Source organism: Evansella sp. AB-rgal1 (assembly GCF_041820985.1).
Classification (GTDB): domain Bacteria; phylum Bacillota; class Bacilli; order Bacillales; family Salisediminibacteriaceae; genus Evansella.
In genome coordinates this window covers 1-57,671 of sequence record NZ_JBGUAU010000009.1, presented here as the reverse complement: position 1 = coordinate 57,671, position 57,671 = coordinate 1, and the positions used below count along the sequence as shown (strand labels likewise).

Here is a 57,671-nt window from a genome sequence, read left to right as displayed (position 1 = left end):
ATACAGTGATTCGTTATGGCGGTGAAGAATTTTGTATGATATTTCCTCGAACAAAAAGGGAAAATGCAGTCAAAGTATTAACAAGACTACAGATGGAGTTATCTAATGAAAAGTTTCATGGGAACTCTTCCTTTTTTATCACTTTTTCAGCAGGTGTGACAGAAGTAATCGATCCGACAAAAGAAATAAATGAAATTGTTCAACAAGCAGATACAGCCCTCTATAATGCAAAAAACAATGGACGTAATTTAGTGATGACATATCAGCCTAGTGATCAAAATGTTGTTAGCAGGAAACTAAACATTATGATTGTTGATGATGACCCTATCATTCGTGAAATGCTTTCACGTCATTTTGCTAATGAATCATTACGAGGTTGGTCAACACATATTCAGAAATTTAAAGATGGATACGAGCTGTTACATTCTAATTGGTATAACCCTTCACATAAATACTTATTTTTACTTGATGGGGTCATGCCTAAAATGGATGGAATGGAAATACTAAAAATTTTAAGAGAAAACTACTCAGATAATAACGTTTTAATCCTTATGCTTACATCTAGAAAAAGTGAGCAAGAAATAGTTCGATCACTAGAGCTTGGAGCAGATGATTATGTTATTAAGCCATTTAAGATGAATGAGCTTTCCTCTAGAATGAAACGTTTAATGAGAAGGGTATGGAACCGATGACCAGTATAATCCTGATTGCAATTCTCTTTTTACTGATAGTTCAATGCTCTATCATGGTGTACTTATTGGTATCAAAAATAAAACGTAACAGAATAGTAAGAAAAAAAGAGGAGTTAAAAGAAAAGTTGATTCCTTTAGTGGACCAATTTGTGCAAGAGAAACGAGACAATAACATGATTGTTACGACTAATGAAGTTGAGTTAGAAGTATTAGAGGAGATATTAAATGAGTATGCGCTCCTTGTTAACCTAGAGACGTCGTTAGCTCGCATTAACGATTTTGCTGAATTCACTTTAAAAAACAAATATCAGAGGTTACTTCAAAGTAATAAATGGAGCAGCCGAATGAATGCTCTTTATTTCATTGAGGATTTTAATATGAAGTCTTTAAGTGATCTTGTTTATGAGCCTCTAAACAAAGAAGGGGCTATTATATTAGATGAAGAAATGAAGCAACGTTTTCGAACATTAGCAACATTACAAGATGAGCGGATCGTAAAAGATGTATTCAGAATATCTAATGGGGCGAGTTCATTCTATAAAGAAATATTTAGAAAGTATAATGAACTATTATTTCAACTTCAAACAGAAATGATAACAAATCAATCAACCGTGTCTGCTCTTTCCGGCTTACTTGGAGTGATTGGAGAAAAACGAGATTTCGCTTATTATCCCTTTGTGGAAAAACTGCTTCTCCATGAAGACTCAGAATTAAGAGTTCAGGCTTTAAAGGCAATTTTACAATATGAATATATGTCTGACCCTGATAAATTAACCCAATTTCTTATGTCTCCACATTGGCCGGAGCGAATGATTGCTACGAAAATAGTTGGTAATCTTCGTTTAAATAGGTTCAAAAAGAGTCTCATTGATCTAGTGAAAAATGATGCTGAATGGTGGGTACAGTTTTCAGCTTCTGAAGCAATAAGTAAATTTGAGGATGGGGAGTTTATTCTAGGACATATGAGAGAATCCTTGCCACGGTCAAAAGCAGCGATTGTAGACCAATGGGTAGAGAAGGGGGAAATCGGAAATGCATGATATTTGGAGTACCATCTTCTCTATAGCATCTATAGCAATCATTCTATATTTATTCATTATCATTTTTATATACTCCGCTTTTTTCCTCCTTAGCATTCGAAAAATTTGGTTGGAGAAAGATTTAGATCCACATGAACCTATTGAGGATGTAATGGAAAGCTCTGATACTTATCCACTTTCTATTATTGTACCTGCTTATAATGAAGAAGTGGGGATTGTACCTACTGTTCAATCACTATTAAGTATTAACTATCCAGAATATGAAATCTTAGTAATCGATGATGGGTCAAAAGATAAAACTTCTGAAAAGATGATTGAACACTATAAAATGGTTCCGAGTCAACGTGCAGTACGTAACCATATTGAAAGCAAAAAGCTTTTAGAACTTTACCAGTCCACAACAAATCCATCTGTGTTCTTAGCAAGAAAAGAAAATGGAGGAAAAGCAGATTCCCTGAATTGTGGAATTAATATTTCCAAATATCCATACTTTTGTGCAATGGATGCAGACTCTATCATTGAACGGAATGCTCTGATAAAAACAATGAAACCTATTTTAGATTCTAATGGCCAAGTTATTGTTACCGGAGGAACCATTAGGGTTGCAAATGGTTGCAGCATCAATCGGGGAAGTATTGAGAAAGTGAGACTTCCTAACAACCCATTAGTAATTATGCAAGTAATTGACTACTTAAGAGCCTTTTTAATTGGAAGAATAAGTATGAGTAGATATAATTGGCTACTTATTATTTCTGGAGCTTTCGGTGTTTTTCATAAACAATGGGTAATCAAGGCAGGAGGATACCGCACCTCAACGGTTGGTGAAGATATGGAATTAATTGTGAGACTCCATCGCTTGTTAAAAGAGTCAAATTCCACCGATCGTATTGAATATATTGCTGATCCTGTTTGTTGGACAGAAGTTCCTAGTGATATAAGTATATTACGAAAACAGCGAAGACGATGGCATCAAGGGTTAACCGAAACCATTTTTCTACATAGAAAAATGATGTTCAATCCGAAGTATAAGGGAATTGGAACAATATCTTATCCTTATTATGTTTTTGTTGAATGGCTAGGACCTGTAGTGGAGTTTCTAGGTTATATCATTTTTATTATTGGAATACTCTTTTCTCTTATTCATTTAGAGATTGCTATTTTGCTGTTTGCTGTTGCCTTCCTTTATGGTACGCTATTCTCTATATCTGCTGTTCTATTAGAGGAATGGGGTTACCGAAGATATCCTAAACCAATGGAGTTAGTGAAGCTTTTTCTATACGCATTCACTGAAACATTTTGGTATAGACCTTTAACGGTTATTTGGAGAATGGAAGGTATTTGGAGTGCTTTACGAAGGAAACACGATTGGGGAGCCATGACAAGAAAAGGTGTTTCAGAATAATGAATAGAGATAATAAAGGAGAGACTATTTCTTGAAAAAGATTTTAATAGCAGATGACGAAGAAGTATTACGTATGTTAATAGTAGATACGCTAGAAGATTTAGATGTTGATATTATAGAAGCAGAAGATGGACAAGAAGCTTGGGAAAAGGTAAATGAAAATACTTTTGATCTAATCATCCTAGATTATATGATGCCGCGATTAACTGGGTATGAGGTTTTACTAAAAGTAAAATCTCATGAGAAATTGAAGCAGGTTCCTGTGTTAATGCTAACTGCAAAAAGTCAACAAAAAGACCGCCAACAATTACTAGAGGCTGGTGCTGATTATTTTATGGAAAAACCATTTCGACCGACACAGTTAATGTCATTTGTAGAGGAGTTACTTCATGATTAATTCACTAAAAAAACCTTTTTTCGGATTACGAAAAAGGTTTTTGCTTCCTATAATTATTGTATCGATCCTTTTACTATGTATAGGATTGTTATTATCATATCAATACTCAAGTGTATATGACGATTTATTGGAACAAACAGAAGCATCTGAAGAAAAGGAAATGGTATTTCAAAATATAGAAAACCATCTACAGGCTGTTTTTTTTCGAGCGCGGGGTTACTATGCTTTTAAAAACGAGAATGAACTTGCAAAATTACAACATGAAATGATTGAATTAGAAAGAAGTCTTGAGCATTTACAACAGCTTCCTTTACATAATGAGTCAGCTGAATTTAGAGAAGAGTTTATTCAATTTTTTGACCGATATAAAAATGTGATCTTACCTGAATCTTTAGATTTTGTAGAACGTGGTGATTATGAAGGGCTACATCAATATTCTATTTCAGGTGCTTCTAGTGATGTGAATCATTTTCTGTCATTTATGGGTCAATACTTATATGATGCACAAGAAACGCGTGAAGCACTTCATAAGAAATTATTAGAAACAGCAGAAAGACAAGTCTGGGTATTACTTTTCTTTACAGGATTTGTCCTTCTTGTCTTTGTTCTTACTGTTTGGACAATGATTCGGTACATTAGTGTACCAATAGAAAAATTAACAGAAGCTTCCGAAGCCTTAGCTGATGGAGAGGAGATTCATTTAGAAAGTGTTGGTCGTAAGGATGAAATTGGGATTTTATCAACTTCATTCTTTAACATGGCAAAATCAATACAAGATAAAGAGAATCAAATGCAAACTCAAAATAAAGAGTTATTAAAAAATCAAAAGGAATTACGGAAACATCAAGAAAAACTAGAGCATTTGAATGAAATAAATAATTCCCTTACATTCACAACAACAAAAATTGATTTATTAGACAATATTAACCAAGAACTTAATAGAATATATCAATTAGACAAATCTATTTTATTGTTTGTAGATGAACCAATATATTCCTCGATTGGTGTAACGGATGCAGTTATTAAACGATGGATGGAACTAGATAAGATAAAGGCTTTTCCATTATTAGTTGAAAAACAAAAGCCCTATATTATCGAACGAGAAGTACGTCCTGAGGAAGCGGGATTACTTGAAGATGGGGGAAAAAGTTATGATCTTTATGTTCCTGTTTTCTCTTCGGAGAAAAAGCTCATAGCAGTTCTCATTGCTAACCGCGTGAATCGTTCCTATCATCAGGAAGAAATAGATGAGATATTTGCAGTGATGAAAAATGCTTCTTTTGCATTAGAGAGAATTGTACTTTATGAAAAGACAGAATCGGAAAGGCAGTTAAATCAAGATATTATCGATCATGTTAACGAAGGGATCCAATTTGTTGATAAAGATGGTGTCCTACTACAATACAATGAAGTGTTCTGTGACTATATAAAATGCAATGAACAGTATTTATATGCTCATTCACCCTTCACTTCTTGGATAAAAGCGGTTAATAATTATGCTATTTTAGATTCCGACTATAGTAATTCCGAAAGTATATCTGCTTTTTTCCATAAAGCTATTAATAACAATCACCATGGAATACAGCAAATTCGATATAAAACAAAGGATGATAAGGTAATCGATGTATACGCATCGCCTGTTTTTCGAGCAAAAGAAAGAATTGGTTCTATTTTTGTTCACAGAGATATTACAAAACAAAATGAAGTGGATCAAATGAAGTCGAATTTAGTTAGTACGGTTAGTCATGAGCTTCGAACACCTCTCTCTAGTGTATTAGGATATGCAGAATTGTTAATGACAAAAGAACTAAAGGAAGAACGAAGAAAGAAATACGCAGAAACTATTTTTAAAGAAGCGAACCGTCTTACGAATCTAATAAATGATTTTCTAGATCTTCAGAAGATGGAAAGCGGGAAACAAACGTATCATAAAGAGCGAGTAAATATAACAGAGATAGCAGAAGAAGTTATGGATGTTTACCGAGTAAGTAATCCCAATCATCAGCTTCAAGTTGTTGCTGAGGATGCTGTTGAAATTTATGCAGACCGAGATAAGATGTCCCAAATGCTAATGAATTTTATTAGTAATGCTATTAAATTCTCACCAAATGGTGGAACAGTAGAACTTTCTATACAGGAACAGAACTCCAATGTAATTTTAGAAATTAAAGATGAAGGAATTGGGATTCCTGAAAGAGAAGTTCCGAAACTCTTTCATAAGTTTTACCGGGTAGATAATAGTTCTATGAGACTAATTGGAGGTACAGGTTTAGGTCTTGCGATTTGTCGAGAAATTGTGGGAGCACATGATGGAAAGATCGAGGTATATTCTGAACTCGGAAAAGGTACTACATTTGTGATACATCTTCCTTCATTTGTGGAAAAAGGCACAGTAGTACCCATTAAAAATTCTGAAATGCATGTGGATAAGGTAATTGTGGTGGAAGATGACAGTAGTTTGGCAATGTTGTTAACAGAAGAACTAAATAATAATCAATTCAAAGTAATTCACTTCTTTGAGCCTTGTGAAGCAATGAAAGAGTTAAAAAAGAACTCTGCAGATGCAATCGTCCTTGATTTAATGTTTGAGGGGAGTGTTGATGGTTGGGGATTCTTGAAGGATTTAAAGGAAGATGAAAAATTAAAATATATCCCAGTTTTTATATCATCTGCATTGGATGAGGTAACTGAAAAGTCGGAGAAGTATGGTATTAAAGATTATTTTACAAAACCATATCCACTTGATCGCTTATCTGATGTGATTAAGGAGAGGTTACGAAACCAAGAAAAAAGAGGGCAAATATCCATACCTAAAATGAATGAGGAGAATCAAATAGAATAGATCCTGAGTTGACTGTCGTGGAGAAGGAATTAGTAGAGAATGGGGTTATATCAGTGTCGAAGCTATACAAAAAGGTTTTCTCACGATAAAAAGTATTCTCAATAATATCAAAAAGAGGAGTTTAGTTAATAAAGCAACTTGAAGCTCTTCCGATTATAACTCTAAAAGCCTTTTAATTTCATTGTTTGGAAGAAGGATATTGTTTTATGGAAATTGAATATATGGAAGGACAGGGAGTAAATGAAATTCTCCCTCTCCTTTCAAATGATAATAAGTATAAAGTTGGTGTGGCAGCTGGTAAGGATTTATTTCAGTTACACCAATTTCAACGTGCTTCATGGGTTAATAAGCAATCGAAGGAGTCGTTTCCGTTTGGTATGAACATTACTAGTTGTCTTATAACGGTCAAGAGAGGTTGATTGCAAATTTCTAGTGGAGGAGAGGGGATTATGGACATTCAGTTATACACTTCACCAACAGATGTGTTGAATAAAGTAGAAAAATGTCTTATGGAAAAAGAAGCTGAAAATAATTTACCACTGGGTTTACTGCGTCGACTAAAGGTTGAAGAGGAAAAAAACATACTTCATATGAGACAAGAAAAGCCACATCTCTTATTAGTGATGAAAGATGATGGTGAACCAGGTTTCATGGCAATCCAAACTCCCCCATTTAATCTTGTTATTTGTGGGGAGGAACAGTATTCTGAACATGTAGTAAACTGGCTCTTAGACAGGGATATGAGTTTTCCAGGAGTAGTGGGCTGCAAACCTACAGTGGATGCATTTGCTAATGCTTGGCAAAAGAGAACAGATTGTAAATTGAAAACCTTTATGCGTCAGCGAATCTATCGATTAGAGGATTTAAAGGAAGTGCCAAAGAAAAAGGGTAGGCTTTGTTATGCAACGGAAGATGATTTAGCGATCGTGACTCATTGGACACAGCTTTTTTATGAGGAATCATTAGAACCTATTGATAGAGTAACTGCAGAGAATTTCGTGAAGAGCGAGATAAATAGAAACGCAATATTCCTTTGGCGAAATGAAGAATGTATCCCTGTATCTATGGCAAAACGTGCAAGAGAGTCGGAGAACGGAGTGGTTGTTAGCTTAGTTTATACACCGGACGAATATAAACGACAAGGTTATGCCACAACATGTGTTGCTGCATTAAGCGAGTGGCTATTAAAAGAAGGCTTTCAATTCTGTAGTTTGTATACCGATCTAGACAATCCAACATCAAACAGCATTTATATGAAAATAGGCTACGAGCAAGTAGCAGACTCTGTAGAATATCGATTTATATACAATAAAGAATAACACAGTCAAAACCACTTCTCAGTAAAGGGAGGTGGTTTTCATCTTTCAAAGTAACATACGCGTATTTTCAGAGGGTAGACTTCCATGAAAGTGAACATTTTCACCATGGTGGATGAAAATGCATTATTAGATGATTAAGTAACATTAACTTTATATGGAATGAGCGTAAGTCCACGAACTCCAGTGGGAAGTAGAGAAGAGGCGAGACCCCGTAGCGACGTAGTCGTGTAGGGGGCTCGGCACCTCCCCACAGGCAAGGAGTGGACAGAAGCGAATGGAATACCAACCTACAATGTGAGTATTCCATATTAGTCTGATACACGTATTTTCAGGGTAGGCAAACACAAGAATAGAATCATTTTACTAAAAAACGAGGTGTTAATATGAAAACGATAGGATTAATTGGAGGAATGAGCTGGGAGTCGACAGAGACATATTACAGAAAACTAAATGAATTGGTACGAGAACAAAAGGGTGGTCTTCATTCAGCACCATGTATTATCTATAGTGTCGATTTTCACCAAATAGAAAAGTGGCAACGTGAAGGAAATTGGCATGAAGCTGGAAAATTATTAGCTAGCATTGCTCAAAAGCTAGAGAAAGCAGGAGCCGAAGCAATTTTCTTATGTACAAACACAATGCACAAAGTAGCTGATTGTATTGAACCTGCAATTTCTATACCGTTTATTCATATAGGAAAAGTAACTGCTAAAGAAGCTATGAAACAAGGTCAAACCAATCTATTGCTCTTGGGAACAAGTTATACAATGGAACAAGAATTCTTAAAAAATGAGTTAGAAAAATATGGACTAAACATATCTATTCCTAAAGTAGAACAAAGACAAGAGATTAATCGAATTATCTTTAATGAGCTTTGTCTAGGTAACATAAAAAAACAGTCCGTAGAAATGTTAGAAAAAATAATAAAAGAGTTTGAAAGTGGAGGGGGAGAAGGGGTAATTCTCGGTTGTACAGAACTTAACCTACTTGTGAAACAAAAAAGTTTTAAAATAGAAATATATGATACAACAGAGTTGCACGTGAAAGCGGCCTTACAGTTTATGTCAATGGAGTAATTTATAGGACTATTTCCTTTATATTAAATAGAAGTAGCTTTAACATTGTCTGATTATGTAAAATGATAGTAAAAATAACGATTTATGAGGGGAAGATGTTTTATGGATTCAGGGAAATCATCGTTGCATACAAGAAATAAGTTACTTATCATTTTGTTCTTCTTTTCCATCATTCTAAGTGCCGGTGTTATTGCAGTTGGAGGTTCTGCAATAGAATCTATCCTTATCATTTCAATTGTCGGTACAACTGTAACTATTATTACGACTTTACTGCATAAGTTTAAAAAAGTTATTACCATTATTCCTTACCTACTTCTAGGTGGTCTAGGGTTTATGACTTTTGCATTAATTACTTATAGTGGCACAATTGCGTCCTACTTAATTGTTTATTATAGTCTTGTATTGGCGGCTCTCTACCATAACTATATTTATGTTGTTTTATCTGGTGTTATTGGCTTAATTGCTACGAATTACTTTTTATTTACTAGTGGACAACAGCAAATTCCTATTTTTGATACATCTGTAGTAGTATCCTTCAATCTGTTGTTTTTGCTCATTACAATTGTATTAATCGCCCAAAGTAGAATAGGGAAACGGATGCAGATAGAGACAGAACAACTAGCAACGGATGCATTAGCTTCGAAGGATAATATTGAAAAGGTAATCAGTAAAGTACAAGAAACAGTGAATAAATTAGAAGAAATTAATCTCCACTTAGTTGAGAATTCGGAAGGAACCAACGTGTTTTCTAAAGAGTTGGCGAGTACATTTGTAGAGATAGCTGGTGGAGTAGAAAGTCAGGCTAACAGTGCATCTGAGATGAACCATTCTGTTATTAATATGAATGACGAAGTGACAAATATATCTGCTAGTTCCGAAGAGATGAATAAAAAGGCGGAGGAATCCGTTATTTTTATTAAAGAAGGGGTTCAAAAGGTTAGTGATTTACAGGATCAAATGTCAGAAATAACGAACATAATGAAGAATACTTCAAATGAAATGATAGAGTTAAATACAGCGACAGAAAAAGTTGGTACGATTGTTAAAACAATATCCGAGATTGCAGATCAAACAAATTTATTAGCATTAAATGCTGCTATTGAAGCTGCTCGTGCTGGTGAAAGTGGACGCGGTTTTGCAGTTGTAGCACAGGAAGTGAGAAAATTAGCGGAACATTCACAAAGATCTGCAGGCGAAATATCGGCTATTCTTAAACTAATTCAAACGAAAGCAAAAACTGCGTCAGAACGAGTGTTAGAAGGCGAAAAGACATTCCAGCAGGGGAAACTGTTAACAGAAGATACTGATGCAATATTTAATGAAATTAATAGTAATGTAGGGGAAGTAAAAAATAGCTCAGATGAAATGAGATCAAAAATTAGTTTGTTATCTACCTCTTCGTCGAATGTTGTGGACGAAATCAGTTTGGTATCGAGTGTAACAGAACAATTGAGTGCGTCTGTTCAACAAGTGTTGGCAAGTGTGGAAGAGCAAAATGATAGAATTTCTCTTATGTCGGAACAAGTAAATGAAATTAATAAAATTTCAGATCAGTTAAAGGTGCTTTTAAAATAAATTTTGATATTGTGTTCAATTATTAGTGGAAATGATCAATATATATTGGTCATTTTTCTTTATATATAGTAATATCTGGTTCCTAATAAATATACAAAGTGGTAAAATAAGGTATCTAAAAATAGGGATCTAAACAAATAATTTAGTTAAAAGAAGGTATCTAAGTGGATTTTATAACAGATAAAGTTTTACTCATAGCACTATTTATTCTCATTATCCATTGCATTGAAACATTAGCATATTCTGTTAGAATTTCTGGAGCAAGAGTACGTTTAATTGCATCAGGGTTAGCTTTATTTAACTTAATGGTAATGGTTTCAAGACTTGCGAATATGTTGCAACAGCCTTTCACTGGTAGTTTAATAGATACCGCACCGACTATAAATACTCTACAGTTTGTAGAAAATCAGTACCGAGTTATTATTGGTGCATCTACCATTGGTACTATAATAGGAATATTACTATTACCTACTTTTATTGCATTATTTTCAAGAGCCATTATTCATCTTTCTGAAACAAATGGGTCCATCCCTTTACTGGTAAGAAAAGGATTATCCGTTGAATATATTAAAAGAAGTTTAAAGCATATACACGTGCCAAGAATGAACTATCTAAAAGACATAAGCATAAAAGACTTCCCAATAAAACTGTTTATTATTAATATGGTCATCACCTCCATATATACGATAGGAGTTCTATCTGCATTATATGCTTCACTATTAGCACCAGAAAGAGCTTCAACAGCAATAATGGCATCTGGATTGATTAATGGTATTGCTACCATCTTACTTATCATATTTATTGACCCTAAAGTTTCGGTGTTAGCAGATAATGTGGTAAATAGAAAAGGTAGTTACTTATCTTTGAAGGCAATTTCCATCATGATGGTATCTTCTAGGCTGTTAGGAACAGTGTTAGCACAAGTTCTCTTCATTCCAGGTGCAAAGTATGTAGCCTGGTTTACTCAATTTATTGTCTAACTAAAATATTTGTGATTTTTTCGTTAGATGAAACCGTTTGTTGCTAATATCGTAATATATATAGTTAGAGGAAGGAAGTGAGATCATGTTTATGGAACCGAATTTTTTAGGTACAATTTTTCCCCTGTTTTTTATGTTAGTTATTGGTCTTATACTTTTTCAAGTTATAAGGGGAATTGGTGAATGGTCTAATAATAATAAGCAACCCGTTTTAACAGTTAATGCAAAAATTGTTTCTAAACGAACGAAAATAAGTCGACATTCTCATGCTAGTGGTAATGGTCATCATCACCATAGTACTAGCACAACCTATTTTGTTACCTTTGAAGTAGAAAGTGGAGACAGAATGGAGTTAAGAGTATCTGGAAAAGAGTATGGTTTACTTGCAGAAGGGGATGTGGGAAGAGTCACATTCCAGGGAACAAGGTATCACGGTTTTGAAAGAGTAGCATCTATGTAATTTAAGAAACTGTGGCGTCATGTCACCGGTTTTACTTGTGAGGTGCAAAACGTCAAATCACAGACGAATTCACACGCTAAACACACATCTTTCGTAACTAGATCCGCAGTATAATTCCATATTACAGTGGCACGAAGGTTCTTCGTGCCATTGTTTTAATATTTGCTTATTTCATTAACCATTTGTTGAAGTAAATGAGGTTTTCTTGGAAATTTATTAGATAAACTTAGCTTATCGCCAAGTCCTTGTATTCCTATCCTTACCAGTGAAATAAAATAAGCGGAGAATTTCCGTTTAAAATCAAAATTCACCTAATTTCTTGGCAAATAAGTGGAGTTTTTCCGACTATGCAAAGGAAATTCCTCCTTTTTAAATAGATTTGTGTCAATAAGCGGAATTTCTCCGTTTATTCAGACTATTTTCTGTGCTATTTATTAAATAAGGGAAAATTCTCCGTTTATTTATTCAATTGAGCATATCCCCTCGTTTCTATAATTACATTTCTTGAAAGATTCTATATATCCTTTCATTTACTTTAATATAAATATCCAAGTCTTTCCTTTTCACCTTAGAATTCGCATGGTAAGTCACATCACAATCAGATGAAGGATATATTTATTTCCACCTATGTGAATAGGGGTGTGAATTGCATTGAACTTCATATCTATTTAACGATAAAACACTAATATAACAACAAAAAATCGCATGTGATTTTACTTACGATGGCTTGTTTGCACCCCTGAAGTAAACCCGCTAGCGTCAGTTCACCGTTTTTTTTATATGAATCTTTTTCCATTAATATTCGTATAGAAAGAATGGAATACGGATGAAGAAGAGGTGACTAGATTTGATGAATGAAAATGTTTTAGATGTACATATCGAACGTGCTGGTTATTCAGATAGCAAAAACACCATAACCAATATACAATTTCATATTGAAAGAGGAGAATTAGTAGGCCTTATCGGTGCAAATGGGTCTGGGAAAAGTACTACAATAAAAGCCATTTTGAATATGCTTGAAATGGATGGAAAAGTTACATTTTCTAGTGATAAAGGGAAACGGTATGCTTACGTTCCGGAACAACCTTCCTTTTATGAGGAATTAACTCTGTGGGAGCATTTGGAATTTGCAGCTACAGTATGTGAGCTACCGGAAGAGTGGATGGATTACGCGAATACGTTGTTACAAGATTTTCGAATGGATCATGTTATTCACCACCTTCCCACTAGTTTTTCGAAAGGGATGCAACAAAAACTGATGATCATCCTCGCTTTTATGATTAAACCGGACGTTTATATTGTAGATGAACCATTTATAGGTTTGGATCCAAAATCTACAAAGATGCTTTTACGATATTTGGAAAAAGAAAAGGAACGCGGAGCAGGTATATTGATGTCTACTCATGTACTAGATACTGCGGAGAAATATTGTGATCGCCTTCTTCTTATTGCCGATGGTGTAATCAGAGTAAATGGAACATTGGCGGATATTCAGAGACTTGCAAAACTAGATTCGGGATCCTTAATGGATTGCTTTGAAGAGTTAATGGAGTGGTAAATGATGAGTAATAGTATAAAGCTTATATTCCTTAAGAGAGTAAAAGAACATTATCTTCAACTGTTTAAGTTATATAAATCGACAGTTGATTGGGTAGTCTGGTTATATTTTATTATTCCAGCAATGATCATCTCCGTTTATCAATATATTCGCTGGTGGCAAGTACCATGGAATTTAGATATGTCAGAAGAGGTCTTAACTATTATCCTTTTTGGTATCCTTTTTTTATTTTTGCAAATAGGAAATGTTCGTTTTTTTATGGAACGAGCAGATCAACTTTTTTATCGGCAATTTGAGGGGAAATATGACCAATTGATGAAATTAGGAATGTATTATTCTAGTTTTATCAATTTCCTTTTAACAAGTATCGTATTCCTTGTTCTAGCACCAATCTTTATTGTCCAGCTAGCATACTCGTGGTATATATGGATAGCGTTTTTCTTTTTCATTATGTTTGCTAGGTTAATAGTGATTATAGCAAGACAATTACTGCAGTTTCGTTGGAACGGATGGAAATATTACATAGCAATTAGCTGCTTTTCCATAGTTAAAGCCTGGGTTTATATGGGGTTAGTATATAGTTGGCTTCATTTTAATGATCCAATACTAATTATTCTTTCTCTTTTCCTTGTTATCTCGTTATGTATAACAGTGGTATTTTTTCGTTTGCGGAAAAATGGTGTGTTCCAAGAAGATATTGCGCGGGAAATTATGCTGAAATATCGCTTTACTTCTATGGCTTTACAAGGCGCTACCATCATGGGAGCACAAAAATTTCAAAAGTTGAAACCTCCTAAAGTGAAAAAAAGGTCTTGGTTATTTCGAAATTCAGAGACAATCTTTTCGAAGCGAACCGTACAAAATGCCATGATAGAACTTCATATCAAATATATTATCCGAAGTAAAGAAAGGCGCCGCTCTTTTTTTCAACTAACCTCTGTGTTATTATTCGCTATCATAATTGCACCCGAGATAATAAAGTGGATAATCTGGGGTCTAGGTATCATTATTTTTATTCAAATCAACTGTGCGTATGTCTCCGAAATGAAACGTTCCATCTTTTTAAAAACATTTGATTGGAATGAAAAAATGTCGATTATTTATACTTCAAGAAGTGTATTCTGGATTAATGCTCCGTTTTTGATTCTTATCGGCTTTGTTGCAGGAGCCCTGTTATTGTCATGGTGGGGCTTACTCTATGGGCCAATCTTCACCATAAGTATTAGCTATTTAATTCAACCTTTGTTTCAAAAGTAATAATCATTTTAGAATAAGTGAAACAAAATACCATGTTTTCTCGTTCTATGAAGTGAGAGTACTCATTCGTAGGAGCTGAGAAGAAGATGAATGCCATTATGGTTGAAATTAGTTGGAGTAGTAATAAAGGAAAAGGGCATTTTCGAGAAATGACAGAGATTGCTGCATGCCAACTTCAATCTGTGGATGGTATCGTTGTGGAAGGTGGAACATTTCATTCTTTTATTCGTCCAGTTTTTCAAAAATGGAAAAAAAGTAGAGTAAGTCATCCGAATTATTCAGATTGGTGGTTAGCGCCCACTTATTCAGATGTAATGGTGAAATTTGATGAATGGTACGGTTCGGTAGGCAATGTTCCTTGGATAGTTTGGAATAGGTACTTATTTTCTGTTTGGGAAGAGAATAGGAATAAGTTTCAAAATTATTCTGTTTTACCAACTCAGGTAATTAGTATGGAGAAAGAATTAAAGGGAAGAAATATTCCTTATAAAAAAAGTGAACAATTACAAGCTAAAAATAAATTAAAGCATCTAACGAACTTACTATTTACATTACCGCTGGAAGAGTTGAAACCAGAGGAGTTCCATTTACCGAAAAAAGAAGATGAGCATTATAAGCAAAATGGTAGCATCAAGAATTTAAGTGGATTACTAGAACAAAATACAATAACGTTATCAGATATTAAGGAATGGAGTCATTTATCTGAGAAGCATCTAGTAGACATTTTCTTTCGAAAGCAGAAAGTAAATTCATTTCAACTACAACGATTGCAAGAAGCCTGGACGATGTGGCAGACATTGCAGGAATTGCAAGAAAGCTGGAAGGATCGTTGATTAAGAATTGGGAACATGTTCGTGAAGGGCACGATCGGCGAGAACGTGCCTTTCACAAGGGAAAATAGTTGTCTTTTATACCGTAGGCTACCTATGAATCTCCCACCTTTCGTCCATCCCCATTTATGTATTCATACGAAAGCAAGTATGATAATCTAGATTTTGCCCCTGATGAATAGTTTCTACAAAAAATCCCTATATTCAGTTTCTCTTAAATAAATAAACGATAATGGAAAAATTCTCAAAACTATGCAACTTTATTTTTTTTTATCCGTTGTTATTATAGACAGTTGAAGAGAAAGGAGTGTTAGTAATTTGGATCAAGATTATATAAAACATCAAATCAACGAATGGTACACCCAGTTTAGCAATGATATATATCAATATATTTATTTAATGATTCGTGACCACGAACAAGCGAAGGATTTAATGCAGGATACATTTATTCGTGCTTTCGATAAATTTTCTACATTCCACGATGAGAATGCTAAAGGCTGGTTGTTTCGAATTGCACGAAATATAACCATTGACTATCTAAGAAGAAATAAACCGATAGCGTATTTTTTTGACAAGGCACCAATCATATCGGGGAAAGAAGGCATACCTGAAGAAATTGTATCCTTACATGAAACGACAGAAGAGCTATACGTTGCATTGGGAAAAATAAAGACTTCGTTTCGTGATGTTATTATTTTAAGAAAAATAAAGCGTTTTTCTATACAGGAAACTGCAGACATACTGGGTTGGAAGGAAAGTAAGGTTAAGTCGACGTTATTTAGAGGGATAAAGGAATTGAAGGAACAGTTGGAAAAGGAGGGATATGTTCATGAAGAAAAATGAAGATATGGATAAAGGTTTCACTGAGCTTAGTGAGAAAATAGTTTTAACCAAATCAGAACATAATGAAATCCTTTCTAACATTAATAGCGGAATAGATCAAAAGTCAACGAAAAACATATCAAAAAGGAACGGTGGATTTCCATATAAGTATTATTTAGCTGTGGGAGCTGCGATCTTGTTACTCGTTTTATTAGTGCAACCATCCTTTGTTTCTTTTATAGGAACAAGTGAAAAATCACTTACGAAGGAAGAAGCACTAATCATTGTGAAGGAGCAGTTACAAATTGGAATGACGGAGGACGAAGTGGTTGCCCTGTTTGGCAGTACGTACCTAGAAATAGCTTCTGCAAAAGATGATGAAAGAATGTGGAGATATGATATCGAACCGAAAGATGGTTATTCATACGAATCGGCAGATGATTTCATAGATGCTACCGCAATGACAAGTGGAGAAATAAATATGTATGTGTTTATTACATGGGGGGATGACAATGTTGTTTCTCGATTTGGGGCATTATACTTAAATGATGAAGATGGCAGATTATATCATTATCAAGTGTATTCTGATGGTGATGAAACAGAAACTAGGGAATTGCCAATAACATCTAAGAAGGATCCTGTTAGTATTACAGGCAACACGAGTCGTAATAGTACAGTTTATGAAGGGGCAGAGTACTATGAAGAGATTTATACTATCTATCATGGTTTTACAAGACCTGTGGAACGTTCAGAGGATGGAAACTTTCTGGGGAATCCGAGGATGGTAAGTATAGGTTTTAGTGATGGAACGGAAGAGACGTGGGAAGTTCTGATTGAAGTAGTGTTAGCCTGGGAAGATAGTACATTTATTGGGAAATTTAGAGAAGAAGATGAGGATATTTATTTTGATCTGGATTCAAAAGTTGCAGAATTACTATTTTATATGTTTGATGGATATCTCCATCTTTATGGATATGACATAGAATATGAAGGAGAAGATATAGACCCTGAGAATTTTGATTATCATCAATTTGATCATCCGGAATTTTCCTTCGAGCAAATCCTCATTGATTATGTAGGGGAAGATGTATTTTATGAATGGTTTCATTCCATAGAATTACCAGAAAGAACGATGACAAACTTTAAAAAATATTTTGACTTATCAGATGGTGAATTAAATAAAGCCTTTTTTGATTATCATAAAAATTATCCTAATGGAAAGCCAGTTGAGGGGTAGGGGTTAAGTGTAATAAATTCTGAGGTCTATTCTGAAAATACGTGTATCAGACTAAAATTGAACACTGACTTTGTTGGTCTGTATTTCATTCGCTTCTGTCCACTCCTTTCCTGTGAGGAGTTGCCGAGCCCCTCCACGACTACGTCGCTACGGTGTCTCGCCTCTACTCTACTTCCCACTGGAGTTCGTGGACCTGCGCTCATTCCATATAAAGTGAAGAGCACTAATATGCTTCATAACGTATTTTGATCCGTCATGGTTGCTAATTTTACTTTCATCGAGGTCTATGCTGATAATATGCGTGTTAAGATGTCGTCAAACTATCTAGTATTTGGTAATATTTCCTTTCCCTTCTGTTCCCTCCTTTCATGAAAAAAAGACCTACCGTCCGCTTTTTTTCTGGCGATTAGGTCTTTTCCTGCATCCTTATGTGAAATACTCTATTTTTGCGTTAGGGAAGTATTTTTCCATATATCCATACAACGTGTCCTTAATGTCTTCTTGCTCGTCTGTTTGATATACGTATTTACCTATACCGTATTTACCCCATTTATATTTTCGTTTTTCTTCATCGAGTTCGAGCTTTGTCATAGGGTAATTTTTTTGAATTACCTTTTTAGCTGGCTTCGTAAATCGGTGCTGAATAAATTCAAATGTGATATCATCTCGAGCATCCTTCGCCAACTTACGGTCTAAGATCTCGAACATCTCCTTATATCCATCTTTCCAATTTTCATGAAGGTAAATGGGAGCGACGATAAATCCAAGTGGATATCCTGCACGTGCTACCTTTTCAGCAGCTCCAATCCTATCTACTAATGGGGAAGTTCCATGCTCAAAATTTCGAATTACATAATCTGCATTTATGCTAAAACGAAATCTTGTTTTTCCACGATGATTCGCATCCAATAAATGGTCTACGTGATGATACTTCGTTACGAATCGAAGCTTACCATATTTCCTCTCTCCAAAATGTTCGATGGTCTTCTTTAAAGAATGAGTTAGGTGGTCAATACCAACTATATCAGATGTACATGCTGCTTCAAAACGGGTAATTTCTGGTTCACGTTCTGCCATATATTTATCGGCAGTATCAAGTATCTCGTCTATATTTACGTATGTTCTAATATATGGTTTACTTCCCATAGTTGTTTGTAAATAGCAATATTGGCAATGCCCCATACAGCCTGTTGCGAGTGGAATTGCGTACTCAGCTGATGGCTTTGATGTATCAAATTTTAATGTTTTACGAACACCAACTACTAGAGTTGACTTTGCATTGCGATACTTTTGTAAATCATTGTCACCAGGGATGTTCCTGACTTGGTTATGGGAAGTGGTGCTCCGAATTTCTAATCCCATCTTCTCGAATTTTTTCTTTAGCTCCACCCCCAATGGATATTCAAGTGCATTGGGCTCAATATATACTAATTGTGGTGTGAATGGTTTTATTGATCTAACTGTTTTTACTGCCATGAGTTCACCTTCTATTTTATACTAATTGATTACATCTCTAAATTTGGTTCATGAAAGTACGTATTATACATTTCTTCTGCTTCTTGATACGTTTCAAACATGGCATAGTCATCCGTTAATGGCATGTAATCTTCAAATAAAAACAAAACAGTTCTTCCAGGATGATCAGGATGATCCACCACAGCAGCTTCTTGAATCTCCGCCACTGTTTGAGTATGGGGGTTTCTACAAATTACGTAAACACTGTCTCCAGGTTGTAGATGTGTGATATCCATGATCGTTCCTCCTTCTTATTTTGACCTAAACAGTTTACATGACTGTATCAACTAGTGAAACTGGTGTTGGTTCCTTCTTAATGTTTCTTATGAAAAAACACAATATACGATAATGCTCTTGTTAAATAATCCCGTGATATTTTATGGGAAAAAGGAAAAAGCGCCCTTAAAAGGAGCGCTTCCTTACTAGTACAACTATTCTAACTCGTCTTGTATTTTTTCTGTAACTGTAGAATCAACATTTATTTTTTTTTCTAAAGCTACCACACGCTGTTTTAGTTCGTCGAATTCATCTTTCGAAACAACTTCAAGCTCTAAGTCGTTAATCATGGAGCGAACCTTTTCTTTAGAGCGACGATTCCAACGCTCTCCTGTTTCTTCACCTTTTTTTACGAGAGAATCAAATAATTCTTCTGCTTCTTTCGGTGTTAGCTTTCCTTTTTCAACAAGATCTTGAAAGTATTTTTCTACTTTCTCTTTACTTGCAACTGCTGCTCCTAGACCGAGCAAAAAACCTTTTTTTAACAAGTCATTCATTGGTAAAGCCTCCTTTAATTATAGTATTACGTAAGCTTCCTAGCTCTTGTTGTTTTTTCTGGATAAGTTCTTATACGTTAGCAGCGGTCCAACTAATCTCATTTACGAGGAAGTAGTATGAATGGTTTCATTTCATTCTGACATTGTATCAATTTTATGTTACCGAAAAGTTTACTCTCCTTTTTATTATGGTTATTCCCATTCATAATCCTCAAATAACAAGAGAAAGATAATTCTATCAAAACAAATTTCGTAAAATGGCTTAAAAATCAGGCTTTGACTTTTCATTTTTTCCCATAGTGTTTAACTTCCCTAAAGGATTTAAGTATAAAAAAGTCAGATTTGTCTGGCAAATAGTTATGAAAAATAAACATTTGACTATTAAAAGGACAACTGTTTATAATGGACTTGTTAACTCATTAGAGGTAAGGGGTATACTCATGTTAAATGACAAAGAACATCGCATTTTAGAGCTAATAAAAAAAAATCCATATATTACACAACAAGATATAGCAAATGAATTATCTTTATCTCGATCAGGTATAGCTGGTTACATTTCAAGTTTGATAAAAAAAGGAAAGATCGTTGGTAGAGCTTACGTAATCAGTACGGAAGAAAACGTTCTTTGCATTGGTGGTGCTAATCTTGATCGAAAAGCTCAAGTGAGGACGGAAATTAAATGGAAAGATTCTAATCCAGTTACTTATACGGAATCGCTAGGGGGAGTAGCAAGAAACATCGCTGAAAATTTAGCGAGATTACAAGTGAGCACGTCATTGTTGACCGCTGTAGGTATGGATAATATTGGGGAAAAACTAATTGTTGAAACGAGTGCAACCCAAATTGATATGACACCGACTGTTCGGTTAAGTAATAATATGACAGGTACATATACGGCTATTTTAAACGAAAAAGGGGAAATGGTTGTTGCTCTTGCAGATATGGATATTTATGATTCTGTGCAGACAGACAACTTAAAGGAATTGTGGAGTCATATAAAATCAGCTTCTATTGTTGTTTTAGACACCAACTTCCCGAAAGAAGTTTTAACAACTGTCATTAAAGAAAGAGCAGTAGTAGAAGGTATTCTTGTTCTTGTTCCTGTTTCCAGTATGAAGATGGATCGAATGCCAGATGATTTATCGGGAATAGATTTCTTAATTTGTAATGAGGAAGAGCTTCAAGTTTTAATTAATAAATATGAGTTAAACTGTCCACAGCAAATAGATGCGATGGATGCTATTTTAAAACTAGGTGTAAAAAATATCGTTGTCACATGTGGAGATGAAGGTTTGACCTTTTTATCCCAAAGTGGAGATTTTCATAGTATACCTATTGTGAAATCTGAAGTGAAAGATGTAACAGGAGCTGGGGATGCACTTGCTGCGGGAATTATTTATGGACTACAAAAAGGGAAAGATATAAAAGAAGCGTGTATGTTCGGTCTAGCAGCAGCAAAACTAACTGTCTCTTCTACCAAAACAGTTAGTAATGACTTAACAGAAGAAGCCTTAATTCAGATCGTAGCTGAGTCTTTTAAATAATAATAGATATAGCTTACGAAAAAGTAAATGGAGGATTAACATCATGGTGACAAACGAATACTTACAATTTTCTGAAGAAGTAAAGCAAGCCCAAAAGGATGGAAAGCCAATTGTAGCATTAGAATCTACAATCATTTCTCATGGTATGCCGTATCCACAAAATGTGGAAACAGCCAAAAGAGTAGAAGCGATTATTCGCGAAAATGGTGCAGTGCCAGCAACAATGGCTATAATGGATGGAAAAATAAAAGTTGGTTTAAATGATGAGGAATTGGAGTTTTTAGCGAAGGAACAGAATGTAGTAAAAGTAAGTCGACGAGATTTTCCTTCTGTACTTTCGTTAAAACAAACAGGGGCAACAACGGTTGCAGCCACGATGATTTGTGCAAAGTTAGCGGGAATTGATGTTTTTGTCACTGGAGGAATTGGCGGCGTACATCGTGGAGCAGAGTTGACGATGGATATTTCTGCGGATCTTCAGGAATTAGCAAAAACGGAAGTGGCGGTTGTTTGTGCTGGGGCAAAATCTATTTTAGATATCGGTTTAACGTTAGAGTACCTTGAAACATATGGTGTACCAGTTATTGGGTACAATACAGATGAATTTCCTGCTTTCTATACGAGAAAAAGTGGGTTTGGGGTAGATGTGAATGGTCAGACTCCTGGAGCCATTGCAGAAATGCTACAAACAAAGTGGGAGTTAGGATTATCTGGTGGAGCCGTCATTGGAAATCCAGTACCACAGGAATTTGATATGGAAGAAATGGGAATTAAAGAAATTATTGAAAGTGCATTGGAAGAAGCGAAGGTGCAAGGAATTTCAGGTAAAGAAACAACTCCTTTCTTGCTGAACAGAGTAAAGGAATTGAGCGAAGGGAAAACATTAGAAACGAATATTGCCTTAGTAGAGAATAACGCATTAGTAGGTGCACAGATTGCGGTATCATTAATCAAATTAAGAAAATAAGCAATGTTCACATAAACGTCACGGGCCTGGTCCCTGAACCTTTGTTCAGGGACCAGGCCCGTGACAATTTTGTGACATATCTTATCAAATTATTTATTTTTCACCATCAGGTTCATTTGCAATAATCGTTTTGTTATCAAGTAAGAGAAGAATAAGAAGATTGCAAATCCAATCCAGTAGGTGATAATTCGTAACGTTGTTGCATCATATGGTGCTAAGGAAGATACGATAATACCGCCTAATAAAGAAAAGCAAAGGGTAATTCCCACTAGGAAGAGAGGATGAAGTCCTTTAAAGATTAAGAATTCTCCGTTGTGCTCGACTTTATTTAACTCATAAAGTACAACGCCTATACCTGCGAACAGAATAATACCAATTATTGGATATAGGAGATCGACGAACGATGTATTAATATGAGAAAATACATGATAAAAAATAGTTATATTTTCCACCCAGTCAGGCTGGCTAGGATAGTGGCCACCATGCACATCGATTAATGCAGCAACCAAAAAGTAAAGACCTAGAGGGAAAATACCAAATATAAATGTTAATGCAATTTGAGAAATCATCTCCCCTGTGAACGTTCCAATTAATAAAGCAAAAGAAAAGATGAACAGGAACCCTAACAAAGGTCCAACGAAAAGCTCCAATAATGTGAAATTAGCTAGTTCACTGCCAAACTCCGATTGCATGAAAATGAAGTAAGCCACAAAAAAATTAACACTGTGGAACACTGTAATGATGCAAGCACCATACAACCATTTCGCTAAAAAGATATCTTTTCGAGCAAAGGGTAGTGAAAAAGAGAAGTCCATTCTTCGTGTATTACGCTCCACTCCTATAAGTAAGCAGGCTAAAAATATGATGACAAACATAACGATGAAAGCAAACATTCCTTGAAAAAATAGATTGTATATTTCATATATATAAAATTCAAAAGGTTGGATAGGGAATTGAAGTCTTAACTGAGTTTGTCTTGTTCGCCATGACTCTAATGTCATAATCGCTTGAAAGGGTAAATGAATCATAAAAAGTACGAGCAACATCCAAACAACCATTTTTGTCTGTTTGTAATTTTGGTACCAAAGTCCTTTATGAAACAATGTCGTCACCTCCTAATTTAGCAACAAAAAGATCTTCTAGGGAAATTGGCAATTCCTCATACAATATAGGTTTATGTTTTTTTAATAGTGCTTCTGTTTCCTTGTTATCACATCCGATAATAACCGTATATACTCGGCCAGTTTGATTAATAACTTTAACCTTGTTTTCTAGTTCTTCAGGAATATGACCTTCAAAAACAAGTTGTATTTTATTGTATTGTGATTTCATCGTATCTAGCTCGTAATGGCTATCTACTCTTCCATCCTTAATCATGACTATTTCGTTTGCCATAAATTCTAATTCATCTAATCGATGGGAAGATATAATAACAGCTACATTATTTTCAGCAACTTCTTCAACTAAAATTTTCAATACTCGTTTTTTCAAAATAACATCAAGACCATCTGTTGGTTCATCAAGTAAGATATATTTTGCTCTTGTAGAAAAAGCAACAACTAATGAGAATAGTGCTTTCATCCCTTTGGAGTAATTACCGATTCGTTTAATAAAGGGTAAAGAAAAACGTTCCATTAAGTCTTGAAAGTATGCTTCATCAAACTGAGGATAAATACTTTTATATAACGTAAGAATTTCTTTCGTACTATAAGCTTTTAATGCTTGAGAAGAATCAGGAACGAAAATAATTTCCTGTTTTAGCTTGGGATTGGTAAAAATACTATCGTTGCCAATAAGAACATCACCTTTTGTAGGGTCAATGATACCTACCATTGTCCGCAGTAATGTTGTCTTCCCAGCTCCATTCCTCCCAACGATACCTACGATACTTCCTGTTTTTACCTCGAAATCTATGTCAGATAAAATCTCACTTTGATGTATTCGTTTGGACAGGTGCTTAATTTTCATTCTTATCCCCCCTTATTTCGTCATAAACTTCATCCATCCATTCAGAAAACTCTTCTTTTGAAATTCCAGCATAATGACTATCGATAATAAGCTGTTTTAACGATTGCTTCACCTTTTCCACCTGCCTAGGATCAACTGATTGACTTAATTCTTCTGAAATAAATGTTCCTCTTCCTCGAATGGTGATGATTACACCTTGTCGCTCTAATTCTTGGTAAGCTTTACTAACGGTGTTTGGATTAATTACCATCTGAGATGACAATTCCCTAACGGAAGGGAGTTTTTCATTAGGTTTTAAAATCCCTTTTGCACACATTTCCTTTACTTGTTGAATGACTTGCTCATATAAAGGTGTATTCTTCTTCGGATCAATATGAAAATACATAGCTTCACCACCTTTGTTATATAAACCCAATTGCTATTTGAAAAGTTATAATGTATTAAGTGTATTACAATATATAGTACACATTTAGAGTATATATTCTTTTTTTATGATCGGTCAAGGAAATTTGTATCAAAATGGCGAATATGGTAAGTACAATTTGTTTTGTAAAAAGAATCTGATAAATTATAATGTTGATAAAGTAGGATGGAGACCTAGAATTGACGTACCTTCAGGGGAGACTTCCCAGCAAGTGAAAATTTGCACCAGGGGGATGAAAATACGCTGTGAGTACTTTTAGTACTACAAACCTTATATGCAATGAGCGGAATTCCACGAACTCCAGTGGGAATAGAGTAGAGGCGAGACACCGTAGCGACGTAGTCGTGAAGGTGGCTCGGCAACTCCCCACAGGAAAGGAGTGGACTGGAGCGAATGGAATATAAACCAACAACGTTAGGAATACTAGATAAGTTTAAAACCATTAACTCGCTTATTTTCAGGGTAGACATAACCGAAATTTATAATAAAACTAAAGTTTTCCAAAAACTAAAAGTTTATGTGATCTATATCAACGAAAATATATAGTAAAAATTGTACAATTTATAGGAGAGAGGGAAAAACAATGAGAAAAGTGTTAGTGTTAGGTGGAACTCGTTTCTTTGGTAAACGCCTCGTACAAAAGCTAATCGAAAATGGGGATGAAGTTACAGTAGCAACAAGAGGTGAAACTGGTGACCCTTTTGGAAGTGCAATAAATCGAATAAAGGTAGATCGGTTTGATCGTGAATCTATGAAAAACGCATTCGAGGAAGGTTCATGGGATGTGATCTATGATCAAATTTGTTTCTCCCCAGATGATGCACAAGATGCATGCGATGTTTTTCGTGATAAAGTGAAAAAATACGTGTTAACGTCTACCCTTGCAGTTTACGCTTATGATGAAAATGCGAAAAAGGCAGAAAAGGATTTCAATCCTTTTAACTATGACATCACATACGGGAGAAAAGAACAATTTGATTATGCGGAAGGGAAACGGTTAGCTGAAGCTGTGTTTTTTCAAAAAGCTCCATTTCCAGTTGTAGCACCTAGACCACCTATTGTTTATGGAATAGATGATTACACGGAACGTCTACATTATCATGTTCGAAAAGTATTGGTGGAAGAAGTAATCGGGTTCGATAACTTAGATACAGTAACTTCTTTTGTGGATTCTGAGGATTTAGCACAATTTTTATTTTGGGTCGGCTTTCAAGATTTGAGTGGTCCTGTGAACACATCATCACCAGATCAAATCTCGTTTCGTGAGATAATAGAGTTAATTGAAAAGAAAACAGAAAAGAAGGCGAAAGTTCAGCCACCGAAAACGAAGGAAGAAAGTTCACCGATGAATTTCCCTGTGTCGATCTATCAGGATGTCTCATTAGCAAGGGCATCAGGCTATGATTTTAAATCTTTATCCCAATGGTTTGAACCTCTCATTGAAGAAATTGTAAAACAAGAAAAATAGTTTTGCTTTCTGAAAGGAGGAAGACTTTTGACAAAATCTTGGTCTGCTTCATTAGAACACGGAGAATACGAAGATGATCGGGAGCTCGTGATAAAGCATGCAATTGAAGCTGTGGAAGAAACGCAGTCAGGTACGTACGTGAATCTTGTTACCCCTCATAATTTTGGGAATCCCGAGCAGTATTTAACCTCAATATTAAATGAGAAGTTTCATGATATACTAGATATGAAGTATATTGATCAATGTGGGTGCGGAGGGCACGTTCTTCGAATCTATAAATAGACACAAAAAGTTCAGGGACCTGGTCCCTGAACTTTTTTTCGGGGACCAGACCGCGCACGATTTTGTGACAAAATTTTTTTCTTGAATCTGAATCGTTTTTTCAGTGTTCTTGGTCTAATGGGTGTAAATTAAAAATAAAAAGAATATGTTCTATGAAGAGAGAGGGAACACTATGAAAGAAATAGAGTTAGTTAAGTTAGCTCAGAAGGGGAACGATGATGCATTTTATGAACTGATGATGATACACAAGAATCAGCTTTATCGAATGGCTTTAACGTATTTAAAGAGAGAAGAGGATGCGATCGAAGCTATACAAGAAGTGACGTTTCGTGCATATAAGATGATAAAGAAACTACGAGATCCTTCTTTTTTTCAAACGTGGCTTATCCGGATATTAATTAATTATTGTAACGATGAATGGAAGCGAAAGAAAAGGTATACAGTTGTTGAGCAACAAGATTTGGAAATGAGAAACGGCTCCAATACATTAGACCACGACACGAAACTTATGCTCGATCAATCAATGAAAGGGTTAAAGCCTGACTACCGAAACGTAATAATTCTTAAGTTTTTCGAAGATTTAACAGTGCAACAAATCGCAGATATTTTGCAAAAGCCTGAAGGAACAATAAAATCGTGGTTACGACGCGCTCTGCAAGAGTTAAAGCTAGATTTACAGGAGGCGGATTTATATGAGTAATAATAACGATATGAAAAACGTGAAGGATAAGCTGCATACGATTTCTCCTCCGTCAGAAGTGGATCTTGCAATCGAGCGGGGAATGGCAAAGGGGAGAGTGCTAAGAAGAAATAGAAAGGTATTTGTTCGTTCAACACTAACAGCGGCGGCAATATTTATTCTATTAATTACGTCTATCCGTGTTTCACCAACCTTTGCATCTGCATTATCCGAAATACCTATTTTAAATAAATTAGTAGAAATAGTAGTACATGATGATAACTTACGAACTGCTATTGAAAATGATTTTATCGTTCCAGTGGATGCTACAGCTAATGCACATGGAATTATGGTTGATATAGAAGGAGTTATTGTCGATGAGTCACGACTCGTTATTTTTTATTCTCTCATCGATCGTGGTTCAGAACGTAAAGATGGTGAGATTCGCGATATCATGTTACACAATCAAAATGGTAATGGAATCGAAGCTGTATATAGTTATTGGGGAAGATATGATTTTACAGAGCAGGAGATATGGCGAGATACAATTGAAATAAGTTTTCCACTAGAAGGAAAAGTACCTGAAACGTTAAAAATGGGTTTTCAGTTTTTGGAAGATTCCGTTGCAGATGGAAATGATCCTTTTCCATGGGAACTAACGATAGATATTCCACATGAAGCTTTTGAAGAGTTAACACAAGAATTTGAAGTTAATAAAACAATAATGATTGAAAACCAGGAAATCTATATTCATGAGGTAATTATATACCCAACGAAAACAGCAGTCGTTTATGAATATTCCGAAGAAAATGAGTATGAAATATATGATTTGAAGGATATTGTATTGGTAGATGGGGCAGGCAATGAATGGTCTAGGGTTAGTGGAGGAATGATAGGTTTTGGAGCAGGTGAGGATGGGAAACGTGTTTTATTTTTAGATAGTCTTCACTTTGATGGTGTACCTGATGAATTGTATTTAAAAGGTTCGAAAATAAGTGCTTTACCTAAGGATAAGGATTCAGTGATAATTGATACGATAGAAAATAAAATGCTATCCGGTCCAAGTAATATGAAGATAGATACTTTGGTAATAACAGATAAAATGATTACTCTGGAATATACATTAACGGAGCTAGCTCTTGATGATAATCCAAATCGGTATAATTTACTAAGTAGTCAAATATACAATGAGAAGGGTGTAGAAGTTAAAACGGAAGGAAGTTCAGCTATAAGTAGTGAGGAAGAAGTGCAGCCTGATAGTTTCTCATTTAATGAAAGATTTCATTTTGCTGAAAAGCTAGAAGATAGATATTTACACTTTACATTTTACTATTACCCTAACTACCTAGAACAACCATGGAGAATTAAAATAAAATAATCAAGTAAGTTCACAAAAAATACACGGGCCTGGTCCCAGAACAAAAGTTCAGGGACCAGGCCCGTGGCAATATTGTGTCTTTTGTTTTCTCCTTCTAAGATTATCCATTATAATAAAAGTGATAGAAAAATTACATACCTATACTGGGAGGTTCTAAGTCTATGAAATACCGTCAATTAGGAAGAACCGGGTTAAAAGTAAGTGAAATTAGTTTAGGAAGTTGGTTAACATACGGGAATAGTGTGGAAAAAGATCAAGCAGAGAAAACGATTGATAAAGCATATGAGTTAGGAATTAACTTCTTTGACACAGCAAATGTGTATGCTCGTGGAGAAGCAGAAAAAGTAGTTGGACAAGTGCTCCAGAAATACCCGCGTGAGTCATACGTTCTTGCAACAAAAGTGTTTGGACAAATGGGAGAAGGACCAAACGATCGTGGACTATCACGTAAACATGTTTTCGAACAATTACATGCAAGTCTGGACCGCCTTGGACTTGATTACATCGACATTTACTACTGCCACAGATACGATCCAACTACGCCTGTTGAAGAAACCCTACGCACTATTGACGACATGCTACGCCAGGGGAAAATTCTTTATGCAGGTATTAGTGAATGGTCCGCAGCTCAAATAGAGGAAGCAATCCGTATTGCCGATAAATATCTTCTTGATCGAATCGTTGTAAATCAACCGGTATACAACATGCTAAATCGGTATATTGAAAAAGAGATTATCCCTGTTAGTGAAAAGTATGGCATCGGCCAAGTAGTCTTTTCGCCACTTGCTCAAGGAGTACTTACTGGGAAATATAAAAAAGGGCAAGCTTTGCCGGAAGGAACTCGTGCAACAAACCCTGATCTGAAGAAATTCGTAGAGCAATTCTTAGAAGATAATATGCTTACAAAAGTAGAACAACTCGAAGGAATAGCAAACGAACAGAACGTAAAGCTCTCTCAGTTAGCATTAGCATGGATCTTACGTCAGCCTAACGTTTCAAGTGCCCTTATTGGTGCAAGTCGACCTGAGCAAGTGGAAGAAAACGCTCTAGCAGCTGACATTGAATTATCAAGTGATGTTCTTGAAAAAATCGAAGAAATTCTAAACGATAAATAACAGGATAGACCTCCATGCAAGTGACAATTTACACCATGAAGGATGAAAATACGTTACGAAGTAGGATAAAGTGCTACCCATATTATATGGAATGAGTGAAAGCCCATGAGACTCCTGTGGGATGCAGAGCAGAGGCGAGACTTCGGAGCGACGTAGGAGTGTAGAAGGCTCGGCAGCTCCCCTAGGAACGCGAATGGGCTGAAACGAATGGAATAACTACCATCAAAGTTAGAAATACTAGATATTTTATATCCGTTTGATAACGAGTATTTCAGGATAGACAAAATCAAAAGGCCATGGGAACACCAACAATCCCATGGCTTTAATTGATCCTCTAAATTAAACTTCAAACAATGTTTATCACTCAAACACTAACTCATTCACAAATGTCTCTAACGCGTCCTCAAACAATGGATTTTCTGCAACTACAGGTTGCTGTGCTTCCATGTAATATATTGAATCTCCATCTCTTAATACTGCAAAATCGAGGAAAACACCATCCTCAGAGTGTGCCCATCTACTGTATCTTTCTACAGTATCAAACTGAGGTCCTGTTTCCATTTCCTCAAACCCACGAGCAATCAACTCGGAATAATAGTCTTCCACAAACCCATCTATATCAGTAGAATTTAGCCTTGAGACCCACAACCACGAATTTTCCGACATAAAAATTTTCACTGATCCTGTTCCTATATTACCAGAAATACTTAGGTCAAACGTTGGATTAATATATGTGGAAAACTGAAGTTCTTCATTCCAATAAAGCTCATAGATGACTCTTTCCAACCTTCCGCCAGTATCCACTTCTTTTATTAACATATCCTCACGTTCACCTGGATAAAATCTATCCTCAAACGGAGCATCATAATCTGCGTTATCATCATAATCCAATTCCTCATTGCTATTATTTGATGTATCATCACTACCTGATAATACATCATGCTCTGAAGTAGGAGAACCTTCCTCTGCACTTCTACCATCGCCACTATCGTCATTATAATGATAACCAGCATCATCCGAAGCAGCTTCATTACTATCGCTACTCCCCATATGAAATCCAGACATAACGGAATTAAATAATATTCCTATGATGAAAATTACCCCGATCATTGCAGCTGCGACACCACCATATTTGGAAAAGAACGATTTTCTTCTTTCCCGATAGCGCTTATCGTTCTGAACAGATTTGAAGATAGTACTTGCAGATGTTTCAGAAGGGGTTTCATTATATTTATTTTTTAATTCATCCATTCCTTTATCAAAACGCTTTTGATTCATAAACAAGACCACCTCCCTCTAAACAATCTTTCAAACGCTCTTTCCCGCGTTTTAGTCTTGTTTTTACCGTTGACTCCCGCATTCCCATTATTGAAGAAATTTCTTTTATGGATGCTTCATGAAAATAAAAAAGTACGATTGGAACTCTATATTTTTCATCCATTGATTGGATGGTTTCATGCAAAATGCGTGCATCATCAGACAAGTCTAGGTTTTCCTCATAAAACGTGACAGGTTTTTCCTGAATCGTTTTTTGAACTTTTCTCTTCTCACGTTTCTGTTTTCGGAAAAAATCTTTAGCTACATTCAGGGTGACACTATAAAGCCACGTGCTGAACTTTCCTCGTGAATACTTGTGTAAAAAACGATAAACTTTAATAAAGACCTCTTGAGTTACATCCTGTATATCTTCATCTCGTACGCCGATTTGTCGTGCAAAGCGCTCTACAGTAGAATGGTATGACTGAATCAAATCATAATAAGCTTGGTCATCACCATCTAGCGCATCACGAATCCATTGTTGCTCCTGTTCCGTTGTTTCGCACATGCTTCCGGCCTCCCCTCGTCTATATAACTACTATTTTAATCAAAAGGTTTCAAATAAAAAACGAAAATATTTTTAAAAATCTGTTGACGAAGAGAAGCGATAGTGCTACATTAAGAAAGGAAATTACCTAAAATTACTAAATTTTTCGAAAGGGGGAGAACGGCATGATTAACATTATTTCTATGAATGTAGCAATTGTAATTGCTGGAAAACTGAATAATCATGTTGTGACTCCACCTGAATTAATATGATAAAGAACTAGGTTTGTTTCTTTACGTAATAATAAGGTGCAGGTCACAACACATTGTGGCATGCACCTTTTCTATTTTATAAAACAATTTGGCATGAAGGAAACAGGGGATATTTCCCACTTGTTCTAGCCAACCATTTTTTTATAAAAGACACTCGGGCAAGCATACGATACCCGTGTGTCTTTTTGTGTTTCAAGGCAAAGGTGCTACCGGCTTTTAGGTCATTAAATGTTTACTATAAAGCCGATCACATATAAAAAATAAATTGGAGGAAGAAAAATGATTATTTTACTTTGGATCAGAAAAAAGCGACTAACAGAGAAGGAAGCTTCAGGTGGCGGATAGTACGAAAGAGGAGACAAATGAATAACGCTAAGGAGATGAAAATATGTTCTCAGTTTTAAAGAAACTGACATGGTTTTTCAAGCAACATTGGAAGAGATATACGATAGCACTAACACTTTTATTGATTGTAAGTTTACTAGAAGTTACTCCGCCAAGATTGCTAGGTTATTTCATTGATGAAATTCATCAAGGTCAATTAACTGCGGAGAGATTAACATTTTATATATTATTTTTGCTTGGATTAATGACAGTTATCTACCTCATGACGTATGTTTGGATGCGTCAGTTATTTGGTGGGGCTTATATTATTGAACGATCACTTCGTTCGAAATACATGCATCATTTAATGAAAATGACCCCTACGTTTTATGAGAAAAATAAGACGGGAGATTTGATGGCAAAGGCAACGAACGATCTTAAGGCTATTTCGTTAACGACGGGATTCGGGGTGTTAACTCTTGTAGATTCCACGATATTCCTGATCGTTATTCTGTTTATGATGTCCGTACTCGTAAGCTGGAAGCTCACGTTAGCGGCGATTTTGCCATTACCAATTATGGCTTATCTCATGAAACGCTATGGGAAAATCATTCATGAGAGATTTATGAAAGCTCAGGATGCATTTGGAGGTATGAACGATCAGGTGCTAGAATCGATTGCAGGAGTTCGAGTGATTCGGGCGTTCGTAAAGGAAAAGGATGATCAGAAACGATTTGCGAACTTAACAAATGATGTTTTACAGAAAAATATTGCGGTTGCTAAAATTGATGCATTATTCGAACCCACAATAAAAATACTTGTAGGTTTAAGTTATATGATCGGTTTAGGTTATGGAGCATTTCTTGTGTTTCATAATGAAATTACACTGGGACAGCTCGTATCGTTTAACATCTACCTAGGAATGTTAATATGGCCTATGTTTGCATTCGGTGAGTTAATGAACATTATGCAGCGAGGAAATGCATCCATGGACCGTATTAACACAACATTTGATTATGAGCCAGATGTAAGAAATAATGAGGAAATTGTATCTGTCGTAGAACCGAAAGAGATTGAGTTTACATCTCTAACATTTGCTTATCCAAGCTCAGAGGAGTCTGTATTAAAAAATATTTCTGTCTGCATTCCAAAAGGGTCAACCGTAGGAGTAGTTGGTAAAACAGGAAGCGGAAAAACGAGTTTTTTCAAGCAACTGTTACGTGAATACCCAATCAAGGAGAATCAGCTTTTTATATCAGATACAGCAATTGAAAAGATCGATTTATCTCAACTGAAGAGTTGGATCGGCTATGTGCCGCAAGATCAATTCTTGTTTTCCAAAACAATACGTGAAAATATCCTATTCGGACGACCAGATGCAGAAGACTATGATTTATATCGTGTGATGGATCTAGCGTCTATTACAGCAGATATTGATACGTTCTCTAATGGAATTGAAACGCTCGTTGGGGAAAAGGGTGTCTCGTTATCTGGTGGACAAAAGCAGCGAATCTCCATTGCAAGAGCGCTGATTAAAAATCCTGAAATCTTATTATTAGACGATGCATTGTCTGCAGTAGATGCTAAAACAGAAACAACCATTGTACAAAATATTCGTAAGGAACGTGCTGGAAAAACAACGTTCATTACCGCTCATCGAATGTCTGCCGTTAGACATGCAGATATCATTATTGTGTTAGATAACGGAACAATTGTGGAGCGGGGAACACATGAAGAATTAATGATGTTACAAGGCTGGTATTCTGAGCAATATTCGAAACAGCAAATGGAAGAAGCAAATAAGCAAACAAAGGTGGTGGCAGCGAAATGAAAATGCAAGTAGGAAAACGATTATTTCGCTATGCTCTCCAATGCAAAAGATCGATTCTCTTAGCTCTACTATTTTTGACGATAGCGGTAAGTGCCGAGCTAACAGGTCCTTTTATTGCGAAAACAATGATAGATAACCACATACTTGGGATTGAACGACCATGGGTAGAGGTTCAAGAACAGGGAGAAGTAACGTATCAAAATCGTGAATTTATCCGATCAGACCGATACGATGGGATCCCAGATAATCATCATCAAGCTCAAATCGTTCAAATAGGATTAACCTACTATTTTGTAGATCAATTGCTAGAGTTTGATGGAGAAAGGACAGTAGAGGATGGCTTGCTTACGATTACTCGTGGAGAGAATGCAGCAAGATATCCTGTGGAATCGTTGGAGCAATCAGAAATCATTCAATTTTTCCAACCAGAGGTACAATATCTTATCTACCTCATGGGAGGGTATCTATTGTTAATTATCATTGCAGCATTTTTGCATTATCATCAGCGGTATTTACTCCAAACCTCCGCAAATCGGATTATAAAAAAAATGCGTGAGGATGTTTTCGCGAAGGTACATCAACTTCCGATCAATTATTTTGATCATCTTCCAGCAGGAAAGATTGTTTCAAGAATAACGAATGATACAGAAGCAATTCGGGAGCTTTACGTTCGTGTGTTATCTACCTTTTTTACAAGTATCATTTATATGACGGGGATTTTTATCGCATTGTATTTACTTGACGCTCAATTAGCTACGGGTACGCTAATTTTAATCCCAATCATCATCGTATGGATGATGTTTTATCGTAAATTTGCAGGGAAATACAATCGTATGATTCGGGAACGATTAAGTGATATTAATGGGAAGATTAATGAGAGTATTCAAGGAATGCCGATTATCAAAGCATTTGGTCGTGAAAAAGAAGTGAGTAATGAGTTTGAGAAGTTAAACAAAGAGCACTTTCAGTTTAACAATAAATTGTTAAATTTAAATGCAATGACTTCTTTTAATCTCGTAAACTTTTTGCGAAATCTTACCTTTGTCGCACTGATTTGGTATTTTGGCGGTGGTGCACTAGGTGTAGGAACAGTAGTTACGTTAGGAGTGTTATACGCCTTTGTTGACTACATCAACCGTCTTTTCGAACCAGTTACTGGTATCGTCAATCAGTTGTCTCAATTAGAAGAAGCTAGAATAGCAGGAGAAAGAGTATTTACGTTAATGGATGAACCGGGAGTCGCGTTATCTGAAGAGAAAGTGCCAAGATTTAAAGGGGACGTTTCCTTTGACAATGTTTCCTTTGCGTATGAAAAAGAGGAGTATGTGTTAAAAAATATATCCTTCTCTGCTAAACAAGGAGAAACTGTTGCCTTCGTTGGTCATACTGGTTCAGGGAAAAGTTCCATGATGAATATATTGTTCCGATTTTATGACCACCAAAAAGGAAAAATCACGGTGGATGGAATAGATATTCATTCTCAATCAAAACAAGCGCTTCGAGAGCATATGGCGATCGTACTTCAGGATCCATACATGTTTACAGGAACAATTGCTACGAATGTGAGTATGGATGATCCAACGATTACAAGAGAAGAAATTATGGATGCTCTTGAAAAAGTAGGAGCAGGAGATATGATCCGCGCTTTTCCTAATGGTATTGATGAAGAAGTGAAGGAAAAGGGAAGTACGTTGTCTTCAGGTCAGCGACAACTCATTTCTTTCGCAAGGGCTCTCGTTTATAATCCACCAATCTTAATTCTTGATGAAGCAACAGCCAACATCGATACAGAAACAGAAGAAGTTATACAACAAGCGTTGGATGTGGTAAAACAAGGACGAACTACTTTCGTAATTGCCCACCGACTCTCTACTATTCGCCAAGCAGATCAAATTCTCGTTCTAGATCATGGTGAAATTGTAGAACGAGGAAATCATGAGGAGCTTATGAAGCTAAAGGGAAGATACCATCATATGTATCAACTTCAAGCAGGTGGGAGTAAGAAGACGGCTAGCTAGTTAAATTTTGGAGTAGGTACGTAAAGATGTGTTATTATTACTAATATAAGTTGGGGTAAAATATACAGGAGCCTTGTAGGTACATTACCTACAAGGCTCACTGTATTTTCAAGAAGATTTCTTCAGAGTCTCTTCAACCTCTTTTATGCTGCTTAAACTACTTGTGTTGCTATCTAATATACTTTCCAAAGTAGCAATTAACTCTTGTAGTGAGGCACTAGATTGTTCACTTACCGCAGCAAGTTCTTCCGTGGATCCGTTAATTGTATTAACAGTTTGATTGATTTCGGAAATGAGGTTGCTTCCGTTATCAGCAAGCTTTGATAGCTTCGTAATAGCTGTGTTTATTAACTTAAAAGAGTCATTCGTCTTCGCTGTAACATCAAAACTGTCATCCATTCGTTCTGCCACAGTTTGCATAAGGGAACGTGTCTGATCGGATTGTTGCTTAAATGCATTAATTTGATGAGAAATTTGATCTGCTGAATGGGATGTCATTTCCGACAATTTTCGAATTTCATTTGCAACAACGGAGAAACCTCGTCCATGTTCTCCTGCTCTAGCAGCCTCTATACTTGCATTCAAGGAGAGGAGGTTTGTCTGCTCTGCAATTTCTTTAATTGTATTACTGAATTGGCTCGTTTCATTTAACTTATCTATTAATATACTAAAATCATTCGACATGGAGTCAATTTCCGTTTTAAATTGATTTACTATATCGGTCAGAGATGAAATTTGTTTTTCTCCTTCCGTGGATAATTGATTTGTTTCTGTTGTTTCTTCTTTTAATTCAGTCATGGCATCATGCATTTTCTTGATTAGGTCCGTAATGGAAGTTACCGATTCACTAATACTAACTGTTGATTCGTTCTGCGAATTTACCCCCGAAGCAATCTCACTAAAGGAGCTATTCATTTCATGAAAAGAAAGATTGTTACTTTCACTTGATTTTGAGATGACTTCCATACTTTTTGTTACATTTTGAACCAATTTAGCCATTGCCTCTTGTTGTTTCTGTTGTTCTTCCAATAATTTTTCTGTTTCTACTCTGGCAGATTCCATTTGTTTATTAACAGATTTGTTCACCTGCAATAGGGCTACGATAAGAATCGTAATTAAAAGATAATATATAATAAATGTGGCCTGGTCCTCTGGGGGTAGCTGTAATATATCATTCTGACCGTAAACCATATAAACTAAGATTATGAATCCATAAACTTGAGTGAGGAGAGACAGTTTTTGATTCATGTATATTAACGCTAAGATAATTATATAATAGATGGAAAATGCATTACCAATAGCTGGTTGCGTAATCAATGTGATAGAAGTTGTAATTGCTGACCCGATAACAGCAATATAGCTAATATACTGGATTAAAATTTTCTTGAAGTGGAAAATGGTAACTATTCCCCATACCCCTAGCATTAAACTGATCATGAAAAAATCATTTGCTCCAAGTGATTCTCCAAGGGTAAGCATAGCACCCACAATAAATCCTGTGACAATGGATAAAGCGATAAAAACGATAAAATTACGGCGTATTATATCTTTTTCCGAGACTGTGAAACTCCGATTTGGTTTATCTTCTACTGTTGCGTTCGACATTTGCCTACTTCATCCCCTTTTTATAGTAAAAAAGTACTATTAAATCATATTTTAATTATAAGCCAATACATATCTACGTGAAAGCAGTAAACTGATATTGTATAGGAAGTACCTAGTAAAATGGTAATGGCAATCCACCTGTAAATTCCTTGGTAAGTACAAATACAGTGCTGGTCTCGCTTCTGATCTAAAGTTAAGCACATTACGTATATTTACTTTATTCTTTAACAGAAGTTAAGGTTTATTTGCTTTCTTTAGTTAATGTTGCTACTCCTAAAGCAAATTGTTCCCATAGCATCTTCCTAATCTTATCTACTTGAGAATCGCTACATTTTACCATAAGGAAAACTTCCGTCAGATTGTCTTTGATTAACATCGATTTCTCTTTTTTCTTTGTGTAAAAATAATCACATCCAAACCCAAAAAGAAGTCCAAAAACTAAACCAATTAACGCACCAAAAATTGGACCCATGGGTAAAATGAAACCATATATTCCACCTAGCAGCATGAAGATTGTTCCGAGTATTGCTGCAAAGTCTGTTAGGCTCTTTCCATCCGAACTGTGAATGCTATCAAATATTTTAGTGCTTTCTGTCCTTTTATCTAAAGGAATAACTAAGATATCTTTATTTTTTATTCCAATGTTTTCTAGACTGGCTACCGCAGTCTCAAGGGCATCAGAATATTCAAAAGACGCCACAACGTACATGTTTTCTTCACTCCTCGAATTAAATCGGATAATCAAAATCCTTATTTTGGTACTCTCTATGGAAGTATTTTTTTTGCTCTCTTTCGTAGATTTTGTTGTATTCTACAGTGTTTACATAAGCATCATACGCTACAAATGAATAAAGGGATGGCATATATAAAAACCATTGAATATTAATACAACTTTTTGCAGCCATAAAGTTTCCCTCTAAAGAATAATGAATTGCTGGAAGTAAGTTAGAGAAATAGGATGTGACTACAAATAAAATAATAAATACAAGTGATGTAAAAATACGATTAATATATATGTGACCGAGACCTGGAGCTAGAAAGGACCAAATAATGGATTGGAGTGGTTGTCTCTTTACTAAAATATTTAGTTCTAAGGCAGATATGTTTGGCGAAATAATATCATATCCTTTCTTGTAGCTTAGAATGTACCGTTTATTTAATAATACTGTTTTTGAATAACTGTCCCAGATAGCAAAAACATACACGCAAATATACATAAGAAACCATTGTTTATTTATAGCGCTACTAGCTTGATCCATTTCACCAATCATGGAATAATAAATAGCCAAATTAATTCCCGCTAGATAGTTTACCGATATCTCCCAAAAGAAAAGTGTGAAAGCGACAAGGTACTTACATAACATTAAATGTCCTAATCCTGGAAAAGCGGCTGACCACCAGGCCATTATCCAAGGATTTTTTTCATGTATATAGTTGATGGTATAAGGACTTATATAGGAAGTAACATGCCGTAATTCCTTATGTTTCATATCATTTAGCTGCTCCATAGATAACCTCTTTTTTATAGATAGTTATTTCCTAAAAATAACAAATTATATTAAGAAAACAAGTAATTTCCATAAAAATGGATAAAATAGTTCTATTTTCCTATGTTGATGAGAGTATAGATTTCTTCACAAAATCTCTATATATCTTTGGTACAATAAAACTATTACATTCACTAGAGGAGAACTACGATGTTTCAATTTATAGATGAAATAAGTTATTTTTTACGAGAGCCGTTCATGAACATAGCATATAGTATGGAGTCCATTCCTATTTTGTTTGCTCTACTTTTAGGAATTGTAGGTGCGCTTGCTCCATGTCAATTTTCGGGTAATGTTAGTGCCATTACTCTCTACGGATCCAATTCCCTTAACCGTGGAATATCCTGGTCAGACACGATTTTTTACGTGCTTGGAAAAATAGTGGCTTTCTCAGGTTTAGGTTTAATAGTGTATTTACTAGGTGAAGGATTTCAACAGCTCCTGCCTTACTTTTTTGAACCGATGCGTAAAGTGTTGGGACCAATCCTCATTATTATCGGAATATACATGCTAGGTGTCTTTCAAATGAAATGGACGATGAACCTATGGAAATCATCCACAGAAAAAAATAGAAAAGGAAAATGGGGAGCTTTTATGTTAGGCTTCAGTTTTTCTCTTGGATTCTGTCCGACGATGTTTATTTTGTTTTTCATGCTTATGATGCCTATGACATTATCCACTTCGTACGGGGCTGTTTTACCAAGCTTATTTGCAATCGGTACGTCCATACCCTTCCTACTTGTTATTTTTGTTATTTGGTATTTAGGATTAAGTGGTAAGGTTTTAAAGAAGGGGCGAAAGGTTGGATTGATCGTTCAACGTGTGGCTGGAAGCTTTATGATTTTCATAGGAATACTGGATATTTTAACGTTTTGGTAATATTTGAAACCTTTTCTCTAAATAGGCGTAGAAAATTATGAGACAGGGGAGAAGGGGTTTTAAACGTGAATTTTAAACTTTGGGGAGCTTATTTATTCGTTCTAAATGTTGCTGGTTTTATAGGGTATCTATATGCAAATATAGCCTTATATGAGAACGTCCTTTCAAATGGTTTTTTTATTGGTCTCTTTATATCCCAACTAGTAATGTTATATCAAATTGTAGTCAAAGAAAATAAGAAAGCAATTACTGCTAATAGTGGAACTTTTATTGTTGCTCTCATCATTTATGTTTTTTCAGCACCATCTTTCACATATGAAGAAGGAAAATCGATCGTTCTAGAACATTACGAAAATGAAGAGATAGAGTTTATCGAAACGGAATATAAAAACATGTATAGTGATGGGGGTATATTTTTAGATAAAAATTACTCCTATCGAGTATCTCTAAATGGAGAGCAAATGGGAATATCGCTTCATCCGAAAAGTGGAGAAGTAATAGAATTTGAGGTTTGGTATTAATTAGTAAGTATCATCGGTGGTAAGCACTTCATAGGTGCTTGCCATTTTTGTCGTAAAAAAGTAGCACCTGTAATTTCAAGGTAGACCTCCATGCAAGTGAAATTTACACCATGGTGGATGAAAATACGATATGAGCATAAGTTAGTACATTTAACTGTATATGCAATGAGCGAATGACCACGGAACTCCAGTGGGAAGCAGAGTAGAGGCGAGACACCGCAGCGACGAAGTCGTGAGGAGGCTCGGCAACTCCCCACAGGAAAGGGAGTGGGCAGTAGCGAATGGAATACAATCCAACAAAGTTAGTATTACTAGATAAGTTTGACTACCCTTAACTCGCATATTTTCAGGGAAGAGACATTTTTTCTAAATTAACTGAAATAACCACAACCCTCAAACGTCTTAATACATAGATAAAGAAATAAAGGAGAATCCATATGGACAAAAAACAAATCATTACAAATTGGTTTGATGAATATGGGGATGATATATACCAATTTTTTGTTTACCGAGTTGGAATGAAGGATGTAGAAGATCTTGTACAAGAAGTCTTTATCCGTGCCCTACATCATTATGAATCTTTTCAGGGAAATGCAACGCCAAAAAGCTGGCTGTACAGCATTGCAAGGAATCTAGCAATTGACGAAATACGAAAAAAAAGTAGAGATAGATGGAAGATATTCTTCGTTGGTGAAGAAAGGAAAATGGATGGAATAGAAACTCCCGATGATTTATTAACAAGAAGTGAAGTAAATAAAGAACTTTACAAGGCAATCCACAAACTTAAGCCAAGTTACCGGGATGTTATTATCTTAAGGGGATTAAAGGAGCTTTCCATTCAAGAAACAGCAACCATATTAGATTGGAAAGAAGAGAAAGTACGATTAACATATCATCGTGCAAAACAAACCCTCAAGGAAAAGTTAGGAGGAAGTATCTATGAATAAAGACTTTGAGAAGTTTCTCGCTAAAACGAGGAAGCCTACAATGGAACGTTCCAAAAAAGAGGAGATTCGAAAATCCATTCAACGATATCAATCTATGGAAGAGGAAGATAAAAAAGACCGCTATACCAATTTAAAAAGGGTAATAGCAGGATTCTCTGGTCTTGCAGCAGTCTTTTTGTTTGCTTTCTTAATCATTTTCGATGATGAGAACTTCCCTATTACGACAGGTAGCTCCTTAACACCGGAAGGGCTTCAGATTGAAGCAACGATTAAGCCCAATCGAAATGAAGAGATGAGTCATAAGGATTATATGCTAGAGGTTATCATAAAAAAAGACGGTAACGGAGGAAATATGATCTATCCTGTTCTTGAAGGGTTAAGCAATATGTCGTGGGCTGAAAGAGAGGAAGGTTTTTTTAGTCCAGGAAGCATTGGAACAAATACTTTAGATGAGGAGTCAATAAGAGATACATTAATTGAATCTGAAGTTATGGGAGTAGATCGGATAAAAGATATTTCACAATTAATGGGTTTCTATATACCTGAAGAAGCAGGGGAGTATAGAGTTCGAATGTATTTTGAGGATACAGGCTTCTTCAACTCTGGTAACCAATATCTGGTATATGTCCATAAAGAAGAGAAGCGTTTTGGTCATGAAGAACGATGGACAAAGCTAGTGGAAGTGAACACTGAAATTCCTAGTACCACTGCCATTTTAGAGGATGCAGAACTTCATGATGGAAACGTAACTCTACAATTAACTTTTGCAGAAAAAATAGAGGATGGAAGTCAACCAAATGGGTTTTATTTAGAAAAGGATAGTGTAACTTCGGCTTTGTCTATAATCGAAGAAGTGCCAGTATATTTAATTAACTACTCTGATTGGTCAGAGATCAACTATATTAAAGCTAATTGGGAGGAAGTAATTGAGAGGACAAAGGAAGAGGGCATGATTTTTCTTGAGATTTATGAAAAAGACCAGAAGGAAGTATTGTTTATGAAGGAGATATATTTGCCTTAAGATGGAATTCTTATTTCATTGAGGAGAGGCTGGGACATAACGAAAGTGTAGCGCTGAAAAAAACGAACGATAGGTAACCTTAGCGGAGGAGATATACGAAGACTCCGGCGGGATCAAAAGGCAAGGGTGAGACCCCAAGAGTGCTTAAGCACTCGGCGGCTCACCAGCCGCCCGCGGAAAGCGAAGTATATTTCTGTAGCGAATAGTATACCAAAAACCATTTCGTTCGGATTTCTCTTTGGTGAAAACACTTTTGGACCAGCCTCTTTCCTATTGTTAAACTCAAATGGTTCAATGTCCTCTCACAAGTTCTTCACGATTCTCTGATTGAGGGGGCTCTTCCATCCATCCATTCTTAATTAAGTACTCTGCAAACCTATTTGCAAAAAGACCCGACTCCATCATTAATTTCGAATACATGGCACCGATGTCATGACGTGGACTTGCGCCTAGTGCCATTCCGTAATTTCCAATTCCAGCTGCACAAAGAAATGTTGCTAAGAAAGCCATTAATTTGTCACTGAAAGGAGCTACCTGTGATTTTGTAACTCCAGAGTCCCAAGGTGAAGAGGAAGGAAGGTTGTCTTCTTCTAGTTTTCTCGAAAAGGTTTGGGCATGGCTATGTGCAATGGTATGTCCTTTCCAAAAAAGCTCACGCAATTCTTTCGCTTCGGCAACTTGACCAAAACCAATCATTACCACTTGTCCTAACATATTCGTATCTAAATTCATAAATAAATGGGTGATCTCTAAAGCCGTTAATTGCCGGCGATTCGTAAAAAAACCAGAAAGAAAGCTATCTTTCTTCACGAATCTTACTTTGTCCGGAACAGTAATATACGGGGGGCGAACATAGAGCCCTTTTTTTAACAAAACTTTTGTCGCGTGTTCATCTAAGTCGGTAGAGGTATTCAAACATTTTAGAAAAAGTGCTCTTACATCGTCCCTTGTACCCATTGAATAACACATTCCATATGTACCAATTCCTACTTTAGATAAGCTCTTAACAAAATTCAAATGAAAGATATCAGAAAATAATCTTGGGGCATTTATATTAACGTCTTGGTCTAGAAAACCTTGTGGAACAGCATAATTATCTTTTTGAAAAATTGTTTTAATGGAGGAAATGTAGTCCTCTGCTAATTGTAAGCCTTTGTCAATGACAAGTTTAATTTCATCATCTTCCACTATTTTTATGGCGTGCTTTAAAAAGCAAATGGTTGCAGTGTTATTAACATAAGCCATCCATAAGTTTCCGATTTCAGCAGATGTTAATCTATTCTCTTCATTACTCATGTAAGGCCTCCTTTAATATAGGTTTTCTTAAAAAGTATTCGTTAAATTTAAAAGAACTATGTATGGGAAATCTTTTTTTAGACCAGGTAGTCAAAACACAAATAATAAAATTTTGGTTGCAAATACTTAATTCAAGGAGGCGGATAACAATGCTAAGTATAGTAAAGATGCTTTTAAACATGATTTCAAGCGTAAATCAAGTGGTGGAAAAGCTTCATATACACTTTATTAGTATGATGTATCTCCTTCGATTGCGCTTTATATAGAGGCGTAAATAAAGACTCAAAAGGAAATCCCTTTTGAGTCATCTCACTATGTTTTTAATAAAAACCCAGCTTCATCTAATGCTTTTACCACATCATCTATATCTTCTTCCGATTTCGCTTCTAGCGTATGAAGGTGTACCCCTTCTGTTAGCTCAGACAGAAAGGAAGCATTCGTTTCTTTTATCTTACGTAAAAATTCTTTCACTTCTTTTCGATTACTAACCATGATGGAAGATGTGAGGTCACCGTATACAGGATGATGTACCTTTACATCTTTAACAGTTACTCCATGATCTACAATAATGAATAATTCTTCTTCCGTTCGTTCAGGAGGATGATAGCACTTAATAATTCGTGAAAAAGGTAAAGAATCTGATTCTACTGTGGATAAGACGTATCCCTGACTAGTGGACATGATGCCAATATTTTTTGCCTTTAACAAAGAAATATCTTGTACAATAACTTGGCGACTTACATTTAATTCTTCGGCAAGAGCACTCCCTGTTTGTGGGGAATTTCTTTCTTGTAAAATGGAAAGTATTTTGATTCTTCGCTCTTCGCCTAAGTATTTACGTTTTTCCACGAAAGCGACCTCCTTCCTTTTCTAGAATACATGTAATAATTCTTCTAGCCACTTCTTTCATTTCGTCTTTCGTATTGTGAATTCCCATTGAAATACGGAAAAATCGTTTCGCTTCCTGTGTTGATCTATTTAATGCCTTCATTGTAACAGAAGGATCTTGTTTATCCGATTGGCAGGCACTACCAGTTGAAATACATATACCGTACCGATCTAATGTAAGGAGTATATACTGACCTTCCATGCCTTGGATACCCATTCCAACGATATGAGGTAGTTGAACCTCATCGTTCCCCTCTACCTTCAGTATATGTTGAATTGGAGCTAATTCATCCATTAGTGTTTTCCGAAGCTCCCATAAATAGCGTAAGTTTTCTTCTTGTTTTCCCACAATATCCATGGCTGCAGTTGTAAATGCAGCTATTCCAGGAGTATTAACTGTACCTTGCCGGAATCCGAACTCATGTGTAGTAAGTAAGTCGACAGGCTCCCACATAATGTTAGAGGAAAGGTAGACAGCTCCAACCCCTTTTGGACCATAGATTTTATGACTGGATATGGAAAGTGCATCTACCCCCCATTCATTCACATTAATTGGTAATTTACCGAAGGACTGAACGCAATCACTATGAAAAATAATGTCATGCTTTTTCAATAAGTTACCAATGGTTTTCATAGATTGAATGGTTCCGATTTCTGAATTTACGTGTTGTATAGACGCAAGAAATGTGTCTGGACGAATATGGTTAGCTAGTTCTTCCAAAGTAACGGAGCCATGCTCATTTACTCCTACATAGGAAACTTTCACACCTTCTTTTTCTAATCTATAAAAAAAGGATGTGACTGATGGATGTTCCACCATTGTGGTAATAACATGATTTCCTCTATGTTTATTTGCAAGATATAACGATTGCAGTGCTCGAAGATTTGATTCGGAACCACCACTTGTGAAAAATATTTCTTTCTTCTGTGCATGAAGAATGGTGGCGATTTCCTCACGACATTTTTCTAAAAGTAACTTTGCATGCTCTCCCTGTTCATGCAAACTACTTGTATTTGCAAAAAAATCAGTGGATGCTTTCACATACGTATCTAAAGCATTTTTAGACATTGGCGTCGTTGCTGCGTGATCTAAATATATCATTTTTCATACCTCTTTTATAAAATGTCTTGTCATTAGTTTAAATTTATGTAAATATAGGTGTCAAGACACATGTAAAAAAGGGTGTAAGAAAAATGACTGCAGATCAAGATGTAATTATCGTAGGATCTGGGATGTCCGCTCTTATTGCGGCTATAACATTAGCGACGGAAAAGAATGTGAAAATATTTACAAAGGAACCACTAGTGGGTGGAAACTCTTGGCGTGCCCAAGGGGGAATGGCAGTTGCCATCGATAAAGAAGACCGTCCACAGGATCATTTACAAGATACGTTAGAAGCAGGTTGTTATCATAATAACGTAGATATGGTTTCTATTCTTGTAAAAGAGGGGTTACCTCGTGTAAAGAAATGGATGAAGCAGGGTATGGCTTTCGATCAAGAACATGGGATTCTTTCATTGGGAATGGAAGGTGCACATCGAAAGCGGCGAATTCTTCATGCAGGTGGAGACCAAACTGGGTTAAGATGGATGGAATTTCTTCATCAACAGTTAAAAAACCATCCCAACATACAAAAATATGAAAATGAAATGGTGTTTGACCTTGTTATGGAAAATGGAGAATGTCGAGGAGTAGTTTCCAAGAATACTAGTGGGAATGTTTCTGTATGGCGTTCCTCCCATACAATTTTAGCAACAGGTGGTTGTGGTGGTATTTTCGAAGCAACGACGAATGATCCATCCATCGTAGGCGATGGTATTGCCATGGCATATCGAGCAGGCGCAAAAGTATCTGATCTAGAATTTATGCAATTCCATCCAACGTTAATTAAATATAACAAAAAAGTTGTCGGTCTTGCTTCCGAGGCCTTACGAGGAGAAGGCGCAATCCTTGTTGATCAAACTGGTAGAAAAATCATGGAAGGAATTCATCCTTTACAAGATTTAGCACCAAGGGACGTTGTTGCGAGAGTAATTGAACGGGAGACGTTATCCGGTAATCAAGTGTATTTAGATATTACCTCTATTCGTCAGTTTGAAAAACGATTTCCAACTATTACTGCCATGTGTAAGCAAGCTGGAATCCCTTTAGAAAAAGGAAGAATTCCTATTACAACAGGCGCTCATTTTTTAATGGGTGGAGTAGTTACCGATCAATTTGGTAGAACCACAGTTCCAGGACTTTTTGCTGTTGGAGAAGTAGCAAGAACTGGGGTGCACGGCGCAAATAGATTAGCAAGTAACTCTCTTCTAGAAGCCCTCGTATTTGGTGAGCGAGTTGGAGAGTACATTTTGGAGGCTTCCGGAAAACCATTATCTTATGTGATGCACAGCAATTCATTTTTAACGAAAGCTGGAGGTTCCTACAACTTAGTTTTCCCTAAGAAAGAGGAAATTCAAAAGCAAGTGTCTAGGGCATTAGGTGTGGAAAGAAATGAAATGAATCTAACGCGCTTTCTTCATTGGTTAGATGCTCAACAAGTGAAGGAACATTTACTTGCTAACAGAAGTAATTGGTCAATGGAAGAAGTAGAAATCGCTAATATGTTACTTGTTACATGGCTAATGGCGAAATCAGCATTAGAACGTATGGAAAGCCGTGGAGCACATTATCGAACAGATTATCCGAAAACAGAGCGAAACTGGGATGAAAAACAAGTTTACCATAGAAATGCAATCATTCAGTCAGAGGGAAGGGGCACATATTGTGAACAAATTATTACTTAGAGAGAAGCTATTGGAGTTTTTCCAAGAAGACCTAGGTTTTGGTGATCGAACGTCACAATGGATGTTTTCTAACGAACGTAGTAAAGCAACCTTTGTAGCAAAGGAATCAGGTGTTTTTTCAGGGGAAATGGTGCTTCAAGAAGGGTATAAATTGCTTCAAGAAGATATTAAATGGACGCTTTTAAAACGAGACGGAGATGCTCTGGAAGTGGGGGATGTTATTGCAGAAGTGACAGGACCTACTACCGACATTCTCTCAACAGAGCGTGTCCTTTTAAATCTAGTACAACGGATGAGTGGGATAGCAACACTTACAGCGAAAGCCGTAGAGCAATTAGTCGATTCCCCAACAAATGTTTGTGATACTCGGAAAACAACACCTGGATTACGTATGTTAGAAAAGCATGCCGTAACTTGTGGTGGTGGTAGAAATCATCGTCTTCGATTGGATGATGCAGTGATGATCAAAGATAATCATATTGCACAATGTGGCTCTATTTCAGCGGCGGTTCAACGAATTAAGGAAAGAGCTGGGCACATGATGAAAATAGAGGTAGAAGCAGAATCCCTAGAAGCGGTGAAGGAAGCGGTAGAAGCAGGTGCCGATGTGATTATGTTTGATAATAGTTCTGTCGAGGAAGCTACTGAATGGAGAAAAGTTGTTCCTAGCCATATCGTGACGGAAGTGTCAGGTGGGATTACCCTTGAAACGCTAGCTGAATATGGAAAAACGGGTGTGGACTTCATTTCCATTGGGGCACTCACTCATTCTGCGAAGGCGTTAGATATAAGTTTAGACATTGTGGAGGAGGACTAGGATTTTATGAAACTAGAACTTTTTGAATCGTTGAAAACAGGAACACTTCCTGAAGAATATAAACAGCGTACGGATGAAGAGTTAATAGCTCGAGCTAGAGAGATTAAGGAGAAGCTTGGTAAGAAACTATTTATTCCAGGTCATCATTATCAAAAGGATGAAGTAATCCAGTTTTCCGATGCAACGGGAGATTCCCTTCAATTAGCACAAATTTCTGCTCAAAATACGGAAGCGGAGTATGTTGTTTTCTGTGGTGTTCATTTCATGGCAGAAACCGCCGATATCTTAACGGAGGAGCATCAAACAGTTGTTTTACCAGACATGAGAGCAGGCTGTTCCATGGCCGATATGGCCAATATGGAGCAAACGGAAAAAGCGTGGGAAAAGTTAGTAGCACATTATGGAGATACGATTGTTCCTTTAACATATGTGAACTCTACAGCAGAGATTAAAGCGTTTGTTGGAAAGCATGGTGGTGCGACGGTAACGTCATCCAATGCGAAAAAAATGTTAGAATGGGCATTTACCCAAAAGAAACGTATCTTGTTTTTACCAGACCAGCATTTAGGAAGAAACACAGCGTATGATATGGGTATTTCTCTCGAAGATATGGTGGTATGGAATCCGTTGAATGATTCCTTTGAAGGCGATGCCCATGAAGGTGTAAAAATGATTTTATGGAAAGGGCATTGTTCTGTTCATGAAAATTTCCGTCTGCAGCATGTGAAGGATTTGCGTGAGAATGAACCAGATCGACAAATCCTAGTGCATCCGGAATGTACACATGACGTGGTTCGTGCTTCGGATTTAGATGGTTCCACAAAGTTTATTATCGAAACGATTGAACATGCACCTCCAGGCAGTAAGTGGGCAATCGGTACGGAGATGAATTTAGTAAATCGACTAATTTCCTCTCATCCTGATAAAGATATTGTTTCTCTTAACCCAGAAATGTGTCCTTGCTTGACGATGAACCGTATTGATTTGCCTCATTTCGTTTGGTCTCTGGAGCAGATTGAAAAAGGGGAGCCGTTGAATCAAATTAAGGTGGATAAGGTTATTGCTGATGACGCTAGATTAGCGATTGAGCGGATGTTTCAGTTTGTTTAATAGTGAGGAAAAAGTGTCAATTGGTTAAGTTCATACCAGTTTGACACTTTTTTGTTTCGTTTGAGGTATCTATGAGTGCATAACTAAGGCTAGCAAGGTGATCTCGTGTACTCATGAACACCTCATGAGTGCAAAAGTAGAAAAAAACAGAAAGAAATGCACTCATGAATTTCTAGATACTTGAAACAGTATAAATCAGAAAAAAACATTAATCAGTGAATGAAACTAATTCCCCCAAAAACATCATTGTCATCTTTTCAACTCCCAAAAATATACTAACAGTAGGCTTACTTATATAAAAATCAAGTAACTTACCAACCTGAATATTATAAATATATTGTAAATTCAGAATACAACCACTATAATAAAAGTGATTTGGAAACAGTCTGAACGAATGCTCAGTCAGTAGTGAGTGGTCGAGCAAAATTTCAATGCTAGACCAACAGTTTTCTTTTTGTAGGACAAAATGTAAGCCCTTACATCAAGCGCGCTCAATCAAAACATAAGAATTACCATTTGTTAGTTTCACCACATAAAAAAGATGATGGAGGAGATGGAATGGATTTTTCTTTAACGAAAGAGCAAGAAATGATTCGAGAGATGGTTCGTGATTTTGCTGAGAAAGAAGTGGCACCTATTTCAGAAGAAGTTGATAAAACAGAACGATTCCCAATCGAAAATTTTAAAAAAATGGGGGAACTTGGATTGCTGGGAATTCCTTTCCCAGAAGAGTACGGAGGTTCAGGTGGAGACACCATCTCGTATATTTTAGCTGTGGAAGAAATAGGGAAAGCCTGTGGAAGTACAGGGTTAAGCTACGCGGCAGCAGTATCACTAGGGGCATCGCCACTTTATTATTTTGGAACTGAAAAACAAAAGCAAGATCATCTCATACCTTTGGCAAAAGGAGAAAGCTTAGGGGCTTTCGGCTTAACAGAACCAAATGCAGGCTCTGATGCAGGGGGAACGCGAACGAAAGCAGTATTAGAAGGAGATAACTACGTAATCAATGGGGAAAAATGCTGGATTACGAATGCTAGTTTTTCACGTACCGTAATTGTAACAGCCGCAAACGGCCAGGATGATCGAGGGAAGAAAAAGATATCTGCATTCATAGTGCCTACGGATTCAAAAGGGTTAACCATTCGTAGTGAATACGAAAAAATGGGGGTACGGGGTTCAAATACAACAGAGATTATTTTAGAAAACGTAAAAGTACCGAAAGATAATCTTCTTGGTGATCCAAACAAGGGCTTCGGCCAATTTTTATACACATTAGATGGGGGCAGGATATCGATTGCAGCTCTTGCGGTCGGGGTAGGGAGAGCGGCGTATGAAGCAGCACTAGCATATAGCAAAGAAAGAAAGCAGTTTGGGAAACTAATTGGAAGCTTTCAGGCTATCCAATTTAAGTTAGCAGATATGGCAATGGAACTAGAACTAGCTCAAAACATGGTATATAAAGCAGCGTGGCTTAAGGATAAAGGCAAACCATTCAAAAAAGAGGCAGCTTTTGCTAAGCTCTTTGCTTCAGAAGCAGCCACGAGAGCATGTAATCAAGCCATTCAAATTCACGGTGGATATGGGTATATGCGTGAATATCATGTAGAGCGTTATTTGCGCGACGCAAAACTATTAGAAATTGGGGAAGGAACATCGGAGATTCAAAGATTGGTAATTGCAAGGGAAATTGGCTGTCCAAGATAAGGGGGAAACTTGGTGTTCACAAAACTATTAATAGCAAATCGAGGGGAAATTGCAGTACGAATTATTAAAACGTGTAAACGTTTAGGAATAAAGACAGTAGCCGTTTATTCAGAAGCGGACAAAGAAAGTCTCCATGTAAAAATGGCGGATGAAGCTTACTTCATTGGTCCACCAAGAGTAAATGAAAGCTATCTCAATATGGAAAAAATCATCGAAGTTGCGAAGAAAGCAGAAGTTGACGCGATTCACCCAGGATACGGTTTTTTATCAGAAAACGCTAGTTTTGCAAAAAGAATAGCATCAGAAAACATTACCTTCATAGGTCCAACAGAAAAGATAATTCAAAAGATGGGAAATAAAGTGCAGGCACGGAAGACGATGATGGAAGCGAATGTTCCCGTTATTCCTGGGATTACGTTAATAGATACAGATGAAAGATCCGTGAAAAAAGCAGCAAGAAAAATCGGTTATCCCGTGATGATTAAGGCTGCCGCTGGTGGCGGTGGGATCGGAATGCAAAAGGTAGATCATGAAGAAGAGCTAATGAAAGTGTTAGCTACAGTTATAAAGAAGTCAGAAACATTTTTTGGATCTGGGGAGATCTACTTAGAAAAATGTATTTACAGTCCAAGGCACATTGAGGCCCAAATAGCAGGAGACCAACTTGGGAACATCATTTGTCTAGGGGAGAGAGATTGTTCTATACAGCGTAGAAACCAAAAAATTATCGAAGAAGCACCTGCTACGTTTTTATCGGAAGAGGGAAGAACTGCATTACATGAAGCAGCTATAAAAGCAGGAAAAGCAATTAATTATACGAATGTTGGTACGGTGGAATTTTTAGTGGATGAATCAGAGGAGTTATATTTCTTGGAAATGAACACTAGATTGCAAGTGGAGCATCCTGTAACAGAAGAAACAACTGGTGTTGACTTGGTAGAAATGCAATTACGTTTAGCGCTCGGAAACTCTGTGAATGAGGTTGAGAAATCGATGGAGGAATGCAATCACTCTATCGAAGCGAGAATCTATGCAGAAGATCCCGTTCGATTTTTCCCATCACCAGGAACACTACTAACATGGGAGTTTCCGAAAATGGAGCATATTCGTTACGACTTTGGAGTGACAGAGGGAACAAAAGTAACTCCGTTTTATGACCCGATGATAGGAAAGGTAATCTCAAAGGGAGCATCAAGGGAAGATGCGATCTCTCATCTTATCGAATGTTTGAAGGCAGCCAGCGTAGAGGGAATTAAAACGAATATTCCCATGCTTCTTCAAGCCTTAGAGAGTTCTGCATTTCAGGAAGGAAAAGCAACGACACGATTTGTAGAAGAGCATATTCAAAAATGAGGGGGAAAAGGTGATGAAAGAAATAAAAGCTACAATGGCGGGGAATGTATGGAAGGTACAAGTGAGTAAAGGAGATAAAGTTACATTAGATCAAGAAGTAATTATTCTCGAATCAATGAAAATGGAAATTCCCATTTCAGCTGAGGTGGAGGGAATTGTAGAAGAAGTGAAGGTGGAGGAAGGCAGTTTTGTAGATGAAGAGGAAGTGCTACTTCTTGTAAAAGAAGAATAAGGGGGGAATGACATTGGACTTCCCAACGAAAGTTCAAATCAAAGAGGTAGGACCTCGTGATGGTTTGCAAAATGAACGACAATTTATTAGTACAAACAAAAAAGTAGAATGGATTAATATGCTATCCAATTCTGGTATGGATTATATTGAAATCACTTCTTTCGTTCATCCAAAATGGATTCCTGCCTTATCTGATGCGGTAGATGTGGCAAAGCAAATCGAGAGGAAAGAAGGCGTCACATATGCTGCGCTCGTTCCAAACGAAACGGGATTGGAGCGGGCACTAGAATCAGAGGTGGATGAAGTCTCTATTTTTATCTCAGCAAGTGAGACTCATAATCGGAAAAATATTAATAAATCCATAGACGAGACGCTTCCTATTTATGATTCTATTATTAAGCAAGCAAATGTAGCGGGGAAAAAAGTAAGAGGGTATGTATCGACTGTTTTTGGTTGTCCATATGAAGGTACAGTCTCAGTGGAGCGAGTGAAAAAGGTAGTGGATAAGCTGTTGACACTTGGGGTTTACGAAGTGTCTCTTGGAGATACAATTGGTATTGCTAATCCAAAACAAATGGAATCAGTATTAAATCAACTAAACTTTCCAACTTCTACCCTTGCGCTTCATCTACACGATACTAGAGGGATGGCTCTAGCAAACATACTGGTCGGTTTATCCAAGGGAATTACCGTGTTTGACAGTTCAAATGGTGGCTTAGGAGGATGTCCTTATGCAAAAGGGGCATCCGGAAATGTAGCAACAGAAGATCTCCTTTTTATGCTTCAGCAAATGGGCATTGAAACAAATATCAACTTTGATGAATATATACAAGCTTCAAAATATCTTCAATCACTTTTTTCCAAGCAACTACGAAGTCATCAACTACAAATTCATTCTTAGAAAGACCAAGACCGTGTTGCTCAAAACGAGGGGGCTATACAATGAAGTATATAGAAGTCACTGTAGAAGATTCCATCGCTATAGTATCACTTCAACGTGAGAATGCTGCCAATGCGCTCTCACAAGCGATGATCAAGGAAATTACCGCCCAACTTGATGAATGGAAATTGAACGCTGCTATCAGGGCAATCATCGTAACAGGAGCAGGTGAAAAAGGGTTTTGCGCAGGGGCAGATTTAAAAGAACGAAGAGGTATGTCAGAACTAGAAGTACGTGGAGCCGTGGGTGCTATTCGTGACATGATAAATAAACTAGCAGAGATGCCAATGCCTGTCATCGCAGCAATTAACGGGGCGGCTATTGGTGGTGGCCTTGAATTAGCATTGGCATGCGACTTACGAATCGGCGCAGATCACGCAACATTTGCATTAACAGAAACTAGTCTTGGAATCATTCCAGGAGCTGGAGGAACGCAACGGCTACCGAGAGTGATCGGGGTGCAACGAGCAAAAGAAATGATTTATACAGGGAAAAATATAGATGCAGTGAGTGCCTATGAGTGGGGCCTCCTTATGAAAGTAGTACCTCCAATGAAACTTATTGAGGAAGGGAAACAACTCGCTCGACAAATCGTTAGAAATGGTCCTATCGCCATACGACAAGCAAAGTATGCTCTAAATCATGGCTTGGAAGTTGATATTCAAACAGGTCTAAAGCTAGAAGAAAAAGCGTATGAAGTAACCATTCCGACGAAAGATCGACTGGAAGGATTACTTGCATTTAAAGAAAAAAGAAAACCAAATTTCACTGGAGAGTAAATCGATGGAGAGGTGTCATGATGAGTAAAAATGAAGAATGGACTCATATTGTTAACCGAGTAGAACAGGGCGGTTCTGAAAAGTACCATGAAGCAAATGCGAAGAAGGGGAAGTTATTTGTACGAAAAAGACTAGAGTTGCTGTTTGATAATGGGGAATGGAAGGAAGACGGGAAGTTTGCGAATTGTCAGGATGAAAGCTTACCTGCGGATGGAGTTATAACAGCTATTGGAAAAATTGGTGGGAAGACCTGTTGTGTCATGGCAAATGATTCAACAGTTAAGGCTGGTTCCTGGGGATCGAGAACAGTAGAAAAAATCATCCGAATACAAGAAACTGCAGAAAAACTGAGAGTACCTTTACTGTATCTTGTGGATTCTGCTGGGGCGAGAATAACAGATCAATTAGAGATGTTTCCTGGTCGAAGAGGAGCAGGAAGAATTTTTTACAATCAAGTGAAATTATCTGGTAAAATTCCACAAGTTTGCTTACTTTTTGGACCATCGGCTGCAGGTGGTGCGTATATTCCTGCCTTTTGCGACGTAGTCATGATGGTAGATGGGAATGCTTCCATGTATTTAGGGTCTCCTCGAATGGCTGAAATGGTTATTGGTGAAAAGGTTTCTTTAGAAGAAATGGGTGGAGCAACCATGCATTGTTCCGTATCAGGTTGCGGGGATATTCTTGTGAAATCGGAACAAGAAGCAATTGAAAAGGCAAAAGTTTACTTAAGTTATTTTCCATCAAACTATTTAGAAACAACCGAGGTTGTAGACACAAAGTCTCCAACGCCGATGGAAAAAACATTAGAAGAGCTTATTCCAGCTAATCAAAACGCTCCTTTCAATATGTATGATTTGATAGATGGAATTATTGATGATGGTAGCTTTTTTGAAATTAAAGCACTCTTTGCAAAGGAGCTCATCACTGGTTTTGCAAGAATAAACGGAAGAACTATTGGAATTATAGCGAATCAACCGAAGCAAAAAGGAGGGGTGTTATTCCACGATTCCGCCGACAAGGCAGCCAAGTTTATTACTTTATGCGATGCGTACCATATTCCCCTATTATTTTTAGCAGATGTACCAGGATTTATGATTGGCACAAAAGTAGAGCGAGCTGGAATAATTCGCCATGGTGCAAAAATGATTGCTGCAATGTCGGAAGTGACTGTACCTAAAATATCGGTTATTGTTCGGAAAGCATACGGAGCAGGTTTATATGCAATGGCCGGTCCTGCTTTTGAACCAGATTGCTGTCTAGCATTACCAACGGCGCAAATAGCTGTAATGGGGCCAGAAGCTGCGGTAAATGCTGTATACGCAAATAAGATTCAATCCTTATCACCAGAAGAAAGACCACAATTTATTATGGAGAAGAGAAAAGAGTATCAGGAGAATATCGATATATATAGAATGGCTTCCGAACTAATCATTGATGATGTTGTCAAAGGAAACGAATTAAGGAATGAGTTAGCAAATCGCTTTGAACTATACAGTTCGAAATATCAAGTGTTTACAGATCGGAAACACGGGGTTTATCCAGTATAGCTTATAATGGAGGGGAGATATATGAAAGAAATATTAACTTCGTTTACGGAGGCAGTATCTGATATTAAAGATGGTTCTACATTGTTAGTAGGTGGATTTGGCCTTTGTGGCATTCCGGAAAACTTGATTAAAGGGTTACGTGAAACAGGTGTAAAGGACTTAACAATCGTGTCTAACAATTGTGGTGTAGATGATTGGGGGTTAGGTTTACTTCTTGAGAACAAGCAGATTAAAAAAATCATGGCTTCCTATGTTGGGGAGAACAAAGAATTTGAACGGCAGGTTCTAGCTGGTGAATTAGAAGTAGAGCTTATTCCACAAGGAACGTTAGCAGAAAGAATTCGTGCTGGTGGAGCTGGAATACCAGCATTTTACACTCCAGCTGGTGTCGGTACAAAAATTGCTGAGGGGAAGGAAGTACGAACTTTTGATGGACGGGAATACCTTCTAGAAAAAGCTATTACAGCTGACTATAGCTTGATTCGAGCATATGTTGGTGATCATCATGGTAACTTAATTTATCGGATGACCGCACAAAACTTTAATCCGATGATGGCTGCTGCTGGGAAAGTGACGATTGCCGAAGTAGAAAAGTTAGTTAAACCTGGTGAATTAAATCCCGAGCAAATTCATACACCGAGTATTTATGTAAATAAGCTTATTATTGGAAAACAAGAAAAACGTATCGAACGAAGAACTGTCGCTCAATAAAGGTGGATCGGAGGGGATAACATGAGTACAGATCGAAAGGCAATGCGAGAAAAAATTGCAAGGAGAGCGGAGAAAGAAATTCATGATGGGGATTATGTAAATTTAGGTATTGGTATGCCAACCATGGTTGCAAATTACATTTCGGAAAACAAACAAGTAGTTTTGCAATCAGAAAATGGATTGCTTGGAATTGGCCCTTTTCCAACAGAGGATGAGCTTGATGCTGATTTAATCAATGCAGGAAAAGAAACAGTGACTACCATAGACGGAGCATCTTATTTTAGTAGTGCGGAATCCTTTGCTATGATCCGAGGAGGACATATCGACGTAGCTATCTTAGGTGCAATGGAAGTTGCAGCAAACGGAGATCTGGCAAATTGGATGATACCAGGTAAAATGATTAAAGGAATGGGGGGAGCGATGGATCTCGTACACGGAGCAAAAAAAGTTGTTATTATTATGGAACACGTGAACCGAGATGGTGCTCCTAAAATTGTAAATGATTGTAGTCTTCCTCTTACAGGAAAAGGAGTCGTTAACAGGATAATCACAGACCGCGCAGTTATTGATGTAACAAGTGAGGGGTTAATATTAAAAGAAATTATCGGTGATTATAGTTTTGATGATATTCAAGAGGTAACAGAACCAAAATTATTACGATAATAACTAAATAAAATTGCATTATAACGTAAAAATAATTGTTATTCAATATTATTAATCTGTCATTATTAGGGCTAAAACCTTGATATGACAGCTTTTTTCTTTGTTGAACATTTTTTCCTAAAATTTGCTAATGGGAATTTTACATACCTTAGTGCAAATGAATCATACTATGGTTACGTCAGGAGGTGAGATCACATGGCAAACAACAACAGCTCAAACCAGCTTCTTGTACCTGGAGTACAACAAGCATTAGACCAAATGAAGTATGAGATTGCACAAGAGTTTGGTGTTCAACTTGGTGCAGATGCGACTGCTCGTGCTAACGGTTCTGTTGGTGGAGAAATTACAAAGCGTCTTGTATCTATGGCTGAGCAACAATTCGGTGGTCAATCTCAATAATAACAACATAACATGGCTGTAGAAGGGATGGACAAGCTCCATCCCTTCTTTTGGTGCGCCCAGCATGGGT

55 protein-coding genes (1 of these 55 running past the window's edge) are annotated in these 57,671 nt (G+C 36.6%); 41 read left to right on the top strand and 14 right to left on the bottom strand.

Translation table 11 applies throughout. From position 1 onward, the window contains the following. The 16 genes from ACERII_RS09370 to ACERII_RS09295 all read left to right on the top strand — a co-directional run. On the top strand, window positions 1-692 hold the end of the coding sequence (locus tag ACERII_RS09370; protein ID WP_373641816.1) for a diguanylate cyclase. The gene continues 946 nt to the left of window position 1, outside the view; only the last 692 of its 1,638 coding nucleotides appear in the window; its start codon lies off the left edge, out of view; its stop codon occupies window positions 690-692. Then, on the top strand, window positions 689-1,732 hold the full coding sequence (locus tag ACERII_RS09365; RefSeq protein WP_373641815.1) for a HEAT repeat domain-containing protein: 1,044 nt from the start codon (window positions 689-691) through the stop codon (window positions 1,730-1,732). The genes ACERII_RS09370 and ACERII_RS09365 overlap by 4 nt, the downstream gene beginning before the upstream one ends. Beyond that, window positions 1,725-3,134, top strand: a complete 1,410-nt coding sequence (locus ACERII_RS09360) for a glycosyltransferase family 2 protein (protein WP_373641813.1) — start codon at window positions 1,725-1,727, stop codon at window positions 3,132-3,134. The genes ACERII_RS09365 and ACERII_RS09360 overlap by 8 nt, the downstream gene beginning before the upstream one ends. A gap of 31 nt (window positions 3,135-3,165) precedes the next feature. Then, complete coding sequence (locus ACERII_RS09355) at window positions 3,166-3,531, top strand: response regulator (RefSeq protein WP_373641812.1); 366 nt, start codon at window positions 3,166-3,168, stop codon at window positions 3,529-3,531. After that, window positions 3,524-6,373, top strand: coding sequence for an ATP-binding protein (locus ACERII_RS09350; RefSeq protein ID WP_373641811.1), 2,850 nt, complete (start codon window positions 3,524-3,526; stop codon window positions 6,371-6,373). Before ACERII_RS09355 ends, ACERII_RS09350 begins: the two co-directional genes overlap by 8 nt. A 206-nt stretch (window positions 6,374-6,579) precedes the next feature. Further along, window positions 6,580-6,792 carry a hypothetical protein gene (locus ACERII_RS09345; RefSeq protein WP_373641809.1) on the top strand — a complete coding sequence of 71 codons (213 nt, stop codon included), beginning with the start codon at window positions 6,580-6,582 and terminating at the stop codon, window positions 6,790-6,792. A gap of 30 nt (window positions 6,793-6,822) precedes the next feature. Further along, entirely contained in the window at window positions 6,823-7,692 is an 870-nt protein-coding gene (locus tag ACERII_RS09340) for a GNAT family N-acetyltransferase (RefSeq protein WP_373641808.1), read from the top strand. Between the two features lie 383 nt (window positions 7,693-8,075). Continuing rightward, complete coding sequence (locus tag ACERII_RS09335; protein WP_373641807.1) at window positions 8,076-8,768, top strand: aspartate/glutamate racemase family protein; 693 nt, start codon at window positions 8,076-8,078, stop codon at window positions 8,766-8,768. A gap of 102 nt (window positions 8,769-8,870) precedes the next feature. Then, the gene (locus tag ACERII_RS09330; protein ID WP_373641806.1) at window positions 8,871-10,343 is read left to right on the top strand and encodes a methyl-accepting chemotaxis protein; all 1,473 of its coding nucleotides are present in this window, start codon (window positions 8,871-8,873) and stop codon (window positions 10,341-10,343) included. A gap of 164 nt (window positions 10,344-10,507) precedes the next feature. Beyond that, on the top strand, window positions 10,508-11,323 hold the full coding sequence (locus tag ACERII_RS09325) for a lipid II flippase Amj family protein (protein ID WP_373641804.1): 816 nt from the start codon (window positions 10,508-10,510) through the stop codon (window positions 11,321-11,323). A gap of 85 nt (window positions 11,324-11,408) precedes the next feature. Then, window positions 11,409-11,783, top strand: a complete 375-nt coding sequence (locus ACERII_RS09320; RefSeq protein WP_373641803.1) for a DUF2500 domain-containing protein — start codon at window positions 11,409-11,411, stop codon at window positions 11,781-11,783. Between the two features lie 850 nt (window positions 11,784-12,633). Continuing rightward, window positions 12,634-13,341, top strand: a complete 708-nt coding sequence (locus tag ACERII_RS09315) for an ABC transporter ATP-binding protein (RefSeq protein WP_373641801.1) — start codon at window positions 12,634-12,636, stop codon at window positions 13,339-13,341. A gap of 3 nt (window positions 13,342-13,344) precedes the next feature. After that, on the top strand, window positions 13,345-14,598 hold the full coding sequence (locus tag ACERII_RS09310) for an ABC transporter permease (RefSeq protein ID WP_373641800.1): 1,254 nt from the start codon (window positions 13,345-13,347) through the stop codon (window positions 14,596-14,598). Window positions 14,599-14,684: 86 nt separating this feature from the next. Beyond that, window positions 14,685-15,431, top strand: a complete 747-nt coding sequence (locus ACERII_RS09305) for a 3'-5' exonuclease family protein (protein ID WP_373641798.1) — start codon at window positions 14,685-14,687, stop codon at window positions 15,429-15,431. 315 nt (window positions 15,432-15,746) lie between these two features. Continuing rightward, window positions 15,747-16,271 carry an RNA polymerase sigma factor gene (locus ACERII_RS09300; RefSeq protein ID WP_373641796.1) on the top strand — a complete coding sequence of 175 codons (525 nt, stop codon included), beginning with the start codon at window positions 15,747-15,749 and terminating at the stop codon, window positions 16,269-16,271. Further along, complete coding sequence (locus ACERII_RS09295) at window positions 16,258-17,487, top strand: hypothetical protein (protein WP_373641795.1); 1,230 nt, start codon at window positions 16,258-16,260, stop codon at window positions 17,485-17,487. Before ACERII_RS09300 ends, ACERII_RS09295 begins: the two co-directional genes overlap by 14 nt. Before the next feature lie 426 nt (window positions 17,488-17,913). Here ACERII_RS09295 and splB read toward each other — a convergent pair whose 3' ends face one another. From splB to ACERII_RS09280, 3 genes are all read right to left on the bottom strand, one after another. Beyond that, window positions 17,914-18,963: a spore photoproduct lyase gene (splB, locus tag ACERII_RS09290; RefSeq protein ID WP_373641794.1), complete on the bottom strand. Its 1,050-nt coding sequence runs from the start codon at window positions 18,961-18,963 to the stop codon at window positions 17,914-17,916. 29 nt (window positions 18,964-18,992) lie between these two features. Next, a complete protein-coding gene (locus ACERII_RS09285; RefSeq protein WP_373641793.1) occupies window positions 18,993-19,238 on the bottom strand; it encodes a transcriptional regulator SplA domain-containing protein in 246 nt (81 codons plus the stop codon). Between the two features lie 195 nt (window positions 19,239-19,433). Continuing rightward, window positions 19,434-19,775: a phasin family protein gene (locus ACERII_RS09280; RefSeq protein WP_373641792.1), complete on the bottom strand. Its 342-nt coding sequence runs from the start codon at window positions 19,773-19,775 to the stop codon at window positions 19,434-19,436. Between the two features lie 440 nt (window positions 19,776-20,215). On the opposite strand from ACERII_RS09280, the gene ACERII_RS09275 reads away from it, so the two are divergent. Both ACERII_RS09275 and ACERII_RS09270 read left to right on the top strand, forming a co-directional pair. Further along, the gene (locus ACERII_RS09275) at window positions 20,216-21,319 is read left to right on the top strand and encodes a carbohydrate kinase (protein WP_373641791.1); all 1,104 of its coding nucleotides are present in this window, start codon (window positions 20,216-20,218) and stop codon (window positions 21,317-21,319) included. Window positions 21,320-21,362: 43 nt separating this feature from the next. After that, window positions 21,363-22,286 (top strand): pseudouridine-5'-phosphate glycosidase, encoded by a 924-nt coding sequence (locus ACERII_RS09270; RefSeq protein WP_373641790.1) that lies wholly within the window; start codon window positions 21,363-21,365, stop codon window positions 22,284-22,286. Between the two features lie 89 nt (window positions 22,287-22,375). Here ACERII_RS09270 and ACERII_RS09265 read toward each other — a convergent pair whose 3' ends face one another. The 3 genes from ACERII_RS09265 to ACERII_RS09255 are packed head-to-tail and all read right to left on the bottom strand — an operon-like array spanning window position 22,376 to window position 24,639. Then, window positions 22,376-23,389 carry an ABC transporter permease subunit gene (locus ACERII_RS09265; protein WP_373641788.1) on the bottom strand — a complete coding sequence of 338 codons (1,014 nt, stop codon included), beginning with the start codon at window positions 23,387-23,389 and terminating at the stop codon, window positions 22,376-22,378. Beyond that, on the bottom strand, window positions 23,379-24,254 hold the full coding sequence (locus tag ACERII_RS09260; RefSeq protein WP_373641786.1) for an ABC transporter ATP-binding protein: 876 nt from the start codon (window positions 24,252-24,254) through the stop codon (window positions 23,379-23,381). The genes ACERII_RS09265 and ACERII_RS09260 overlap by 11 nt, the downstream gene beginning before the upstream one ends. Continuing rightward, window positions 24,244-24,639 carry a GntR family transcriptional regulator gene (locus ACERII_RS09255; protein WP_373641785.1) on the bottom strand — a complete coding sequence of 132 codons (396 nt, stop codon included), beginning with the start codon at window positions 24,637-24,639 and terminating at the stop codon, window positions 24,244-24,246. Before ACERII_RS09255 ends, ACERII_RS09260 begins: the two co-directional genes overlap by 11 nt. Window positions 24,640-25,261: 622 nt before the next feature. Here ACERII_RS09255 and ACERII_RS09250 point away from each other — a divergent pair. The 5 genes from ACERII_RS09250 (at window position 25,262) to ACERII_RS09230 (ending at window position 29,600) form a co-directional block, all read left to right on the top strand. Beyond that, a complete protein-coding gene (locus tag ACERII_RS09250) occupies window positions 25,262-26,146 on the top strand; it encodes an NAD-dependent epimerase/dehydratase family protein (RefSeq protein WP_373641783.1) in 885 nt (294 codons plus the stop codon). A gap of 27 nt (window positions 26,147-26,173) precedes the next feature. Continuing rightward, complete coding sequence (locus ACERII_RS09245) at window positions 26,174-26,428, top strand: CGCGG family putative rSAM-modified RiPP protein (RefSeq protein WP_373641781.1); 255 nt, start codon at window positions 26,174-26,176, stop codon at window positions 26,426-26,428. Between the two features lie 172 nt (window positions 26,429-26,600). After that, window positions 26,601-27,128, top strand: coding sequence for a sigma-70 family RNA polymerase sigma factor (locus tag ACERII_RS09240; RefSeq protein WP_373641780.1), 528 nt, complete (start codon window positions 26,601-26,603; stop codon window positions 27,126-27,128). Further along, window positions 27,121-28,485 (top strand): DUF4179 domain-containing protein, encoded by a 1,365-nt coding sequence (locus tag ACERII_RS09235; RefSeq protein ID WP_373641779.1) that lies wholly within the window; start codon window positions 27,121-27,123, stop codon window positions 28,483-28,485. The genes ACERII_RS09240 and ACERII_RS09235 overlap by 8 nt, the downstream gene beginning before the upstream one ends. Window positions 28,486-28,646: 161 nt before the next feature. Further along, on the top strand, window positions 28,647-29,600 hold the full coding sequence (locus ACERII_RS09230; protein ID WP_373641777.1) for an aldo/keto reductase family protein: 954 nt from the start codon (window positions 28,647-28,649) through the stop codon (window positions 29,598-29,600). Between the two features lie 360 nt (window positions 29,601-29,960). Here the strand turns inward: ACERII_RS09230 and ACERII_RS09225 are convergent, their stop codons facing one another. After that, a complete protein-coding gene (locus tag ACERII_RS09225) occupies window positions 29,961-30,878 on the bottom strand; it encodes a hypothetical protein (protein ID WP_373641775.1) in 918 nt (305 codons plus the stop codon). Further along, entirely contained in the window at window positions 30,859-31,425 is a 567-nt protein-coding gene (locus ACERII_RS09220) for an RNA polymerase sigma factor (RefSeq protein ID WP_373641774.1), read from the bottom strand. Before ACERII_RS09220 ends, ACERII_RS09225 begins: the two co-directional genes overlap by 20 nt. Window positions 31,426-32,064: 639 nt before the next feature. Here ACERII_RS09220 and ACERII_RS09215 point away from each other — a divergent pair. Together ACERII_RS09215 and ACERII_RS09210 are read left to right on the top strand one after the other, a co-directional pair. Then, window positions 32,065-33,831, top strand: coding sequence for an ABC transporter ATP-binding protein (locus tag ACERII_RS09215; protein WP_373641772.1), 1,767 nt, complete (start codon window positions 32,065-32,067; stop codon window positions 33,829-33,831). Between the two features lie 2 nt (window positions 33,832-33,833). Next, window positions 33,834-35,849 (top strand): ABC transporter ATP-binding protein, encoded by a 2,016-nt coding sequence (locus ACERII_RS09210; protein WP_373642007.1) that lies wholly within the window; start codon window positions 33,834-33,836, stop codon window positions 35,847-35,849. 108 nt (window positions 35,850-35,957) lie between these two features. On the opposite strand, the gene ACERII_RS09205 is transcribed toward ACERII_RS09210, so the two are convergent. The 3 genes from ACERII_RS09205 to ACERII_RS09195 all read right to left on the bottom strand — a co-directional run bounded on the left by ACERII_RS09205 (window position 35,958) and on the right by ACERII_RS09195 (window position 38,962). Beyond that, entirely contained in the window at window positions 35,958-37,454 is a 1,497-nt protein-coding gene (locus ACERII_RS09205; protein WP_373641771.1) for a methyl-accepting chemotaxis protein, read from the bottom strand. 241 nt (window positions 37,455-37,695) lie between these two features. Next, window positions 37,696-38,163 (bottom strand): hypothetical protein, encoded by a 468-nt coding sequence (locus ACERII_RS09200; protein ID WP_373641770.1) that lies wholly within the window; start codon window positions 38,161-38,163, stop codon window positions 37,696-37,698. A gap of 19 nt (window positions 38,164-38,182) precedes the next feature. Next, on the bottom strand, window positions 38,183-38,962 hold the full coding sequence (locus ACERII_RS09195) for a hypothetical protein (protein ID WP_373641769.1): 780 nt from the start codon (window positions 38,960-38,962) through the stop codon (window positions 38,183-38,185). A 189-nt stretch (window positions 38,963-39,151) separates the two neighbouring features. On the opposite strand from ACERII_RS09195, the gene ACERII_RS09190 reads away from it, so the two are divergent. From ACERII_RS09190 to ACERII_RS09175, 4 genes are all read left to right on the top strand, one after another. Continuing rightward, window positions 39,152-39,880: an urease accessory protein UreH domain-containing protein gene (locus ACERII_RS09190; RefSeq protein ID WP_373641768.1), complete on the top strand. Its 729-nt coding sequence runs from the start codon at window positions 39,152-39,154 to the stop codon at window positions 39,878-39,880. Window positions 39,881-39,945: 65 nt separating this feature from the next. After that, window positions 39,946-40,401: a hypothetical protein gene (locus ACERII_RS09185; protein ID WP_373641766.1), complete on the top strand. Its 456-nt coding sequence runs from the start codon at window positions 39,946-39,948 to the stop codon at window positions 40,399-40,401. A gap of 437 nt (window positions 40,402-40,838) precedes the next feature. Beyond that, entirely contained in the window at window positions 40,839-41,348 is a 510-nt protein-coding gene (locus tag ACERII_RS09180; protein WP_373641765.1) for an RNA polymerase sigma factor, read from the top strand. After that, window positions 41,341-42,369, top strand: a complete 1,029-nt coding sequence (locus ACERII_RS09175; RefSeq protein ID WP_373641763.1) for a hypothetical protein — start codon at window positions 41,341-41,343, stop codon at window positions 42,367-42,369. The genes ACERII_RS09180 and ACERII_RS09175 overlap by 8 nt, the downstream gene beginning before the upstream one ends. Before the next feature lie 291 nt (window positions 42,370-42,660). Here ACERII_RS09175 and ACERII_RS09170 read toward each other — a convergent pair whose 3' ends face one another. The 3 genes from ACERII_RS09170 to ACERII_RS09160 form a co-directional block, all read right to left on the bottom strand. Then, complete coding sequence (locus ACERII_RS09170; RefSeq protein ID WP_373641762.1) at window positions 42,661-43,665, bottom strand: DUF3231 family protein; 1,005 nt, start codon at window positions 43,663-43,665, stop codon at window positions 42,661-42,663. A 312-nt stretch (window positions 43,666-43,977) separates the two neighbouring features. Beyond that, window positions 43,978-44,514 carry a transcription repressor NadR gene (locus ACERII_RS09165; protein WP_373641760.1) on the bottom strand — a complete coding sequence of 179 codons (537 nt, stop codon included), beginning with the start codon at window positions 44,512-44,514 and terminating at the stop codon, window positions 43,978-43,980. Further along, complete coding sequence (locus tag ACERII_RS09160; protein ID WP_373641758.1) at window positions 44,501-45,655, bottom strand: IscS subfamily cysteine desulfurase; 1,155 nt, start codon at window positions 45,653-45,655, stop codon at window positions 44,501-44,503. The genes ACERII_RS09165 and ACERII_RS09160 overlap by 14 nt, the downstream gene beginning before the upstream one ends. A 92-nt stretch (window positions 45,656-45,747) precedes the next feature. Between ACERII_RS09160 and nadB the strand changes: the two genes are divergently transcribed. The 12 genes from nadB (at window position 45,748) to ACERII_RS09100 (ending at window position 57,601) form a co-directional block, all read left to right on the top strand. Next, window positions 45,748-47,340 carry an L-aspartate oxidase gene (gene nadB / locus ACERII_RS09155; RefSeq protein WP_373641757.1) on the top strand — a complete coding sequence of 531 codons (1,593 nt, stop codon included), beginning with the start codon at window positions 45,748-45,750 and terminating at the stop codon, window positions 47,338-47,340. After that, complete coding sequence (nadC, locus tag ACERII_RS09150; protein WP_373641755.1) at window positions 47,321-48,157, top strand: carboxylating nicotinate-nucleotide diphosphorylase; 837 nt, start codon at window positions 47,321-47,323, stop codon at window positions 48,155-48,157. Before nadB ends, nadC begins: the two co-directional genes overlap by 20 nt. Window positions 48,158-48,163: 6 nt before the next feature. Then, window positions 48,164-49,267: a quinolinate synthase NadA gene (gene nadA, locus ACERII_RS09145; RefSeq protein WP_373641754.1), complete on the top strand. Its 1,104-nt coding sequence runs from the start codon at window positions 48,164-48,166 to the stop codon at window positions 49,265-49,267. 558 nt (window positions 49,268-49,825) lie between these two features. Further along, window positions 49,826-50,974, top strand: coding sequence for an acyl-CoA dehydrogenase family protein (locus ACERII_RS09140; RefSeq protein ID WP_373641753.1), 1,149 nt, complete (start codon window positions 49,826-49,828; stop codon window positions 50,972-50,974). A 12-nt stretch (window positions 50,975-50,986) separates the two neighbouring features. After that, on the top strand, window positions 50,987-52,327 hold the full coding sequence (locus tag ACERII_RS09135; protein WP_373641751.1) for an acetyl-CoA carboxylase biotin carboxylase subunit: 1,341 nt from the start codon (window positions 50,987-50,989) through the stop codon (window positions 52,325-52,327). Window positions 52,328-52,340: 13 nt separating this feature from the next. Then, on the top strand, window positions 52,341-52,559 hold the full coding sequence (locus ACERII_RS09130) for an acetyl-CoA carboxylase biotin carboxyl carrier protein subunit (protein ID WP_373641749.1): 219 nt from the start codon (window positions 52,341-52,343) through the stop codon (window positions 52,557-52,559). A gap of 7 nt (window positions 52,560-52,566) precedes the next feature. Continuing rightward, window positions 52,567-53,460 carry a hydroxymethylglutaryl-CoA lyase gene (locus ACERII_RS09125; RefSeq protein WP_373641748.1) on the top strand — a complete coding sequence of 298 codons (894 nt, stop codon included), beginning with the start codon at window positions 52,567-52,569 and terminating at the stop codon, window positions 53,458-53,460. A gap of 41 nt (window positions 53,461-53,501) precedes the next feature. Next, window positions 53,502-54,278, top strand: a complete 777-nt coding sequence (locus ACERII_RS09120; RefSeq protein ID WP_373641747.1) for an enoyl-CoA hydratase — start codon at window positions 53,502-53,504, stop codon at window positions 54,276-54,278. A gap of 20 nt (window positions 54,279-54,298) precedes the next feature. Next, a complete protein-coding gene (locus tag ACERII_RS09115) occupies window positions 54,299-55,828 on the top strand; it encodes an acyl-CoA carboxylase subunit beta (protein ID WP_373641745.1) in 1,530 nt (509 codons plus the stop codon). Window positions 55,829-55,849: 21 nt separating this feature from the next. After that, window positions 55,850-56,539 (top strand): CoA transferase subunit A, encoded by a 690-nt coding sequence (locus tag ACERII_RS09110; protein WP_373641743.1) that lies wholly within the window; start codon window positions 55,850-55,852, stop codon window positions 56,537-56,539. A 21-nt stretch (window positions 56,540-56,560) separates the two neighbouring features. Beyond that, window positions 56,561-57,202, top strand: a complete 642-nt coding sequence (locus ACERII_RS09105; protein ID WP_373641742.1) for a CoA transferase subunit B — start codon at window positions 56,561-56,563, stop codon at window positions 57,200-57,202. A 195-nt stretch (window positions 57,203-57,397) separates the two neighbouring features. Next, on the top strand, window positions 57,398-57,601 hold the full coding sequence (locus ACERII_RS09100; protein WP_373641740.1) for an alpha/beta-type small acid-soluble spore protein: 204 nt from the start codon (window positions 57,398-57,400) through the stop codon (window positions 57,599-57,601). Window positions 57,602-57,671 lie beyond the last annotated feature (70 nt).

Excerpts from the sequence above, each read along its gene's own strand:
- ACERII_RS09175 (WP_373641763.1), top strand. The coding sequence starts at position 41,341 with ATGAATAAAGACTTTGAGAAGTTTCTCGCTAAAACGAGGAAGCCTACA.
- ACERII_RS09305 (WP_373641798.1), top strand. The coding sequence starts at position 14,685 with ATGAATGCCATTATGGTTGAAATTAGTTGGAGTAGTAATAAAGGAAAA.
- ACERII_RS09330 (WP_373641806.1), top strand. The coding sequence starts at position 8,871 with ATGGATTCAGGGAAATCATCGTTGCATACAAGAAATAAGTTACTTATC.
- ACERII_RS09130 (WP_373641749.1), top strand. The coding sequence starts at position 52,341 with ATGAAAGAAATAAAAGCTACAATGGCGGGGAATGTATGGAAGGTACAA.
- ACERII_RS09360 (WP_373641813.1), top strand. The coding sequence starts at position 1,725 with ATGCATGATATTTGGAGTACCATCTTCTCTATAGCATCTATAGCAATC.
- ACERII_RS09140 (WP_373641753.1), top strand. The coding sequence starts at position 49,826 with ATGGATTTTTCTTTAACGAAAGAGCAAGAAATGATTCGAGAGATGGTT.
- ACERII_RS09310 (WP_373641800.1), top strand. The coding sequence starts at position 13,345 with ATGAGTAATAGTATAAAGCTTATATTCCTTAAGAGAGTAAAAGAACAT.
- ACERII_RS09195 (WP_373641769.1), bottom strand. The coding sequence starts at position 38,962 with ATGGAGCAGCTAAATGATATGAAACATAAGGAATTACGGCATGTTACT.
- ACERII_RS09270 (WP_373641790.1), top strand. The coding sequence starts at position 21,363 with ATGGTGACAAACGAATACTTACAATTTTCTGAAGAAGTAAAGCAAGCC.
- ACERII_RS09115 (WP_373641745.1), top strand. The coding sequence starts at position 54,299 with ATGAGTAAAAATGAAGAATGGACTCATATTGTTAACCGAGTAGAACAG.
- ACERII_RS09335 (WP_373641807.1), top strand. The coding sequence starts at position 8,076 with ATGAAAACGATAGGATTAATTGGAGGAATGAGCTGGGAGTCGACAGAG.
- ACERII_RS09230 (WP_373641777.1), top strand. The coding sequence starts at position 28,647 with ATGAAATACCGTCAATTAGGAAGAACCGGGTTAAAAGTAAGTGAAATT.
- ACERII_RS09350 (WP_373641811.1), top strand. The coding sequence starts at position 3,524 with ATGATTAATTCACTAAAAAAACCTTTTTTCGGATTACGAAAAAGGTTT.
- ACERII_RS09320 (WP_373641803.1), top strand. The coding sequence starts at position 11,409 with ATGTTTATGGAACCGAATTTTTTAGGTACAATTTTTCCCCTGTTTTTT.
- splB (WP_373641794.1), bottom strand. The coding sequence starts at position 18,963 with ATGGCAGTAAAAACAGTTAGATCAATAAAACCATTCACACCACAATTA.
- ACERII_RS09105 (WP_373641742.1), top strand. The coding sequence starts at position 56,561 with ATGAGTACAGATCGAAAGGCAATGCGAGAAAAAATTGCAAGGAGAGCG.
- ACERII_RS09250 (WP_373641783.1), top strand. The coding sequence starts at position 25,262 with ATGAGAAAAGTGTTAGTGTTAGGTGGAACTCGTTTCTTTGGTAAACGC.
- ACERII_RS09200 (WP_373641770.1), bottom strand. The coding sequence starts at position 38,163 with ATGTACGTTGTGGCGTCTTTTGAATATTCTGATGCCCTTGAGACTGCG.
- ACERII_RS09170 (WP_373641762.1), bottom strand. The coding sequence starts at position 43,665 with ATGAGTAATGAAGAGAATAGATTAACATCTGCTGAAATCGGAAACTTA.
- ACERII_RS09365 (WP_373641815.1), top strand. The coding sequence starts at position 689 with ATGACCAGTATAATCCTGATTGCAATTCTCTTTTTACTGATAGTTCAA.
- ACERII_RS09275 (WP_373641791.1), top strand. The coding sequence starts at position 20,216 with ATGTTAAATGACAAAGAACATCGCATTTTAGAGCTAATAAAAAAAAAT.
- nadB (WP_373641757.1), top strand. The coding sequence starts at position 45,748 with ATGACTGCAGATCAAGATGTAATTATCGTAGGATCTGGGATGTCCGCT.
- ACERII_RS09315 (WP_373641801.1), top strand. The coding sequence starts at position 12,634 with ATGAATGAAAATGTTTTAGATGTACATATCGAACGTGCTGGTTATTCA.
- ACERII_RS09285 (WP_373641793.1), bottom strand. The coding sequence starts at position 19,238 with ATGGATATCACACATCTACAACCTGGAGACAGTGTTTACGTAATTTGT.
- ACERII_RS09235 (WP_373641779.1), top strand. The coding sequence starts at position 27,121 with ATGAGTAATAATAACGATATGAAAAACGTGAAGGATAAGCTGCATACG.
- ACERII_RS09120 (WP_373641747.1), top strand. The coding sequence starts at position 53,502 with ATGAAGTATATAGAAGTCACTGTAGAAGATTCCATCGCTATAGTATCA.
- ACERII_RS09225 (WP_373641775.1), bottom strand. The coding sequence starts at position 30,878 with ATGAATCAAAAGCGTTTTGATAAAGGAATGGATGAATTAAAAAATAAA.
- ACERII_RS09160 (WP_373641758.1), bottom strand. The coding sequence starts at position 45,655 with ATGATATATTTAGATCACGCAGCAACGACGCCAATGTCTAAAAATGCT.
- ACERII_RS09210 (WP_373642007.1), top strand. The coding sequence starts at position 33,834 with ATGCAAGTAGGAAAACGATTATTTCGCTATGCTCTCCAATGCAAAAGA.
- ACERII_RS09260 (WP_373641786.1), bottom strand. The coding sequence starts at position 24,254 with ATGAAAATTAAGCACCTGTCCAAACGAATACATCAAAGTGAGATTTTA.
- ACERII_RS09205 (WP_373641771.1), bottom strand. The coding sequence starts at position 37,454 with ATGTCGAACGCAACAGTAGAAGATAAACCAAATCGGAGTTTCACAGTC.
- ACERII_RS09125 (WP_373641748.1), top strand. The coding sequence starts at position 52,567 with ATGACATTGGACTTCCCAACGAAAGTTCAAATCAAAGAGGTAGGACCT.
- ACERII_RS09110 (WP_373641743.1), top strand. The coding sequence starts at position 55,850 with ATGAAAGAAATATTAACTTCGTTTACGGAGGCAGTATCTGATATTAAA.
- ACERII_RS09215 (WP_373641772.1), top strand. The coding sequence starts at position 32,065 with ATGTTCTCAGTTTTAAAGAAACTGACATGGTTTTTCAAGCAACATTGG.
- ACERII_RS09255 (WP_373641785.1), bottom strand. The coding sequence starts at position 24,639 with ATGTATTTTCATATTGATCCGAAGAAGAATACACCTTTATATGAGCAA.
- ACERII_RS09340 (WP_373641808.1), top strand. The coding sequence starts at position 6,823 with ATGGACATTCAGTTATACACTTCACCAACAGATGTGTTGAATAAAGTA.
- ACERII_RS09190 (WP_373641768.1), top strand. The coding sequence starts at position 39,152 with ATGTTTCAATTTATAGATGAAATAAGTTATTTTTTACGAGAGCCGTTC.
- ACERII_RS09240 (WP_373641780.1), top strand. The coding sequence starts at position 26,601 with ATGAAAGAAATAGAGTTAGTTAAGTTAGCTCAGAAGGGGAACGATGAT.
- ACERII_RS09280 (WP_373641792.1), bottom strand. The coding sequence starts at position 19,775 with ATGAATGACTTGTTAAAAAAAGGTTTTTTGCTCGGTCTAGGAGCAGCA.
- ACERII_RS09295 (WP_373641795.1), top strand. The coding sequence starts at position 16,258 with ATGAAGAAAAATGAAGATATGGATAAAGGTTTCACTGAGCTTAGTGAG.
- ACERII_RS09100 (WP_373641740.1), top strand. The coding sequence starts at position 57,398 with ATGGCAAACAACAACAGCTCAAACCAGCTTCTTGTACCTGGAGTACAA.
- ACERII_RS09345 (WP_373641809.1), top strand. The coding sequence starts at position 6,580 with ATGGAAATTGAATATATGGAAGGACAGGGAGTAAATGAAATTCTCCCT.
- nadA (WP_373641754.1), top strand. The coding sequence starts at position 48,164 with ATGAAACTAGAACTTTTTGAATCGTTGAAAACAGGAACACTTCCTGAA.
- ACERII_RS09220 (WP_373641774.1), bottom strand. The coding sequence starts at position 31,425 with ATGTGCGAAACAACGGAACAGGAGCAACAATGGATTCGTGATGCGCTA.
- ACERII_RS09180 (WP_373641765.1), top strand. The coding sequence starts at position 40,839 with ATGGACAAAAAACAAATCATTACAAATTGGTTTGATGAATATGGGGAT.